51 protein-coding genes and 1 pseudogene (1 of these 52 cut by a window edge) are annotated in these 53227 nt (G+C 75.0%); 29 read left to right on the plus strand and 23 right to left on the minus strand.

What is annotated here, in order from left to right:
- The 3 genes in view from ACI79S_RS13855 to ACI79S_RS13865 are tightly spaced (at most 28 nt apart) and all read right to left on the minus strand, a layout consistent with a single transcriptional unit that may run on beyond the window.
- A protein-coding gene (locus tag ACI79S_RS13855) for a cupin domain-containing protein (protein ID WP_456594021.1) crosses the window boundary here: on the minus strand, nt 1-524 show its start. The gene continues 682 nt to the left of window position 1, outside the view; the window shows 524 of its 1206 coding nt (coding positions 1-524); its start codon is at nt 522-524; its stop codon lies off the left edge, out of view.
- Nucleotides 525-542: 18 nt separating this feature from the next.
- Entirely contained in the window at nt 543-2150 is a 1608-nt protein-coding gene (locus ACI79S_RS13860; protein WP_456594022.1) for an FAD-dependent monooxygenase, read from the minus strand.
- 28 nt (nt 2151-2178) lie between these two features.
- Nucleotides 2179-3141, minus strand: a complete 963-nt coding sequence (locus ACI79S_RS13865) for an MBL fold metallo-hydrolase (RefSeq protein WP_456594023.1) — start codon at nt 3139-3141, stop codon at nt 2179-2181.
- A gap of 209 nt (nt 3142-3350) precedes the next feature.
- Here ACI79S_RS13865 and ACI79S_RS13870 point away from each other — a divergent pair, with 209 nt between their 5' ends.
- A complete protein-coding gene (locus tag ACI79S_RS13870; protein ID WP_456594024.1) occupies nt 3351-4208 on the plus strand; it encodes a DUF817 domain-containing protein in 858 nt (285 codons plus the stop codon).
- 127 nt (nt 4209-4335) lie between these two features.
- Here ACI79S_RS13870 and ACI79S_RS13875 read toward each other — a convergent pair whose 3' ends face one another.
- Nucleotides 4336-5757: a serine hydrolase domain-containing protein gene (locus tag ACI79S_RS13875; RefSeq protein WP_456594025.1), complete on the minus strand. Its 1422-nt coding sequence runs from the start codon at nt 5755-5757 to the stop codon at nt 4336-4338.
- Between the two features lie 249 nt (nt 5758-6006).
- Between ACI79S_RS13875 and ACI79S_RS13880 the strand changes: the two are divergent.
- Nucleotides 6007-6549, plus strand: a pseudogene (locus ACI79S_RS13880) (SemiSWEET transporter); the annotation flags it as partial.
- Nucleotides 6550-6642: 93 nt separating this feature from the next.
- Here the strand turns inward: ACI79S_RS13880 and ACI79S_RS13885 are convergent.
- Nucleotides 6643-7818: a glycoside hydrolase family 26 protein gene (locus ACI79S_RS13885; RefSeq protein ID WP_456594026.1), complete on the minus strand. Its 1176-nt coding sequence runs from the start codon at nt 7816-7818 to the stop codon at nt 6643-6645.
- An 86-nt stretch (nt 7819-7904) separates the two neighbouring features.
- Between ACI79S_RS13885 and nagB the strand changes: the two genes are divergently transcribed.
- The gene (gene nagB / locus ACI79S_RS13890; protein ID WP_456594027.1) at nt 7905-8687 is read left to right on the plus strand and encodes a glucosamine-6-phosphate deaminase; all 783 of its coding nucleotides are present in this window, start codon (nt 7905-7907) and stop codon (nt 8685-8687) included.
- Nucleotides 8688-8747: 60 nt separating this feature from the next.
- Entirely contained in the window at nt 8748-9422 is a 675-nt protein-coding gene (locus tag ACI79S_RS13895) for a response regulator (protein WP_456594028.1), read from the plus strand.
- Nucleotides 9423-9432: 10 nt separating this feature from the next.
- Here ACI79S_RS13895 and ACI79S_RS13900 read toward each other — a convergent pair whose 3' ends face one another.
- From ACI79S_RS13900 to ACI79S_RS13925, 6 genes are all read right to left on the minus strand, one after another.
- Nucleotides 9433-11187 (minus strand): GAF domain-containing protein, encoded by a 1755-nt coding sequence (locus tag ACI79S_RS13900; protein ID WP_456594029.1) that lies wholly within the window; start codon nt 11185-11187, stop codon nt 9433-9435.
- A 36-nt stretch (nt 11188-11223) separates the two neighbouring features.
- On the minus strand, nt 11224-11574 hold the full coding sequence (locus ACI79S_RS13905; protein WP_456594030.1) for a carboxymuconolactone decarboxylase family protein: 351 nt from the start codon (nt 11572-11574) through the stop codon (nt 11224-11226).
- A gap of 79 nt (nt 11575-11653) precedes the next feature.
- Nucleotides 11654-12409: a respiratory nitrate reductase subunit gamma gene (gene narI / locus ACI79S_RS13910; RefSeq protein ID WP_456594031.1), complete on the minus strand. Its 756-nt coding sequence runs from the start codon at nt 12407-12409 to the stop codon at nt 11654-11656.
- Complete coding sequence (gene narJ, locus ACI79S_RS13915; RefSeq protein WP_456594032.1) at nt 12406-13167, minus strand: nitrate reductase molybdenum cofactor assembly chaperone; 762 nt, start codon at nt 13165-13167, stop codon at nt 12406-12408. Before narJ ends, narI begins: the two co-directional genes overlap by 4 nt.
- The gene (gene narH / locus ACI79S_RS13920; protein ID WP_456594033.1) at nt 13164-14807 is read right to left on the minus strand and encodes a nitrate reductase subunit beta; all 1644 of its coding nucleotides are present in this window, start codon (nt 14805-14807) and stop codon (nt 13164-13166) included. The genes narJ and narH overlap by 4 nt, the downstream gene beginning before the upstream one ends.
- On the minus strand, nt 14807-18514 hold the full coding sequence (locus tag ACI79S_RS13925; protein WP_456594034.1) for a nitrate reductase subunit alpha: 3708 nt from the start codon (nt 18512-18514) through the stop codon (nt 14807-14809). Before ACI79S_RS13925 ends, narH begins: the two co-directional genes overlap by 1 nt.
- 318 nt (nt 18515-18832) lie before the next feature.
- Between ACI79S_RS13925 and ACI79S_RS13930 the strand changes: the two genes are divergently transcribed.
- The 7 genes from ACI79S_RS13930 to ACI79S_RS13960 all read left to right on the plus strand — a co-directional run bounded on the left by ACI79S_RS13930 (nt 18833) and on the right by ACI79S_RS13960 (nt 24974).
- Nucleotides 18833-19300 carry a pyridoxamine 5'-phosphate oxidase family protein gene (locus ACI79S_RS13930; RefSeq protein ID WP_456594035.1) on the plus strand — a complete coding sequence of 156 codons (468 nt, stop codon included), beginning with the start codon at nt 18833-18835 and terminating at the stop codon, nt 19298-19300.
- The gene (locus ACI79S_RS13935) at nt 19297-21897 is read left to right on the plus strand and encodes a multicopper oxidase domain-containing protein (RefSeq protein ID WP_456594036.1); all 2601 of its coding nucleotides are present in this window, start codon (nt 19297-19299) and stop codon (nt 21895-21897) included. The genes ACI79S_RS13930 and ACI79S_RS13935 overlap by 4 nt, the downstream gene beginning before the upstream one ends.
- Nucleotides 21894-22301 carry a hypothetical protein gene (locus ACI79S_RS13940; protein WP_456594037.1) on the plus strand — a complete coding sequence of 136 codons (408 nt, stop codon included), beginning with the start codon at nt 21894-21896 and terminating at the stop codon, nt 22299-22301. The genes ACI79S_RS13935 and ACI79S_RS13940 overlap by 4 nt, the downstream gene beginning before the upstream one ends.
- A 287-nt stretch (nt 22302-22588) precedes the next feature.
- On the plus strand, nt 22589-23752 hold the full coding sequence (locus ACI79S_RS13945) for an MFS transporter (RefSeq protein ID WP_456594038.1): 1164 nt from the start codon (nt 22589-22591) through the stop codon (nt 23750-23752).
- A 24-nt stretch (nt 23753-23776) separates the two neighbouring features.
- Nucleotides 23777-24295: a hemerythrin domain-containing protein gene (locus ACI79S_RS13950; protein WP_456594039.1), complete on the plus strand. Its 519-nt coding sequence runs from the start codon at nt 23777-23779 to the stop codon at nt 24293-24295.
- Nucleotides 24296-24390: 95 nt separating this feature from the next.
- Nucleotides 24391-24747 (plus strand): LuxR family transcriptional regulator, encoded by a 357-nt coding sequence (locus ACI79S_RS13955; RefSeq protein WP_456594040.1) that lies wholly within the window; start codon nt 24391-24393, stop codon nt 24745-24747.
- Nucleotides 24748-24803: 56 nt separating this feature from the next.
- Nucleotides 24804-24974 (plus strand): hypothetical protein, encoded by a 171-nt coding sequence (locus tag ACI79S_RS13960; protein WP_456594041.1) that lies wholly within the window; start codon nt 24804-24806, stop codon nt 24972-24974.
- A 9-nt stretch (nt 24975-24983) separates the two neighbouring features.
- Here ACI79S_RS13960 and ACI79S_RS13965 read toward each other — a convergent pair whose 3' ends face one another.
- Complete coding sequence (locus ACI79S_RS13965; protein WP_456594042.1) at nt 24984-25142, minus strand: hypothetical protein; 159 nt, start codon at nt 25140-25142, stop codon at nt 24984-24986.
- Nucleotides 25143-25264: 122 nt separating this feature from the next.
- Between ACI79S_RS13965 and mgrA the strand changes: the two genes are divergently transcribed.
- From mgrA to ACI79S_RS14000, 7 genes are all read left to right on the plus strand, one after another.
- Nucleotides 25265-26296, plus strand: a complete 1032-nt coding sequence (mgrA, locus tag ACI79S_RS13970) for an L-glyceraldehyde 3-phosphate reductase (RefSeq protein ID WP_456594043.1) — start codon at nt 25265-25267, stop codon at nt 26294-26296.
- A 55-nt stretch (nt 26297-26351) separates the two neighbouring features.
- Nucleotides 26352-26642: a hypothetical protein gene (locus ACI79S_RS13975; protein ID WP_456594044.1), complete on the plus strand. Its 291-nt coding sequence runs from the start codon at nt 26352-26354 to the stop codon at nt 26640-26642.
- Entirely contained in the window at nt 26639-27907 is a 1269-nt protein-coding gene (locus ACI79S_RS13980) for a hypothetical protein (RefSeq protein WP_456594045.1), read from the plus strand. The genes ACI79S_RS13975 and ACI79S_RS13980 overlap by 4 nt, the downstream gene beginning before the upstream one ends.
- Before the next feature lie 5 nt (nt 27908-27912).
- On the plus strand, nt 27913-28500 hold the full coding sequence (locus tag ACI79S_RS13985) for a hypothetical protein (RefSeq protein ID WP_456594046.1): 588 nt from the start codon (nt 27913-27915) through the stop codon (nt 28498-28500).
- A complete protein-coding gene (locus ACI79S_RS13990) occupies nt 28497-29087 on the plus strand; it encodes a hypothetical protein (protein ID WP_456594047.1) in 591 nt (196 codons plus the stop codon). The genes ACI79S_RS13985 and ACI79S_RS13990 overlap by 4 nt, the downstream gene beginning before the upstream one ends.
- Nucleotides 29088-29153: 66 nt before the next feature.
- Nucleotides 29154-31223 (plus strand): glycosyltransferase, encoded by a 2070-nt coding sequence (locus tag ACI79S_RS13995; RefSeq protein ID WP_456594048.1) that lies wholly within the window; start codon nt 29154-29156, stop codon nt 31221-31223.
- 47 nt (nt 31224-31270) lie between these two features.
- The gene (locus ACI79S_RS14000; RefSeq protein WP_456594049.1) at nt 31271-31885 is read left to right on the plus strand and encodes a QsdR family transcriptional regulator; all 615 of its coding nucleotides are present in this window, start codon (nt 31271-31273) and stop codon (nt 31883-31885) included.
- A 25-nt stretch (nt 31886-31910) separates the two neighbouring features.
- Here the strand turns inward: ACI79S_RS14000 and ACI79S_RS14005 are convergent, their stop codons facing one another.
- A complete protein-coding gene (locus ACI79S_RS14005; RefSeq protein WP_456594050.1) occupies nt 31911-33377 on the minus strand; it encodes a hypothetical protein in 1467 nt (488 codons plus the stop codon).
- Between the two features lie 159 nt (nt 33378-33536).
- Between ACI79S_RS14005 and ACI79S_RS14010 the strand changes: the two genes are divergently transcribed.
- Together ACI79S_RS14010 and ACI79S_RS14015 are read left to right on the plus strand one after the other, a co-directional pair.
- Nucleotides 33537-33749: a DUF4177 domain-containing protein gene (locus tag ACI79S_RS14010; RefSeq protein WP_456594051.1), complete on the plus strand. Its 213-nt coding sequence runs from the start codon at nt 33537-33539 to the stop codon at nt 33747-33749.
- Nucleotides 33746-34300: a DUF4334 domain-containing protein gene (locus tag ACI79S_RS14015; protein WP_456594052.1), complete on the plus strand. Its 555-nt coding sequence runs from the start codon at nt 33746-33748 to the stop codon at nt 34298-34300. The genes ACI79S_RS14010 and ACI79S_RS14015 overlap by 4 nt, the downstream gene beginning before the upstream one ends.
- Here the strand turns inward: ACI79S_RS14015 and ACI79S_RS14020 are convergent.
- The 3 genes from ACI79S_RS14020 to ACI79S_RS14030 are packed head-to-tail and all read right to left on the minus strand — an operon-like array spanning nt 34284 to nt 36150.
- Complete coding sequence (locus ACI79S_RS14020; protein ID WP_456594053.1) at nt 34284-34694, minus strand: arsenate reductase ArsC; 411 nt, start codon at nt 34692-34694, stop codon at nt 34284-34286. The genes ACI79S_RS14015 and ACI79S_RS14020 overlap by 17 nt on opposite strands.
- Entirely contained in the window at nt 34691-35815 is a 1125-nt protein-coding gene (arsB, locus tag ACI79S_RS14025; RefSeq protein ID WP_456594054.1) for an ACR3 family arsenite efflux transporter, read from the minus strand. The genes ACI79S_RS14020 and arsB overlap by 4 nt, the downstream gene beginning before the upstream one ends.
- Complete coding sequence (locus ACI79S_RS14030; RefSeq protein ID WP_456594055.1) at nt 35812-36150, minus strand: metalloregulator ArsR/SmtB family transcription factor; 339 nt, start codon at nt 36148-36150, stop codon at nt 35812-35814. The genes arsB and ACI79S_RS14030 overlap by 4 nt, the downstream gene beginning before the upstream one ends.
- A gap of 131 nt (nt 36151-36281) precedes the next feature.
- Here ACI79S_RS14030 and ACI79S_RS14035 point away from each other — a divergent pair, with 131 nt between their 5' ends.
- Together ACI79S_RS14035 and ACI79S_RS14040 are read left to right on the plus strand one after the other, a co-directional pair.
- On the plus strand, nt 36282-36764 hold the full coding sequence (locus ACI79S_RS14035) for an ArsI/CadI family heavy metal resistance metalloenzyme (RefSeq protein WP_456594056.1): 483 nt from the start codon (nt 36282-36284) through the stop codon (nt 36762-36764).
- Between the two features lie 79 nt (nt 36765-36843).
- On the plus strand, nt 36844-37815 hold the full coding sequence (locus ACI79S_RS14040; RefSeq protein WP_456594057.1) for a hypothetical protein: 972 nt from the start codon (nt 36844-36846) through the stop codon (nt 37813-37815).
- Between the two features lie 68 nt (nt 37816-37883).
- On the opposite strand, the gene ACI79S_RS14045 is transcribed toward ACI79S_RS14040, so the two are convergent.
- From ACI79S_RS14045 to ACI79S_RS14055, 3 genes are all read right to left on the minus strand, one after another.
- Nucleotides 37884-38426: a DinB family protein gene (locus ACI79S_RS14045; protein ID WP_456594058.1), complete on the minus strand. Its 543-nt coding sequence runs from the start codon at nt 38424-38426 to the stop codon at nt 37884-37886.
- 92 nt (nt 38427-38518) lie between these two features.
- Nucleotides 38519-39463 carry a YihY/virulence factor BrkB family protein gene (locus tag ACI79S_RS14050; protein WP_456594059.1) on the minus strand — a complete coding sequence of 315 codons (945 nt, stop codon included), beginning with the start codon at nt 39461-39463 and terminating at the stop codon, nt 38519-38521.
- Nucleotides 39456-40085 (minus strand): CAP domain-containing protein, encoded by a 630-nt coding sequence (locus ACI79S_RS14055; RefSeq protein ID WP_456594060.1) that lies wholly within the window; start codon nt 40083-40085, stop codon nt 39456-39458. Before ACI79S_RS14055 ends, ACI79S_RS14050 begins: the two co-directional genes overlap by 8 nt.
- 75 nt (nt 40086-40160) lie before the next feature.
- On the opposite strand from ACI79S_RS14055, the gene ACI79S_RS14060 reads away from it, so the two are divergent.
- On the plus strand, nt 40161-40967 hold the full coding sequence (locus ACI79S_RS14060; RefSeq protein WP_456594061.1) for an SDR family oxidoreductase: 807 nt from the start codon (nt 40161-40163) through the stop codon (nt 40965-40967).
- Nucleotides 40968-40986: 19 nt separating this feature from the next.
- On the opposite strand, the gene ACI79S_RS14065 is transcribed toward ACI79S_RS14060, so the two are convergent.
- Entirely contained in the window at nt 40987-41913 is a 927-nt protein-coding gene (locus ACI79S_RS14065; RefSeq protein ID WP_456594062.1) for a GGDEF domain-containing protein, read from the minus strand.
- A gap of 197 nt (nt 41914-42110) precedes the next feature.
- Between ACI79S_RS14065 and ACI79S_RS14070 the strand changes: the two genes are divergently transcribed.
- The 3 genes from ACI79S_RS14070 to ACI79S_RS14080 are packed head-to-tail and all read left to right on the plus strand — an operon-like array spanning nt 42111 to nt 45200.
- A complete protein-coding gene (locus ACI79S_RS14070) occupies nt 42111-43238 on the plus strand; it encodes a carboxylate-amine ligase (protein WP_456594063.1) in 1128 nt (375 codons plus the stop codon).
- The gene (locus tag ACI79S_RS14075) at nt 43231-44526 is read left to right on the plus strand and encodes an erythromycin esterase family protein (RefSeq protein WP_456594064.1); all 1296 of its coding nucleotides are present in this window, start codon (nt 43231-43233) and stop codon (nt 44524-44526) included. Before ACI79S_RS14070 ends, ACI79S_RS14075 begins: the two co-directional genes overlap by 8 nt.
- Complete coding sequence (locus ACI79S_RS14080; RefSeq protein ID WP_456594065.1) at nt 44523-45200, plus strand: alpha/beta hydrolase; 678 nt, start codon at nt 44523-44525, stop codon at nt 45198-45200. Before ACI79S_RS14075 ends, ACI79S_RS14080 begins: the two co-directional genes overlap by 4 nt.
- Before the next feature lie 10 nt (nt 45201-45210).
- On the opposite strand, the gene ACI79S_RS14085 is transcribed toward ACI79S_RS14080, so the two are convergent.
- Nucleotides 45211-46533, minus strand: coding sequence for a DUF2254 domain-containing protein (locus ACI79S_RS14085; protein ID WP_456594066.1), 1323 nt, complete (start codon nt 46531-46533; stop codon nt 45211-45213).
- Between the two features lie 70 nt (nt 46534-46603).
- Nucleotides 46604-48031 carry an NAD(P)/FAD-dependent oxidoreductase gene (locus ACI79S_RS14090; protein WP_456594067.1) on the minus strand — a complete coding sequence of 476 codons (1428 nt, stop codon included), beginning with the start codon at nt 48029-48031 and terminating at the stop codon, nt 46604-46606.
- 129 nt (nt 48032-48160) lie between these two features.
- On the opposite strand from ACI79S_RS14090, the gene ACI79S_RS14095 reads away from it, so the two are divergent.
- On the plus strand, nt 48161-48781 hold the full coding sequence (locus tag ACI79S_RS14095) for an alpha/beta fold hydrolase (protein ID WP_456594068.1): 621 nt from the start codon (nt 48161-48163) through the stop codon (nt 48779-48781).
- A gap of 156 nt (nt 48782-48937) precedes the next feature.
- Here ACI79S_RS14095 and ACI79S_RS14100 read toward each other — a convergent pair whose 3' ends face one another.
- Nucleotides 48938-50356 carry a xylulokinase gene (locus tag ACI79S_RS14100; RefSeq protein ID WP_456594069.1) on the minus strand — a complete coding sequence of 473 codons (1419 nt, stop codon included), beginning with the start codon at nt 50354-50356 and terminating at the stop codon, nt 48938-48940.
- Between the two features lie 230 nt (nt 50357-50586).
- Here ACI79S_RS14100 and ACI79S_RS14105 point away from each other — a divergent pair, with 230 nt between their 5' ends.
- Together ACI79S_RS14105 and xylA are read left to right on the plus strand one after the other, a co-directional pair.
- Nucleotides 50587-51870 (plus strand): ROK family transcriptional regulator, encoded by a 1284-nt coding sequence (locus ACI79S_RS14105; RefSeq protein WP_456594070.1) that lies wholly within the window; start codon nt 50587-50589, stop codon nt 51868-51870.
- A 145-nt stretch (nt 51871-52015) separates the two neighbouring features.
- Nucleotides 52016-53176, plus strand: a complete 1161-nt coding sequence (gene xylA / locus ACI79S_RS14110; protein ID WP_456594071.1) for a xylose isomerase — start codon at nt 52016-52018, stop codon at nt 53174-53176.
- The last annotated feature ends 51 nt before the right edge of the window (nt 53177-53227 follow it).

Genomic DNA, 53227 nt, shown 5'->3' on the forward strand with positions numbered 1-53227 from the left:
ATCGCGTAGGTGCGCACCGGCTCCTCGCCGGTCGGGACCCAGCGGTGGGTGGTGGTCCGCGGGAGGACCACGTAGTCGCCCGGTCCCACGTCGAGGGAGCCGAACACCGTCTCCACCGTGGCGGTGCCGCGCTCGACGTAGACGCACTCGTCGCCGGTGGCGTTCCGGTAGTACGGCGAGGTCGCCGAGGAGACGGCGTAGGAGATCCGCACGTCACCGTTGCCGAGGACCAGCCGGCGGCCGGTGACCGGATCGGTGGCCTTGTGCTCCTCGCCGGGGAAGAGGTCGTGCAGCTTCAGGTGGCGGGGCACCAGGGGAGCGTTGGGGGTCAGCGTCTGGTCGGGCAGCTCCCAGGGGCGGGCGTCGACGATGGCCGACGGGACGCCGCGGTGGTAGAGCAGCGAGGAGTCCGAGGAGAAGCCCTCCTCGCCGACCAGCTCCTCGTAGTACAGGCCGCCGTCGGGACGGCGGAACCGGGTGTGCCGCTTCGGCGGGACCTGGCCCACCTGCCGGTAGAACGCCATGGGGTACTCCTTCGGGGATCAGGCGGGAATGGGAGCGGGGAGCGGGCGGGCCAGCAGCCGGGCCACCGCGGTGCCGAGGTGGGCCGGGTCCGTGAGCACGGCGGCGACGTGGGCATCCGGGCGCAGCACCCACACCTCGCCGGGGTGGGCGCCGAGCGCCTCGCGCAGGAGGCCGCCGGGGTCGAGGTCGGTCATGCGGTGGACCCTCACCGGCAGATCGCCGAGATCGGGCAGCACCGGTGCGTCGGCGTCGTCCCCGAGCAGGACGGTGACGCCTGCCCGTGCGAGCTGGCGCAGCCGGACCAGGTCGGGCCGGCCGGCCACGGTCACCGGGCAGTCGGGGACGAGCACCCCGGGCGCCGGGACGGGGACGTCGCCGCGCGCCGGGCGGCCGGGGAACGGGCGCGCCGGGTCGGGGGTGGTGAGGGGCGAGTCGACGTACCAGAAGGGCTCGGCCAGCCGGCCGGAGTCGACCTGCGCGCGGGCCGCGGGGTCACCGGCCGCCCGCTCGAGCACGTCGAGCCGGTGGCGGGCCTCGGCGTCGTCGCGGGGCACGAGGAAGCGCATCGTCGCCGTGGTGACGTCGATGTTCTCCACCGCCGCGGCGTGCCGCTCGTCGTGGTAGCTCTCCAGGAGCTCCTCCGGAGCCCAGCCACGGCGGACGAAGGCGATCTTCCAGGCGGCGTTCTCGGCGTCGAGGACCCCCGAGTTCAGCCCGCGCGCGCCGAAGGGGGAGACCAGGTGCGCCGCGTCGCCGGCGACCAGCACCCGCCCGACGCGCATGCGGTCGACCACCCGGGAGTGGAAGCGGTAGACCGACTTCCACACGATCTCGTAGGGCCGGTCCCCGATGACCTGGCGGATCCGCCGGTCGAGCCCGCCCGAGGCCTCCTCGGTGGCGAGGTCGAAGTCCGGTGGCACCTGCCAGTCGATGCGGAACGTCGAATCCGGGCAGGGGTGGATGAGGACCTGCCGGCCGGGGTTCCACTCGGGGTCGAAGTAGAACCGCCGCTCGGTCTCCCAGCCGGGCAGCTCGGTGCGGATGTCGCAGATGAGGAAGGAGTCCTCGAACGACTCCCCGGGGAAGGTCAGCCCGAGCATCGAGCGCAGGGCGTCGCCGCGCGGGCCGGGACAGGCCACGGCGTGCGAGCCGGTGACGAGCACCTCCCCGTCCTCGGTCCGGCAGGTCACCGTCACCCCGGTGCCGTCCTGGTGCAGGCCGGTCACCCGGTGGCCCCACCGGACGTCGATCAGCGGCGAGGCGGCGATGCGCTCGTCGAGCAGCGCCTCGGTCTCGCACTGCGAGACGTTGACGAACGGGGGGAAGGGGGATCGGCCACGGTCGGCGAAGGTGAAGGAGAACAGCTCGGCGTCGCGGTGGAAGGTCCGGGCGGTCGTCCAGGTCACCCCCCGGCGGGCGATCTCGGCGCCGACGCCGACGGCGTCCCACACGTCGAGCACGTCACGCTGCTGGCAGATCGCTTTGCTGCCGATCGGGTCGCGCTCGGGCCGCGCGTCGAGCACGACGACGCGCAGACCCCAGCGGGCGAGCAGGAGCGCGGCGGTCTGGCCGACCGGGCCGGCGCCCAGCACCAGCACCGGCGGTCCGGGGACGGGAGTGGTCATGGGGATCTCCTCGGGGAGCCGGGACCGGTCAGCCCTGGAGCTGGTCCCACACGGCGCGGTCGCGCTCGGCGGTCCAGATGACGGGGCGCTCGACACCGGAGAACTCGTCCCACAGCCGGGAGACGTCGAAGGGCAGGCAGTGCTCGAAGATCGGCCACCGGCCGTACTTCGGGGCCAGCGCCGCGTGGGTGGCCTCGAAGGCCTGCTTCAGGGTGCCGCCGGCTCGGTGAACGTCGCCCACGGTGCGCTGCATGGTGAGCAGGAAGTCGCGGGTCTGCTCCACGGCGGCGTCGACCTCGTCGCGACCGCGGGCGATCCGGCCACGGCCGCCGACCAGCTGCCGGGCCCCGAGGGCCTTGACCCGGTCCAGGGTGCCGGCGGCCCAGTCGAAGTGGAACGCGTCGCCCGTGTAGAGGGCTGCCTGCGACTCGACCAGGTCGCCGGCGAAGAGGATCTCCTGCTTGGGCAGCCAGGCGACGATGTCGCCCTCGGTGTGGCCGCGGCCGAGGAACTCCAGGACGAGCTCGCCGCGGTCGCCGCCCAGCTCGATGGTGAGCTTGTCGCGGAAGGTCATCGTGGGCCAGGTCAGGCCGGGGATGGACTCCGGCTCCTCGAACAGGCGCGGCATGCGGCCGTACTCGCTCTCCCAGTCCTGCTGGCCGCGCTCCTCGATCAGCCGCTTGGTCTGCTCGGAGCTGACGATCACCTCGGCGTCGAAGGCGCTGGCGCCCAGCACGCGCACCGCGTGGTAGTGGCTGAGCACCAGGTACCGGACCGGCTTGTCGGTGTGCTCGCGCAGCTTGGCCAGCCACCGCCGGGCGGCCACCGGTGTGGCCAGGGCCTCGAAGCAGACGAGGAAGTCCTCCCCTTCGATGGCGCCGAGGTTCGGATCGCCCTCGGCGGTCAACGCGTACACGCCGTCGGCGAGCACCTCGAGGGTCTGCTCCTTGACGCCTAGATCGGCGGAGGAGGCGAAGGGCTTGGCTGCCATGGGAGCTCCAGATCACTGGCGTTCGATAAACGAATGCACTGTTCTTCTACTGGCGGAGACGCTACGCGTGAGTGGCGTGCGACACAAGGCGCGCGGCCACCGGTGGGGACCTGCCGCGGCGACGCCCGTCGTGCTGACGTTGTGCCTGGCCCCCGCCGGGGCGGCGGTGCAGCGCCGGATCGCGGGCGTCGTTCACTAGCCTTCCGCGGGTGAGGCAGCTGCTGCGGTTCGGCTGGGTCCAGGCGCAGTGCTGCCTGTTCGCGGTGCTGTTCTTCCTCGGGCTGGGGCTGGTCCGGCTGGTGCCGCTGCCGATCGACCCCGCGGACGCGCTCCTGATCTGGTCGCTCGGCGTCACGCTGGTGCTCTGGCTCGTGCGCTGGGAGACCGGCCGCGAGGTCGCCGTCATCTTCGGGTTCCACCTCGTCGGCCTGGCGCTGGAGCTCTACAAGGTGCGCCAGGGGTCGTGGTCCTACCCCGACACCGGCGTGGCGACGATCGGCGGGGTGCCGCTCTACAGCGGCTTCATGTACGCCGCCGTCGGCAGCTACATCTGCCAGGCCTGGCGCCGGTTCGAGCTGCGGATCACCAACTACCGGGCCCGCACGACGGCGGCCGTGGCTGCCCTCGTCTACCTCAACTTCTTCACCTCGCACGCGATCTGGGACGTGCGGCTGCCGCTGGCCGCGGCCCTGCTCGCCGCCACGTGGCGCACGTGGGTGCACTTCACCGTCGGCCGGCGCCGCTACGCCATGCCGCTGGCGCTCTCGTTCGTCCTCATCGGCTTCTTCCTCTGGGTCGCCGAGAACGCGGCCACCCTCCTGCGGGCCTGGCAGTACCCGTCCCAGGAGTCGGTCTGGACCCTGGTCCACGCCGCCAAGCTGGGGTCGTGGTCGCTGCTGGTCGTGGTCAGCATCGTCCTGGTCGCGGCGGTCAAGGCCTACGAGGGGCGGCTGTACGGAACCGGCCGCGACCTCACCGTGCACCGCGCCTACGACGCCCCGCCCGAGCTGCTGCCCGGCCGGGCGGCGCCCCCCGCCGCGACCGTGGCGAGCGGCGCGGCTCCCTGACCGATCGCGTTCCGCCCGCGGGGCAGGCGCGCCGGCGGTCACCGGCACCTCGGCTGCGGCGCGCCTTCACCTGCCGCGTGACCGGGGACGGCCAGGGGGCCATGCCGACGTCCTGCGGGCTCAGCGCCTAGCGTCCCGACGGCCGGCCGGTCACGGCGGAGCGGCGGCGGCGGATCTCCTCGACCGGCCGGTTCGTCACCCCGCCGAGCCGCATCGACACCACCCGGCCGTCGGCGTCCCGCTCCAGCGGGACGAGCTCACCGGCGGCGCCGAACCCCGGCTGCGCGGCGACCCGCAGGGTGTCTGCGTCGACGATCTCCAGCTCCTCGACCCCCGGCAGGGGGTCGGCGTACGTCGGCCGGACGAGCACCAGCCGGCCCCCGAGCTCGGCGACGTCGACCACGCCCCAGAGGCCGGCGAACCGGCCGGTGAACGACGACGGCGGTGGGGTGCCGGGCGGCGGGGCGGGCACCTGTGCGCGCGGGCGCAGCGCCACGTCGACCAGCTTCACCAGGCCGGTCGCCAGCTCTTCGGCCGGTCCGTCGATCGCGTTCGTGAGCACGCTGACGACCAGCCCGTCGGTCGGGTCGACGAAGGTCACCGTGATCTGCCCGGGGAAGCCGCCGCTGTGCCCGACGAGGCGCCGCTCTCCCACGGGGGTCAGCACCATGCCGACCCCGTACCGGCCCACCTCCGCCCCGTAGGCGGTGACCACCGACTCCAGCCGCTGCATCAGCCGCTTCGAGTCGTCGGTCAGCAACCGCTCGTCGCCGAGCACGTGCGCCGCCCCGAAGAGGGAGAGGTCCTCGGCGGTCGAGTAGAACCCGGTCGCCGCCGCCAGGGCGCGGGTGCCGACGGGGCCGAGGGGGTCGCGGACGTCCTCACCGAGGACCAGCCCGGTGTGCCCGCTGACGTACTCGCCCGTCCGTGCCGCGTCGAGGTCGGCCCCGGTCCGGGTCAGGCCGAGCGGCTCGACGATCCGGGTGCGGACGGCGTCGGCGTAGGAGGTGCCGGTGACGGCCTCGATGGCCAGGCCCACCAGCGCATAGCCGATGTTGGAGTACTTGAAGTGCTCGTTGCGCCGGTGCACCGGACCGGCCCGCAACGCCGCCCCGATCACCCCCGCCCGGTCCGGGAAGGGGTGTTCCAGCTGCCAGAAGTCGGCGTCGGCGCCGTCGCGCGTGATCCCGGCCTGGTGCCCGAGCAGCTCACGGACGGTCGCCCGGGCCACCGGGGAGCCGGCCGCCGCCAGCTCGGGTACGTGCGCGCCGATCGGGTCGTCGAGCCGCAGCCGCCCGGCCTCGACCAGCTGCAGCACGAGGGTCGCGGTGAACGTCTTGGAGTGCGAGGCGATGCGGAACAGGTGCGCAGGGGTCAGCGGCGCGCCGGTGGAGACGTCGGCGACCCCGAGCGCCGCCGACAGCAGCAGCTCGCCGCCGTGGCGGACGGCCGCCTGCACCCCGGGCACCCGCCGGTGCCGCGCCTGGGCGTCCAGCCACGACCGCAGGTAACCGGCGGCGGCGCGGACGGTCTCGGTGGGCGTCGTCACGGCCGCCCAGCCTAGGGAGCCGGTGCCCGCCGCGCGGCGGGGAGGACGGCGACGGGGGCGACGAGGGTCACAGAGAGGAACCGGCCGGTCACGATCGGGTCACGAATGCATCACGCCGATGATGTCCCCGGCCACCTCCCCGCTCCCCGCCGATGCCGCTCACCGACGAGCGCGCCCGAGCCGGTTCCGCGCAGCTCCTCGCCGGTGGCCACCCCCTCGCACCGACTCCGAACGGATCCCCGCTCCACTATGTCCGCCGCTCTCGGCATCCTCGCGGCCACCCTCAGCATCGCCGTCGTCTGGCCCCAGGTCTGGCTCTCCTGCCGGCACCGCCGCACCCTCGGCCTCTCACCCACCAGCGCCTGGTTCGCCGTCGCGCTCAACCTCTGCTGGCTGTCCTTCGGTCTGCTCACCGGCGACCGCGTGCAGATCCTGTCCAACGCCGTCGTCGGCGCGGGCAACGCCGCCGTCCTCGCGGCGCTGCTGGTCACCCAGCCGCGGCTGCGGGCGGGGTGGGCGTTGGCGCGGACCGCCTCCGGCGCCGCCGTCCTCACCGCCCTCGCCGGTGGTGGACTCGCCGGCACGGTGCTGCTCGGCGCCGATCCGGCGGCGGCCACGGCGCTGCTCGGCGGGGCCGCCTCCGCGGTGGGCGCAGCGGCCGCCCTGCCGCAACCGCTCAGCCTCCTGCGCGACCGCACCCAGGACCTCTCCGGCCTCTCACCCGCGCGGTGGTGGCTCGGCTCCGGGGCGTGCGCCTCGTGGACCGGCTACGGCTGGTGCCTCGACCAGCCGATGGTCTGGCTCTCGGCCGGCGTCGGGCTGTGCGCCGCGCTCGTCGTCTGCGGGATGCTGCGCGCCCGGCGGGCGGTGCTGCCGGCCGCCGGGTCAGCCGCCGCAGCGGGGGACGTCGCCGGCGTCCAGGGCCCGGTCCGGGAGGTCGGCGCGGAAGGCGTCGCGGATCCGCGGCGAGCCGGTCGCCCGCCAGTCCACCCGGCCACCGACCTCCGGCTCGTCCTTGGCCCACTCGAACCAGTTCACCATCGCCAGCCGGGGCAGCTGCTCGGCCAGGTGCGGATCGAACAGCTGCTGCCACCAGGCCTGCTTCACGGCCAGCTCGTCGGCGCCGCCGCTGCCCGGGGCGAAGAAGGCCGCCGTCTCGGGCACGGCGACCGGCTTCCCGTACCGCTCGCCGTAGTCGGCGTGGAAGTCCGGTAGACCCCGGTCGTCGCCGCCCCGGCCGACGTAGCTGCCGGTCAGCTGGGCGAGGAACTTGCCCGGCTCGGGCACCTCGTTCTCGCCCCACGGGTGGGCGTCGCCCCAGTGGTAGAGCGACATCCCGACCCAGTCCACGGCGTCCTCGCCCGGCCAGTACGGGGCGTAGGGGTCGTCGGCCGCCGACAGCGCGCCGTCGCCGTCGGTGTCCAGCGCCGCGACGTCGTCGGGCGCGGCCGCGTGGGCGCCCCCGGTGAACGGGTAGCCGCCGCCGTAGTTGGGCGCCCACATGACCGCCGACCCCGGGGCCCCGGCGTGGACGGCGGCGGCGAGCCGCCGGAACGCGTCGACGTAGGCCGCCGGCTGCTGGCCCCAGGCGTACCAGGAGCCGTTCATCTCGTGGGCGAACCGGACCACGACGGGCACCCCGCGGCCGTTGTAGCCGGCCAGCCGCTCGGCCAGGTCCGCGGTCACGTCGTCGGTGACCGCGGCCAGGCCGTCGTGCGGCTCGAGCGTGAGCAGCAGCAGGCCGCCCCCGTCCCGCACCTGCTCGACGGCGGCGTCGAGGTTGCGCTCGTCGGCGGCGGAGAAGGGGAAGCCGGTGAACGAGACGGCGACGGCGGGGCGCGAGCCGAGGGCGGTGCCGTACTCGGCCAGCGTCGCGGCACCCCAGTCGAGGTTCACCCCCAGGTAGACCCCGTCGCCGGCGCCGGGACGGGTGACCTGCGCGGCCGGGCACCCGGCGTCGGCCGCGGGGTCGGTCCCACCGCCGTCGGTGCCGCAGGCCGTGGCGCCGAGCAGGGTGCCCAGCAGTGGGCCGAGCGTCAGGGCGAGCAGTCGTCGTCGCACTCCTGCTCCATCGGCTCCCGGGCGGCCGGCTGCAGCCGGCCGCCCGGCGGCTCACCCGGGAGGGCCAGTGCGTGGGACCCTGCCCCGTGGAGATCGTCATCCTCCCCGGCCCCGACGAGGTCGCCCGGGTCGCAGCTCAGCGGGTCGCCGACGTCGTGCGACGGCGCCCGGGCGCCGTCATCGGACTGGCGACCGGCTCGTCGCCGCTGGGGCTCTACGCGGAGCTCGCCCGGCGGGTGGCCGAGGGGGAGCTGGACCTGTCGGGCGTCAGCGGGTTCGCGCTGGACGAGTACGTCGGCATCCCGCCGGAGCACCCGGAGAGCTACGCGTCGGTCATCCGCCGGACGGTGACCGAGCCGCTGGGGCTGGCTCCCGGGCGCGTGCACGTCCCGGACGGACAGGCACCGGACCTGCACGCCGCCGCGGAGGCCTACGAACAGGCGATCGGCGCGGCCGGCGGCATCGACGTGCAGGTCCTCGGCATCGGGGCGAACGGCCACATCGGGTTCAACGAGCCGACGTCGTCGTTCGCGTCCCGGACCCGGGTCACCACGCTGGCGCCCCGCACGCGCGCGGACAACGCCCGGTTCTTCGGGACGCCGGACGAGGTGCCCGTGCACTGCCTGACGCAGGGGCTGGCGACCATCCTGGAGGCGCGACGCCTGCTCCTGGTGGCCCAGGGCGAGGCCAAGGCCGTCGCCGTGGCCGCAGCGGTGGAGGGCCCCCTGACCAGCATGTGCCCGGCCTCGGTGCTGCAACTGCACCCGCGGGCCACGGTCCTCGTCGACGAGGCGGCGGCCGGCCGGTTGCGCCTGGCCGACTACTACCGCTACATGCACGCCCACCGGCCGGCGGGCCCGGCACCCTAGGCTCTCGGGCGTAGGGGCCGGCCGCGCTGCGGCGGCCGGGCCGGCACGGGGAGGGGACGCATGGACGCCGAGGCGCAGGACCGCATCAGGGTCTTCCTGCTGGACGACCACGAGGTGGTCCGGCGCGGGGTCGCCGACGTCCTGGAGAGCGACCCGGGGATCACCGTCGTCGGGGAGGCCAAGAACGCCGCCGAGGCGCTGGCCCGGGTGCCGGCGCTGCGCCCGGACGTCGCCATCCTCGACGTCCGGCTGCCCGACGGCGACGGCGTGTCGGTGTGCCGGGAGCTGCGCTCGGCCATGCCGGAGCTCAAGGTCATCATGCTGACCAGCTACAGCGACGACGAGGCCCTCTTCGAGGCCATCATGGCCGGGGCGTCGGGCTACCTGCTCAAGCAGATCCTCGGCCAGGACCTGGTCAGCGGGGTGCGCACCGTCGCGGCCGGGGGCTCGCTGCTCGATCCCACCGCCACCACGGCCGTGCTCGAGCGCATGCGCCGGCCGGCCGAGCCGGAGGGCCCGCTGGCCAAGCTGAGCGAGCAGGAGCGCACGGTCCTGGAGCTCATCGGGGAGGGGCTGACCAACCGGCAGATCGGCGAGCGCATGTTCCTGGCCGAGAAGACGGTGAAGAACTACGTGTCCCACCTGCTCGCCAAGCTGGGGCTGCAGCGGCGCACGCAGGCGGCCGTCCTCGCCACCGAGCTGCGCGGCGGCGGGTCCGGAGCCGGCCGGGGCTGAGCCCGGGCGATCAGTGCAGGGGAGCCCACCAGCGCAGCCGGGTGCCGCCCTCGGGCAGCCGCTCCACGGTGCAGCCGCCGCTGCGGCGCTCGGCCCGCTCGGCGAGGTTGCGCAGCCCGCTGCGGGCGACCCGCGGGTCGATGCCGCGCCCGTCGTCGAGCACCTCGAGGACCACCTCGTCGGTGACGTCCAGGGTCACGGTCACGTGCTCGCCACCCGAGTGCCGCGCGGCGTTGCTCACCGCCTCGCGGGCCGCCGCGGTGACGTCGGCGGCGAGGTCCCCGGTCACCAGGCTGTCCACCGCACCGGCCGTCCGGACCGCCGTCCGCAGGTCGCCGGCGGTCTCGTCGACGACGTCCAGCAGCCGCCGGCGCATGCCCGCGGGCTGGTCCGCGGCCGGGGTCGTCTGCAGGTCGAAGATCGTCGTCCGGATGTCGCGCACGGTCTCGTCGAGCTGGCGCACCACGCCGTGGATCCGGCGGCGGGTCTCCTCGTCGGGCACCCGCGGCAGCACCGACTGCAGGGCCAGCCCGCTGGCGAAGACCCGCTGGATCACCTGGTCGTGCAGGTCCCGGGCGATGCGGTCGCGATCCTCGTAGACGTCGAGCTTCCGGGCGACCTCCCGGCGGGCGGCGACGTCCAGCGCCACCGCGGTCTGGTCGGCGAACGCCGCCGCCAGCGGGACGGTCCCGGACTCGAACGGCGCGGCGTCCACCCGGCGCGCGGCCACGAGGACGGCGTCGCCCACCTGCGGCAGCCGCAGCGGCACCACCAGGCACGGTCCCCACTCCGTGGGCTCGGCGCCCCCGGGGGACGCCGGCACCGTCCGGCCCGTCCCCATCGGCCCGTCCGGTGCACCCTGCGCGGCGAGGTCGACGGTGCCCGGCTCCCGGCAGCCCTCGAGCAGGGGCAGGACGTCCGCGGGGACGGCAGCCGCGGTGTCCACGACGCCGGCCAGCCCGGGCCCCGAGGCGGCCGCGACCAGGGGCCCGTCCGCGGAGAGGGTCAGCAGCCAGGCGTGCGCGCGGGTCAGCGCCGCGACCCGGGCGGTGACGAGCTCGAGCACCTCCTCGGTAGCGGAGCCGCTGAGCAGGGCGGCCCGGATGTCGGAGACCGCGCCCAGCCAGCGTCGGCGGGTCTCGCCCTCCTCGAACAGTCGCGCGTTGTCGATGGCGATCCCGGCCGCGCCGGCCAGGGCGGTGAGCACCGACTCGTCCTCGGCGGTGAACTCCCCGTGCCGCTTCTCGGCCATGTACAGGTTGCCGAACACCTCACCGCGCACGACGACGGGGACGCCGAGGAAGCTCTGCATCCGCGGGTGGTGGGGCGGGAAGCCGACCGAGGAGGGGTGCTGCCCCAGGTCGGTGACCCGCAGCGGGTGCGGCTCGGTGATCAGCTGGCCGAGCACGCCCTGCCCGCGCGGCAGCGACCCCATGCGGGCGGCGGCCTCCTCGCTGATCCCCGTGTGGATGAAGGCGGCCAGCCCCTGCCCTCCGGGCGCCAGCACGCCGAGCGCCCCGTAGCGGGCATCGACCAGCTCGGCGGCGGACTCGATGATCCGGCGCAGCGTCTGGTCCAGGTCGAGCCCCGTCGAGACGCTCAGGAAGGCGTCCAGCAGGTGCTGCACGCGGGCGTGGCTGCGCGCGACCGTGGCCAGCCGGTCCTGCACCTCGTCGAGCAGCTCGGTGAGCCGCATCCCGGAGAGGGGAGCCGACGACGTAGCGGGGGCGCCCGCCCCGCCGTCGTCGGGCTGTGCCGTGGTCATCGGCTCCAACGTAGCGGGCAGGCGGGAACGGGGGGGTCAGGGCTGCCCGGGGTCCGGCCCGTCGTCGTCGCCGCCCTCTGCGCTCAGCACCTCGTCGATCCAGCGCAGGGCGGCCACCGCGGTGGGGAAGCCGCAGGTGGTGATCGCGTGCAGCGCCACGGCCCGCAGCTCCTCGGGGGTCGCGCCGTGGGCCATCGCCTTGCGGACGTTGGAACGCACCGCGCCGTCGGCCTCGGCGCCGACCGCGAGGGCGAACGTCAGGAGCCGCTCGGTCTTCTCGTCGAACGGGCTCTGCTCCCGCACCGCACGGGCCAGCCGGCCCTGGGCCTCCGCCACGTCGGGGAAGCGCTCGGTGAAGTCCTGGTAGATGCGCGGCAGGTAGGTCACGGGTTCTCCTGGTCTCCGGCGACGACGGCTGACTCCCGACCCTAGTGAGAGCGGGAGGCAGCCGTCGTCGCGCCGGACGTCAGTGCACCGCCGGGCCGGTGCCCGCCAGCGCGGCGTCCCGGACCTCCTCCGGCCGCGGGGGTGCGGCGGGCACCGCCCGGCCGCGGCCCCGGTAGACGACGTAGGGCCGCCAGAGGTAGGCCATCGGGGCGGACCAGACGTGCACCAGGCGGGTGAAGGGCCACATCGCGAGGAACAGGAAGCCGCCGAGGGCGTGGAGCTGGTAGACCAGCGGCGCGCCGGCCATCAGCGAGGCGTCGGGGCTGCCCCAGAAGATGCCGCGGAACCAGACCGCGATGGTCTCCCGGTAGTCGTAGCCGCCGCCGAGCAGGTTCTCGCCGATGGTCGCGGTCATGCCGAGCACCACCATCGCGGCGAGCGCGACGTAGAGCGCCTTGTCCATGCGGGTCGTCACCCGCCGGACGCGCCCGTTGACGAGCCGGCGCGCGATCAGCAGCCCCAGCCCCACGACCAGCACCGTGCCGGTGAGCGCCCCGCCCCAGACCGCGACGGCGTGGTACAGGTGCTCGGGGATGCCGAGTGCGTGGGTGACCTCGGCCGGGATCAGCAGCCCGATGGCGTGCCCGGCGATGACCCCGAAGGCGCCGAGGTGGAACAGCGGCGAGCCCCACCGCAGGATGCGGCTCTCCAGCAGCTGGCTGGTGTGCGTGGTCCAGCCGAACTGGTCGTGCCGCCACCGCCACACGTGGCCGGCGACGAAGACGGCCAGGCAGAGGTAGGGGACGACCACCCAGAGCAGGACGTCGACGGTCATCGGTGGGCCTCCGGGTGGGAGCAGGGGGAGTGGGCCGTGGGCGCGGCCCCGTAGGGGGCCAGCCCGATGCCGGCGAGGTCGTCGTCGGTGTCCGGGTCGGCGGGGGACAGGCCGGCGGGGGTCAGGTCGCCGGGGCCGGCCAGTCCGACGGACTCGACCGGCGGGCCGTCGACGGCCAGGGCGGCGATCGCCGCCCGGTCGTCGTCGGTGATCGGGGGCAGCGCCCGGCACACCGCGTCGAGCAGGTGCCGGTACGGGCTGCCGGCGGCCTCCAGGGCCGCCCGCAGCAGCTCGATGCCCCGCCGGTGCTGGCGCAGCGGCGCCTCGCCGTCCCCGGGCCCCACCGCGGCGGCGAACTCGAGGACGACGGGCAGCAGGTCGGGCAGCTCGCCCTCCCGCAGCGTCAGCCCCTTGGCCCGGTAGCGCTGCTTGAGGGTCAGCAGGGCGATGCCGCGCTTCCGGGTGTCCCCGTGCAGGTAGTAGGTCAGGTAGAGCCCCGACTTCCGGCGCAGGTCGAAGGTCTGCACGTAGTGCTGGGCGATCGCGGTGCCCGGCGTCTCGTCGAACCAGGTGAGGAAGTGGTGCACCGCGTCGGCGACCTCGGGGGTCTCCAGCGCGGCCGCCGCGTCGGCCAGCTCGCCGCGAGCCGCGAGCAGCTCCGGGTCGGGGTAGGTGAGCAGCAGCGCGGCCAGCTCGAACAGCCGGGCCCGCTCCGGCGCCGGGACGTCGGTCTCCGGCCGGGTGACGGCGGCGGTCACGAGGGGGTCCCGGACGGCCGCACCGAGAGGTTGAGCCCGCGCCGGCCGTCGCTGCGCCGGGCGAACAGCCCCGGACGCCCCGGTCGCACCGTGTCGCCGTCCTTCACCAGGGAGAACCGCTCGACGGTGGCGCCCACCGGGTCACCGCCCATGCCGGGGCCGCCCTCGCAGTCCAGGCTGCAGCCGGTCTCCGTGGCCGCCGCGGCCTGGGCCTCCAGCGCCGCGGCGTCCTTGGAGTAGGCGGTGGGGATGACGTAGCGCTCGTCGTACTTGGCGACGGCGAGCAGCCGGTACATCGCCTCCACCTGCTCGGCGGTCATCCCGATGCCGTCGAGCAGCTCCTGGGCCACCGTCCCGTCGAGCGTGCGGGTGCGCATGTAGGCGCGCATCGCGGCGAGCTTCATCAGCACGCCCGCGGCGGCCTCGGCATCACCCGCCGTGAAGAGCTCGGCGAGGTACTCGACCGGGATCCGCAGGTCGCGGATGGTGTGGAAGACGTCGTCGGCGTCGGTGTCGTCGCGGCCGGCGGCGCCGACCGCGTCGAGCACCGGCGACAGCGGCGGGACGTACCAGACCATCGGCAGCGTCCGGTACTCCGGGTGCAGCGGCAGCGCGATGCGGTACTCGCTGATCAGCCGCCACACCGGCGAGAGCTTCGCCGCCTCCAGCCACTCCTCGGGCATGCCGGCCTCGCGGGCGAGGGCCTGCACGGCCGGGTCGTGCGGGTCGAGGAAGACGTTCCGCTGCGCCTCGAGCAGGTCGTGCTCGTCCTCGACGCTCGCCGCGGCCAGCACGGCGTCCTCGTCGTAGAACACGATGCCGAGGTAGCGCAGCCGGCCGACGCAGGTCTCCGAGCAGATGGTCGGCTGGCCGGCCTCGATGCGCGGGAAGCAGAAGGTGCACTTCTCGGCCTTGCCGGTGGCGTGGTTGACGTAGACCTTCTTGTACGGGCAGGCCGACACGCACATCCGCCAGCCGCGGCACTTGTCCTGGTCGACCAGGACGATGCCGTCCTCCTCGCGCTTGTACATCGCGCCCGAGGGGCAGGCGGAGACGCAGGCCGGGTTGAGGCAGTGCTCGCAGATGCGCGGCAGGTGGAACATGAAGGTCTTCTCGAACTCGAAGCGCACCCGCTCGGCGGCCTGCGGGTCCATGTTGGCGATGTTGGGGTCGCCCGCGGCGTGCTCGTGCGCCCCGCCGAGGCCGTCCTCCCAGTTGGCGCCCCACTCGATCGCCATGGGCTGCCCGGTGAGCATCGACCGCGGCTGCTTCACCGGGGTGTCGGTGAGCCCGGCCGGGGCGGCGACCAGCTGGTCCTTGTCGAACGTCGCCGGCTCGTAGTAGTCGTCGATCGAGGGGAGGTCGGGGTTGGCGAAGATGCCGGTGAGCCGCTTGATCCGGCCGCCCGAGCGCAGCGTCAGCCGCCCCTTGGCGTCGAGCACCCAGCCCCCCTTCCAGCGCTCCTGGTCCTCGTAGTGCTTCGGGTACCCGATGCCCGGCTTGGTCTCGACGTTGTTGAACCAGACGTACTCCGTGCCCTCGCGGTTGGTCCACGTCTGCTTGCACGTCACCGAGCACGTGTGGCACCCGATGCACTTGTCGAGGTTCATGACCATGGCGACCTGCGCGCGCATGCGCATCAGTACTGCACCTCCTGCGAGCGGCGACGGATCACGGTGATCTGGTCGCGCTGGCTGCCGATCGGGCCGTAGTAGTTGAAGGCGTAGGTCAGCTGCGCGTGCCCACCGGCGAGGTGGGTCGGCTTGACCAGCAGCCGGGTGAGCGAGTTGTGGTAGCCGCCGCGGCGGCCTTCCTTCTCCGTCTTCGGCACGTTCACCGTGCGCTCGGGGGAGTGGTACTGGTAGACGGTGCCCTCGGGCATCCGGTGGCTGACCACCGCGCGGGCGACGACGACGCCGTTGCGGTTCTGCGCCTCGATCCAGTCGTTGTCGGCGACGCCGATCTTCGCGGCGTCCTCGACGCTCATCCAGATCACCGGGCCGCCGCGCGACAGCGCGAGCATCAGCTCGTTGTCGTGGTACATCGAGTGGATCGACCACTTCGCGTGCGGGGTGAGGAAGCGGACGGTGAGCCCGCCGTCGACCAGCTCCCCGGGCTTGCCGAAGTGCCGGGCCATGTTCAGCGGCGGCCGGAACTCGGGCAGCTGCTCGCCGAGCTCGGCGACCCAGTCGTGCTCGACGAAGAAGTGCTGCCTGCCGGTGAGGGTGTGCCACGGCTTGGAGCGCTCGACGTTCAGGGTGAACGGCGAGTAGCGGCGGCCACCCTTCTCCGAACCCGACCACTCCGGGCTGGTGAGCACCGGCTGCGGGCCGCGCTGGGTGTCGGTGTAGCTGATCCGGTGCTGTTCGTGGCCCTCCACCAGGTCGGTGAACGGCTGGCCGGTGCGCTCCTCCAGCCGGGTGAAGCCCTCGGCGGCGACCCGGCCGTTCGTCGTCCCCGACAGGGCGAGGATCGCCTCGCACATCCGGTCGGCGGTGGCCACCGACGGGCGGCCGGCCAGCGGGCCGTCGGCGATGACGCCGTTCTGCGACTTCAGGTACTCCAGCTCGGGGGTGACGTCGACGGTGAGGCCCTTCGTCGTCGTCCCGAGGGTGTCCAGCAGCGGACCGACGGCGCGCATCTTGGCGCCGATGAGGGTGTAGTCGCGCTCGATCTCGACCAGCTTCGGCATGGTCGTGCCCGGCACCGGCGCGCACTCACCGCGCTTCCAGTCCCGCACCCGGCCGCCCGGCGTCGCGAGCTCGTCGGCGGTGTCGTGGAGCAGCGGGACGGCGAGGACGTCCCGGCGCGTGCCCAGGTGCGTGCCGGCCAGCTCGCTGAACCGGTCGGCGAGTGCCAGGAAGGCGTCGTAATCGGTGTGCGCGTCGCCGGCCGGAGCCACCGCGGGGCTGAACGCGTGCACGAACGGGTGCATGTCGGTGGTCGAGATGTCGTGCTTCTCGTACCAGGTGGCGGCGGGCAGGACGACGTCGGCGTGCAGGCCGGTGTTGGTCATCCGGAAGTCGATCGCCGTCAGCAGGTCGAGCTTGCCGACCGGCGCCTCGTCCCGCCACACCACGTCGCGCGGCCGCTCGCCGGGGCCGCACTCCTCGGCCGTGGCCAGCGAGTCCACGCCCAGCAGGTGGCGCATGAAGTACTCGTTGCCCTTGCCCGAGGACCCGAGCAGGTTGGCCCGCCACAGGGTGAGGCAGCGCGGGAAGTTCGCCGGGTCGTCGGGGTCGTCGGCGACGGCCCGCAGCCGGCCGGCGGTGAGCTCGGCGACGACGTGCTCCTGCACCGGGACGCCGGCGGCAGCCGCCTCGTCGGTGAGGTCCAGCGGGTTGCGGTCGAACGACGGATGGCCCGGGCTCCAGCCCATCCGCTGCGCGGCGGCGACGGTGTCGGCGAAGGACATCCCCGCCAGCCGGCCGGTGCCCAGCGGTGAGGCGAGCTCGTCGGCCGGCACCCGCTCGTAGCGCCACTGGTCGGTGTGCAGGTACCAGAACGGGGTGGCCGCCTGGTGCCGCATCGGGCGCTGCCAGTCGAAGGCGAAGGACATGTGCTGCTGGCCGGTGATGGGGCGGGCCTTCTCCTGGCCCACGTAGTGCGCCCAGCCGCCGCCGTTGACGCCCTGGCACCCGGTCAGGGTGACCAGCGTGATGATCGCGCGGTAGCTCATGTCCGAGTGGAACCACTGGTTGGTGCCGGCGCCCAGGGCGATCAGCGAGCGCCCCTTGCTCCGCTCGGCGTTGCGGGCGAACTCGCGGCCGATCTTCGCGGCCAGGGTGGCCGGCACACCGGTGATCTGCTCCTGCCAGGCGGGGGTGTTCGGCGAGGAGGCGTCGTCGTAGCCGGTCGGCCACACGCCGGGCAGGCCGTCGCGGGCCACGCCGTACTGGGCCATCACCAGGTCGAACACGGTGGTGACGAGGTGCTCGCCGATCCGGCGGACCGGCACGCCGCGGGTGATCGTGGTGCCGCCCTCGGTCTCGCCCTCGTCGAAGCGGGCCAGCGCGATCTCGACCGCCTCGTCGGTACGGCCGAGCAGCCCCAGCGCCGGCACGACACCCTGGAGGTCGAGGTTCCAGCGGCCGGCGCCGTCCTCGCTCCAGCGGTCGCCCAGCGTGCCGTTGGGGACCACGAGCCCGTCGGTCTCCGAGTCGACCAGCACGGTCCTGTGCTCGGCGTTCACGACGTCCCGGCCCAGGTCGGCGGCGGTGAGGAAGCGGTCGGCGGCGTAGCTGCCGTCGGCCGTCGTGCGCAGGGTGACCAGGAACGGGAGGTCGGTGTACTTCCGCACGTAGTCGGTGAAGTAGGGGACCTGCCGGTCGCGGAAGAACTCGGTGAGGACGACGTGGCCCATCGCCATGGCCAGCGCGCCGTCGGTGCCCGGGTGCGGGGCCAGCCAGTCGTCGGCGAACTTCACGTTGTCGGCGTAGTCGGGGCTGACCGCGACCACCTTGGTGCCCCGGTAGCGGGCCTCGGCGAGGAAGTGCGCGTCGGGGGTGCGGGTCACCGGGATGTTGGAGCCCCACATGACCAGGTAGGTCGAGTTCCACCAGTCGCCGGCCTCGGGCACGTCGGTCTGGTCGCCCCAGATCTGCGGGGAGGAGATCGGCAGGTCGGCGTACCAGTCGTAGAAGGACAGCAGCGTGCCGCCGATGAGGGCGTGGTACCGGGTGCCGGCCGCGAAGGACGCCATCGACATGGCCGGGATCGGGGAGAAGCCGACGACGCGGTCGGGGCCGTAGGTCTTCGTCGTGTGCACGTGGGCGGCGGCGACCATCGTGGTCACCTCGTCCCACTCCGACCGCACGAAGCCGCCGCGGCCGCGGGCGCTCTTGTACGCCCGCGCCTTCATCGGGTCGTCCACGACGTCGGCCCAGGCCAGCACCGGGTCGCCCAGGCGGGCCAGCGACTCGCGGTACATCTCCAGGAGCACGCCGCGCACGTAGGGGTGGCGCACCCGCGACGGCGAGTACTCGTACCAGGAGAACGACGCGCCGCGGGGGCAGCCGCGGGGCTCGTAGTCCGGGCTGTCCGGACCGGTGGTCGGGTAGTCGGTGGCCTGGTGCTCCCAGGTGATCAGCCCGTCCTTGACGAACACGTTCCAGGAGCAGGACCCGGTGCAGTTGACGCCGTGCGTGGAGCGGACGACGCGGTCGTAGCTCCACCGGTCGCGGTAGAAGGACTCCCAGGACGAGGTGTCGATCTGGTGCAGGGTGCGGCCGGAGTCACCGACGGTCTCGCGGGTGAGGAAGCGGCGGGCGGCCAGCAGGGGGCCGGTGCCGGGCACGGCGTCGGTGCGCGCGCCGCCGCCGGTGGCGGGGGTCTTGTCGGTGGGCACTGCGGTGCTCCTGGGAGTTCGTCGGGCACGTGGAGAGGCGTCCACCCCGCGGTCGGGGCGGGCGCCTCCGGTGTCGTGAACAGCCTCGGCGCCCGGGGGGCGCACCGGCCGGGGGAGGACGTCCGGAACCGTCGGGACCTTCGTCCCTGATCCGACGGGACCTGCGCGCGGACGGGGACCAGCGGCCACCCGGTTCGGGACCAAGGACCCCGGGTGCCGCCGTGCCGCCGGCGCCACAGTGGGAACCGGAGGGGCGGACCGCTCCCGTTTCCCGCTCGGCGCGTTCCCGCAGCCGGGACCCCGCACCGAGGAGTGACCGTGTTCAGTGCTGACCCCGACCGGACGCTCGAGGTCCTCGACGAGGACGAGTGCCGCCGGCTGCTGGGGACCGCCGTGATCGGCCGGCTGGCTCTCACCGAGGGCGCGCTGCCGACCATCCAGCCGGTGCACTTCGTGCTCGCCGGCGACCGGATCGTCATCCCGACGCGGGTCGGCAGCAAGGCCGCCGCCGCCAGCCGGGGCGCGGTGGTGGCCTTCGAGGCAGACGAGATCGACCCGGTCGCCCGGGTGGGCTGGAACGTCACCGCCATCGGACCGTCGCGGGTGGTCGTCGACCCGGCCGGGGTGCGGGCGCTGGACTCCCTGGGAGCCCGTGCCTGGGTGCCGGGGAAGCACCCGTGCTACATCACGGTGCAGCTGACGCTGCTCCGCGGCCGCCGGGTGACCGCCGGTGCCCGCGCGTCCGGTGCGGAGCCGGCCGCGCTCCTGGCGGGCGCGTCGGAATGACCCTGCTCCACGCGCCGGTGGCGGCGGAGGGTCGCCCGCGCCTGCCGTACGTCGAGGAGCGCTCCGGTCCGGCGCGCGGTGCCCGGTCCCGGCTCGTCGTCGGCGGGATCGCGGGCTACCTGCTGGCCGCCGCGGTCACCGTCCCGGTCGCGCACGTGGCGCCGGCGCACGGCTGGATCGCCCTCCACCTGCTGCTGCTCGGTGCCGCGACCAACGCGGTCGTCGTCTTCTCCCGGCACTTCGCCGGGGCCCTGCTGCACGCCCGGGACGGCGGGGAGCGTGCCGCCGGCGCCCGGCTCCTGCTGCTCAACGCGGGCGTGGTCCTCGTGCTGCTCGGGGTCGGCTGGCCGCAGCCGGTGCTGACCGCGCTCGGCGGGACGCTCGTCGTCGGGGCGGTCGCGTGGCACGTCGCCTCCCTCGTCGCGATGCTCCGCCGGTCGCCCGGCGGGGGCCGGCTGCGCCGGGTGGTGCACTACTACGTCGTCGCGGGGGCGGCGCTCGTCGTCGGCGGCGTCCTGGGCACGCTCATGGGCACCGGCCGGGCCGGGGCGTGGCTGACGCACACCGGGCTCTACCTGGCGCACGTGCACCTGAACCTGCTGGGCTGGATCGGCCTGACCGTCCTGGGCACCGGCTTCATGCTGTGGCCCGCCGTGCTGCGCACGCGGATGGCCGACGACGCCCCCGCGGTGGCCCGGCGGGTGCTGCTCCTGGCCGGGCCGGCACTGGCCGTCCTGACCACCGGCCTGCTGCTCGAGCTCCCGGCCCTCGCCGCCGCCGGGCTCGCCGGGTACGCGGGGGCGGTGGCGTGGTCACTGGCGCCGGTGGTGCGCATCGCCCGGACCAGCCCGCCGCGGACGGCCCCGGCGATCGGCCTGGCCGCCGCGACCGGCTGGCTGCTCGTCGCGCTCGCGGTCGACGCCGGCGCCGCGCTGCAGGGGCCGGCGGCGTCGGTGGCGGTGCTCGCACTCCTCGTGCCGGTCCTGGGCCTCGGCTTCGTGGCCCAGGTGCTCGTCGCCGCGCTCACCTTCCTGCTCCCGGCCACCCTCGGCCGCGGACCCTCCGGGCACCGGCTGCTGGCCGCCCGGCTCCAGGCGGCCGGGATGGCGCGGGCGATCGTGACCAACGCCGGCGTGGCGCTGCTCGCCCTGCCGCTGCCCGCGCCGGCCCGGGCGCTCGGCTGGGCGCTGGCCCTCACCGGGCTGGCCGCCTTCCTGCCGCTCCTGGTCAGCGGCGTCGTGGCCACCCGGCGGGTCCCGGCGGCGCCCGCACCGGCCGTACCCCCGTCGCCGGCCTCGCTCCCGGGGGCGCTGCCGGCCGCCGCCGTCCTGACCGTCGTCGCCGTCCTCGGCTGGGTGCTCACCGGTGGATCCCCGGTGACCGACCGGGCAGCGGCCGCCCCCGTGAGCGGGGCGGTGGTCGTCGAGCTCGGCGACAGCTGGATCAGCCCGGCCAGCATCTCCGTCCCCGCCGGGGAGCGGCTGGTCCTCGACGTGCGCAACGTCGGCTCCATGCGGCACGACCTGCGGCTCGAGGGCGGCCGGGGCACCGCCATGCTGGCCCCGGGCGCGTCGGCCGTCCTCGACGTCGGCGAGGTCACCGGGCCGCTGGTCGCCTGGTGCACGGTGCCCGGCCACCGGCAGGCGGGGATGCTGCTCGCCATCGAGGTGGACGACGGTGCGGCCGCCCCGGCGGGCACGGCGCCCGACCACGCTCCCGGGCACGGCGCCGTCGCGGCTGCCGCCCCGGGACCGGCGTGGGTGCCCTACGACCCGACGCTGCAGCCGGCTCCGGGCGGCACCGTCCACGACGTGGACCTGCCGGTGGTGGAGGGCGACGTCGAGGTCGCGCCGGGGGTGCGCCAGCGGATGTGGACCTTCGGCGGCACGGTGCCCGGCCCGGTGCTGCGCGGCCGCGTCGGCGACGTCTTCCACGTGCGGCTGGTCAACGACGGCTCGCTGCCGCACTCGGTGGACTTCCACGCCAGCCAGGTCGCCCCGGACCGGGCGATGCGGTCCATCGACCCCGGCGAGGAGCTCGTCTACTCGTTCCGCGCCGACCGGGCGGGCGCGTGGCTCTACCACTGCGGCACGGTGCCCGTCCTGCAGCACGTGGGCATGGGGATGTACGGGGCGGTGGTCATCGACCCACCCGGCCTCCCCCCGGTCGACCGCGAGCTCGTGTTCGTGCAGTCGGACATCTACCTCGGGCCGGACGGCGACCTCCCGGGCATGGCGGTCATGACCGACGCCGACTACGACGTCGTCGCCTTCAACGGCTACGCCGGGCAGTACGAGCACGCCCCGGTGACCGTGCGGGCCGGGGAACGCATCCGGGCGTGGGTGGTCGCCGCCGGCCCCAGCGCGGGCACGGCCTTCCACGTCGTCGGCGCGCAGTTCGACACGGTGTACCGGGAGGGCGCCTACGTGCTGCGGGCGGACGACGGGTCCTCGGGCGGCGCGCAGGTGCTGGACCTGGCGCCGGCGCAGGGCGGGTTCGTCGAGTTCGCGCTGCCCGAGCCGGGCCGCTACCCGTTCGTGTCGCACCGCCTGGCCGACGCCGCCCGCGGAGCCGGCGGCCTGTTCGTGGCGCGGTGACGCCGGTGCTCGACATCGGCACCGCCGACCTGCGGCTGTTCCTGCACCTGGCCGCCGCGGTGATCTGGGTCGGCGGTCAGCTCGTGCTCGCCGGGCTGGTGCCCGTGCTGCGCCGCATCTCGCCGGAGGCCGCGCCGGCCGCGGCGCACCGGTTCGCCGCCCTCGCGTGGCCGGCGTTCGCGGTGCTGGTGGTCACCGGGATCTGGAACATCGCGGCCGTCGGCGCCGCGGACGGGGCGTACCGGGCGACGCTGGTCGCCAAGCTGGTCGCCGTCCTGGTGTCCGGGGCCGCCGCCTGGGCGCACGCCCGGGCCGGGAACCGCCGCACCCTCGCACTGACCGGTGCCCTGACCGGCGTCGCGGCGCTCGTCGCCCTCTTCTTCGGCGTCGTCCTGCGCGGCTGACCGGCCGGGGCCGATCGGCCCTGCCGCCACCGGGCTCGAACGGGACCTTCGGCCCGGTCCCGATGACGTCCGGCACCGGGACCGGGGCCGCCGCCGTCCGTAGAACAGAAGGCAGGAACAACCCATCGCCCCGCCGCCGAACCGGTGCCGGGGCACAGAGGAGAAGGACACCGGCCATGACCTCGGCCCCCACACTCCGACCGGGCGCAGGCAGCGCGGTCCCCGCCCCCACCCCCTCGGCCGGACCGGCGCCGGCCGCCCCGCCCGTCCCGCGCCAGGCGTGGGTCATGCTCGCGGTGGCGACGGTCGGGTTCGTCATCAACTTCTGGGCGTGGGCGCTGGTCAGCCCGCTCGGTGCCTTCTTCACCGGCCGGCTCGACCTCGGCGCGCTGCAGACGTCGCTCCTGGTGGCGGTGCCCGTGGTGGTCGGCTCGCTGGGCCGCATCCCGGTGGGGGCGCTGACCGACCGGTTCGGCGCTCGGGTCATGTTCCCGCTGGTCAGTGCGCTGACGATCCTGCCGGTGCTGTTCATCGGCTACGTCGGCAACGACTCCTACGCGCTGATGCTGCTCGGCGGTTTCGTCCTCGGGCTGGGTGGCACCACGTTCGCCATCGGCGTCCCGCTGGTCAACGCGTGGTTCCCGCCGGCCAAGCGGGGCACGGCCCTCGGCATCTTCGGGGCCGGCATGGGCGGCACCGCGATCTCGGCGTTCACGACCGTGCAGCTCGCGGACGGCGTCGGCCTCGCGTTCCCGTTCACCCTCGTCGCGGCGCTGCTCGCGGTCTACGCGATCGTCTCGGCGCTCGTCCTGCGCGACGCCCCCGGCCGCACCCCGCTGCCCGGCAGCGCGGTCCGGCGGGCCTGGGACACCGCGCGGCTGCCGGTGACCATCCAGATGTCGTTCCTCTACGCCGTCGGCTTCGGTGGCTTCGTCGCCTTCAGCGTCTACCTGCCGACCTACCTGAGGACCGCGTTCGCCCTCGACCCCGGTGACGCCGCGCTGCGCACCGCCGGCTTCGTCGTCCTCGCGGTCGTCATGCGGCCGGTCGGTGGCTGGCTGTCCGACCGGTTCCACCCCGTGTCGGTGCTGATCGGCTGCTTCACGGTCGTCGCGGTCTTCGCCGCCGTCTCGGCGCTGGAGCCGCCGCTCGCCCCCGCCGGGACCATCGCCTTCCTCGCGATGGCCGCCGCACTGGGCGCCGCGTCGGGCGCGGTGTTCGCCCTCGTCGCCATCGCCGCTCCGGCCGGGACGGTCGGCTCGGTCACCGGCATCGTCGGCGCCGCCGGCGGCCTCGGCGGGTTCGTCCCCCCGCTGGTCATGGGCCTCATCTACGGGTGGCAGGGCAACTACCGCCCCGGTCTGTGGCTGCTCGCCGTCACCGCCGCCGTCGCCGCCCTCTACACCTGGCGGGGCATGCGCTCGGTCGGCCGCACCGGCACCACCGCCTGAGACACCCGGAACGGAGGACGACCGATGTGCGACCACTGCGGCTGCCGCGACCTGACCCCGGTTGCCCGGCTCATGGACGAGCACGACCGGCTGCGCGAACTCGGCGAGGAGATCCGGCGGGCGCTGTCGGCCGGTGCGCTCCCCGCCGCCCGGGCGGGCTTCCAGGCGCTGCTGGCGGTGCTCGGCCCGCACGTGGCCAAGGAGGAGAAGGCGCTCTTCCCGCGGCTGGCGCAGGTGGGCGAGCTGACCGACCACGTGGCGGTGCTCGAGGGGGAGCACGCCGACCTCTTCGACGCCGTGGACGAGCTCGACGACCTCGGCACCGGGGCGGCCGACCAGTGGGCGGACGGGGTGCTGCGCGCCCTCCACGACCTGGACGAGCACATGTTCAAGGAGGACTTCGGGCTCTTCCCGGCCGCGCTCGCCACCCTCGACGGCGCGGACTGGGACGCGGTGGACGCCTGGGAGCGCACCTCCGGCGTCCGACTCCTGGGCGGTGAGGACCGGGTGACTGCCGACGGCCCCGCCCAGGCACCGGCCTAGGTGTACCGAGCGATGAGGTGCGGTGCCAGGCGGCTGCTGTGGGCGACCAGGTGAGCGCGGTCGCCGGTCCTCGACCGCCGGCGCACGATGGGGCCGTGGACGACCGAGGATCCGTGGACCTGGAACGACTGGCCGCCGAGCTGCTCGCCGACGCCGCGGGGGAGAAGGCCCAGCGCGCCGCCCGCACGCTCCCGCACCCCGTCGACGGCCTGCGGCAGACCGTGATCGCCCTGGTACGGGGCCAGCAGCTCGCCGAGCACGAGAGCCCCGGCCCGGCCAGCCTGCTGGTCCTGCGCGGGAAGGTCCGGCTCATCGCGGGGGAGGACGCCGTGGAGCTGGGGGCGCTCGAGATCGGTCCCGTCCCCGACCGCCGGCACAGTCTGCACGCCGACGAGGACAGCGTCGTCCTCCTCAGCGTCGCCGTGCCCCAGCGGGCACCGACCGCCTCCTGAGCATCGCGGCGCGGGCCGGTCTGGACGATCCGGTCGCCGGGGTGGAAGGTGCGCCCATGACGGAGAACCGCTACGCCATCGGGCTGGACGAGCTGGAGGCCGGCGTCCGCGTCGGCCCCGCCGAGCAGGTGGCCGGGCAGCCGGTGCCGGTCGCGCCACCGGTGGAGCGGCGCACCGATCCGCAGCCGTACGCCGACGGGGCGGGCGGCGACGTCGACGGGGAGTGACCGACCCGGTCAGACCTTGCTGCTGCCCTTCAGCCAGCCGTAGGCGGCGGTGCCCAGGAAGAGCACGGCGCCCAGGAGCAGGAGCCAGAACAGCCCCTCGATCAGCGCCCCGATGACCGCCAGCGCCAGCCAGAGGACCAGCAGCAGACCGATGAGGCGCAGCAGCACGGGGCACTCCTGGGGTGAGGCGGAACCGGAACGCCCAGCCTAGCGGCGGCGACAGCACCGGACGGGCCTCCGGGCCCGGAGGCCGGCGGGCGGGGGAGCAGGCGGTCGGAGAGGATGCAGCGATGGCCTACTCCGCTGCCGGCGACCGCTACGACTCGATGACCTACCGCCGCACCGGGCGCAGCGGCCTGGACCTGCCGGTGATCAGCCTCGGCCTCTGGCACAACTTCGGCGACGACGTCCCGTTCGACCGGCAGCGCGACATCCTCCGCCGGGCCTTCGACCTGGGCATCACGCACATCGACCTGGCCAACAACTACGGCCCGCCCTACGGCAGCGCGGAGACCAACTTCGGCCGGCACCTCCGCGACGACTTCCGGCCCTACCGCGACGAGCTCGTCATCTCCACCAAGGCCGGCTACGACATGTGGCCCGGGCCGTACGGCCAGGGCGGCGGCTCGCGGAAGTACCTGCTCAGCAGCCTGGACCAGTCGCTGCGGCGGATGGGCCTGGAGTACGTCGACATCTTCTACAGCCACCGGCCCGACCCCACGACGCCGCTGGAGGAGACGATGGGGGCGCTGGACACCGCAGTCCGCTCCGGGAAGGCCCTCTACGCGGGCATCTCGTCGTACTCGCCCGAGCAGACCCGCCGGGCGGCGGCGATCCTCGCCGACCTGGGCACGCCGCTGCTGATCCACCAGCCCTCGTACTCGATGCTCAACCGCTGGATCGAGCGGGAGGACCTGCTCGACACCCTCTCCGACGTCGGCGCGGGGTGCATCGCCTTCTCGCCGCTGGCGCAGGGCATGCTCACCGACAAGTACCTCGGCGGCGTCCCGGAGGGATCGCGCGCCAGCCTGGGCAAGTCGCTCTCGCCGGACCTGCTCACCGAGCAGGCGCTCACCCACGTCCGCGCCCTCGACGGCCTGGCCCGCGAGCGCGGGCAGTCGCTGGCCCAGATGGCGCTGGCCTGGGCGCTGCGCGACCCCCGGATGACCACGGTCCTCATCGGGGCCAGCAGCGTGCGGCAGCTCGAGCAGAACGTCGGCGCCCTGGGGAACCTGGAGTTCAGCGACGAGGAGCTCGCCGCGATCGACCGGCACGCCGTGGACGCCGGCATCGACCTCTGGGAGGGGCCCCGCACCGCCTGACGGGCCTGTGGACGACGGATCCGGGCCCGGCCCGGATCCGCCTAGGGTCCGCGTCGTGAGTGACGGCCTCGAGGTGGCGACACTGGTCCTGCGCGACGCCGGCCGTGCCCTGCTGGTCGTGTACCGCGAGCTCGACGGCGCGCGGGACGCGGCGGACGTCGGCAGCGACGTCATCGCCCACGACCGGCTGCGTGACCGGCTGCGGGAGTTCGGCAGCAACTGGGACCGCCGGCGGACCGAGATGGCCGGGCTGGTCGAGGGGCTGGGCCAGGCCGCCCAGGACGCCGCCGAGGTCTACGAGCGGATCGAGACCGAGCTGGTCGCCGCCCTGGCCGGTGAGCGGTGAGCCGCCCGCGGGACTGGTCGCCGCTGCGCCCCTCCGACCCGGTCGGCGGCGACCCCGCGGCGATCGCCCGGCTCGCCCGGCGGTACGCCGACACGGCGGCGGCGATCACCACGGCGGCCAGGGCGCTCCGGACCATCCACGACAGCGCGACCACCTGGAACTCCGACGCCGGCCGGGCCTTCCGCGAGCGGACCGCCGAGGTGGCCGGGACGATCGAGCAGGCCCTCGACCGGTACGAGGGCACGGCGGAGGCGCTGGCCGCCTACGCGCGCACGCTCGACGACGTGCAGGCGGGCGCCGACACCGTGCTGGCGCGCGCCAAGCGGGCCGAGGACGCCCGGGACGCCGCCTGGCGGGCCCGGGAGCGCGCCGCGACGCAGCCGGAGCCCGACCCGGTCGCCGAACGGCGGGCGCACGACGACGCCGCGGCCGCCACCGCCGGCATCCGGGCGGCCGACGAGGAGCTCGCGGCGCTGGAGGCCGAGTGGCGCGCGGCGGGGGACGCCGCCGCCGACGCGATCGACGACGTCCTGGGCGCGAACGACCACCTCGCGGACGGCTTCTGGGACGACGTGCTGGACGTCGTCGCCGTCGTCACCGGCTGGGCCGGGAAGCTCTCTGCGGTCTTCGGGCTCGTCGCGTTCTTCCTGCTGACCATCCCGGGGCTGCAGCCGTTCGCCGCGGCGTTCGCGGGGCTGGCGTTCGTCACCGGGGCCGTCTCCCTGGTGGGGAACTCCGTGCTGCACGTGGCGGGTCGGGCGGAGCTGTCGGCCGTGCTGTGGGATGCGGTGGGCGTGCTCGCCTTCGGGGCCGGCCGTGCCTTCGCGCTGGCCGGCCGGGCGGTCGCGACCGGCACCCGTGGGCTGGCCTTCCCCTCGCTGGTGCGGCACCTCCGTGCCTCCGGGATGACCCGCCGGGAAGCCCAGCGGGCGGCACGGGACCAGGGTGTCCCGGCGCCCGGACCGGCGGCCGGCGCGCTCGCGTCCCGGGCCCGCGACCCGCGCGGCTGGCTGCCCACCCGCGCGGAGTGGGCCGAGGCCTACCGCCCCTCGGGTCTGCTGCGCGATCCGGTCGCCGGCCCGCCCCCGTTCATCCACCCGCAGACGACGGCGGCCCCCCAGGTGGCGACCGGGCTGGCCCGCGCCGCGCGGGCCGAGGGCGGCACCCTGCTCTCGAACGCCGTCGGCACCGTCCCGGCGGCCAACGCCTTCGCCGGCGCCGGTGGCGAGGCCGGCTCCCGCTCCCCGGTCCGGGCGGGCCGGTGACGGTCGTGGCGCCGGAGCCGGCCCTGACGCGTCCCCGCGACTTCACGTTCGCGGTACCCGGCGACTGGGCGCGCATCCGGGTGCTGGACGACGCGCAGCGGGACGCGGACGTCCGCCGGATCGCCCGGGCGGTCACCCGTGGCCGCCCCGACCGCGACCGGCTGATGCCGCAGGTGGCGCGCGTGCTGCACGGCGCGGCCGCCGCCCGGAGCGACAGCCACACCGTCGAGGTGCACCTCCCGGTCCACCAGGACGGCGCCCCGCCGTTCGCCTGCGCCCTGGCGGTGGGTGTCGTCCCCCCGGCCGGGGACCGACCGGGCGCCGAGGAGGCGGCCTTCCTCGCCGCGGGGGGAGCGGCGGCCTCCGCCGAGGTGGTGGAGCTCGCGGCCGGCCCCGTGGCCCGCCTGCGCCGCCGGACGCAGGCCCCGGCACCGGACGGGCGGCTGCTGGAGACAGCGGTGATGCAGTACCAGCACCCGATGCCCGGCGGCGGCTTCGTGCTGCTGAGCTTCTCGACGCCGCTGCTGGAGGTGCTCGAGCCGCTGACCGCGTTGTTCGACGCCGTCGCGGGCTCCTTCCGGTGGCTCCCGTGACCGCTGCCGTGCGGACCTGGACCTACCGGGTCGAGCCGTCCGACGCGGGCTGGATGTGGCTGCCCCGCTCCGGCACCGTCGCGGCCCTGGCGCAGGCGGTCTGCGACGACCTCGGCGCCGACGGGGCCGCCGCGGTGGCGCTCGGCGAGCAGGTGCGGTCGCTGGCCACCGCCCTGCGCGAGGGAGCCCCCGACCTCGCTGCGCTCTGGATCCCCGATCCCCGGTACGGCGTCCTCGCCACGCTCCGCGCGGACCGGTACCGGCTCACCACCGGGCTGCCGGAGCTCGCGGAGCAGGAGCGCGCCACGGCCGGGCGCGGGCTGGCCCGTCCCGAGGTCGACGTGGTGGCGCTGCCGGCCGGCCGGGCGTTGCGCGTCCGGCGGGTGGAGCGGCAGTCCGGCGGCCCCGGTGACGGGCTGCTCGTCGAGAGCGTCCGGCACCTCGTGGCGCCGCCGGGGGTCGTCGACGTGTCCGGCGAACCCTCGGCGGTGGAACTGGTCATGGCGTGGACGCTGCTGCACGAAGGAGAGGAGTTCGCGGACATGGCCGACCGGACGGCTGCCCGGCTCCGCGTCACGACCGGCTGAGCACGCGGCCCGATCTCACCCCTCGGGGGGATGTGCACGCACGGGGTGCGTGTCGATTCCTCCCGGGTGAGCATCGAGCGGGCGGCGTTGGGCCGCCCCAGCGGGGCCCGGGACGCCGTCCCGGCGCCGGAGAGCGCCCTGCGGCTCCTCGTGGTGCGCGCCGTGGCCGTCGCCGCCGTCCTGGCGACCGCCGGCTACCTCACCTGGCGGCTGGTGGCCACGCTCCCCGAGGGGCCGGCGCTCTGGCTCGGCGTGCCGTTCCTGGCGCTCGAGGTCTACGGCGGCCTCGCCCTGGTGCTGTTCGTGATGACCACCTGGACCGTCGCCCCGGCGACCGTGCCGGCGCCCCGCCCCGGGCCGCCGCCGTCGGTCACCGTGCTCATCGCCACCTACAACGAGCACCTGGACGTGCTCCTGCCGACGGTCGCCGCCTGCCTGGCCATGGTGGGCGAGCACGAGACCTGGGTGCTCGACGACGGCGACCGGCTCGAGGTCGAGGAGATGGTGACGGCGCTCGGCGCGCGGTACGTCACCCGACCCGAGCACGACCACGCCAAGGCGGGCAACCTCAACCACGCGCTGGCGCTGGTGCCGACCGACCTCGTCGCGGTGTTCGACGCCGACCACGTCCCCGACCCGGACTTCCTCACCCGCACGCTGCCCTACTTCGCCGACGAGCGGCTGGCGCTGGTGCAGACGCCGCAGCACTTCTACAACACGAGCTCCTTCGAGCACCTGCGCCCGGGCGCCGACCTGCACGAGGAGTCGCTGTTCTACCGGGTGATCCAGGCCGGCAAGCACCACGCGGGGGCCGCCTTCTGGTGCGGCACCAACGCGGTGCTGCGCGCCGAGGCGCTGCGCGAGATCGGGGGAGTGGCGACGGAGTCGCTCACCGAGGACTTCCACACGACGATGAAGCTGCACCGCGCCGGCTGGCGGAGCGCCTACCACAACGAGGTGCTGGCCCGCGGGCTCGCAGCCGGCAGCCCGGACGCGTTCTACGCGCAGCGTCGGCGGTGGGGCCGGGGCGCGATGCAGGTGCTGCGGCACGACAACCCGCTCACCGCCACGGGGCTGACGCTGCGGCAGCGGCTGGGCTACCTCTACTCGCTGTCGGCGTGGTTCGACTCGTGGCGGACGCTGGGCCTGGCGCTGGTCCCGGTCACCGTGCTCGTCACCGGGCTGTTCCCGGTGGATGCACCGCCCGCGCTGTTCGCGGTGATGGCCGGCGTGCCCTTCCTGCTCCAGCAGGCGGCCCTGACGCTGCTGTCGCGCGGGTTCGCCCCGGCGCGCTTCTCGTTGCTGTTCGAGGTCGTCCGGCTGCCCTCCAACCTCGCCGCGACGCTGTCGCTGGTGCTGCGCGGCACGGGCCGCTTCGCGGTCACCGCGAAGGGGCGCACGGGGGAGGAGCGCACCCGTGCCCGGGTGCCCGCGCTGCTGCTCGCGCTCGCGGCCGTGCTCGTCGGCAGCCTGCTCCACGCTGCCGCGAGCCTGGCCGGCTGGACGCCGATCGAGCACCGCTGGGGCGGCACCACGCTGGTGCCGGTGCTCTGGGTGAGCGTCACCCTCGGCTTCGTGCTGGCCGGCATCCGGCGGATCCGTGACCCGCGCTTCTCCGCCGAGCGCCGGGACGGTCACCGCTTCCCGGCCGCGTTGCCGGCCGTGGTCGACGGGGCGCCGGCGCGGCTGGTCGACGTCTCGCTCGGTGGCGCGCAGGTGCGCGTCCGCGGCGTCGGCGCCTCCGTCGGCACCGAGGTGGAACTGGCCATCCGCGTGCCCGATCGTGCCGAGCACGTCGTCTTCCGCGCGGTGGTCAGGTCCCGGACGGAGGACGTCCACCGGGTGCAGTTCGTCGGGCGGCAGTGGCGCGGGCTGGCCGCGCTGTCGGCGACGGCGTTCGGCGCCGGTGCGGCCCGCTGGGCGGCCGTCGAGGTCACCCCCGTCGGGCTCGACACCCCCGTCGACACGGGCGGCCGGGTGCTCGCCGCCCGCGCCAACCCGGACGCGGTGGCCGCGGCGGTGCGCAGCCCGTTCGTCTCACCGGCCGCGCGGCGCCCGGTGGACGACGACACCCGGCCGATCCCGCGGCTGACGCCGGAGCTCGAGCGCGCCCTGGCCGGCGCCGACGGCCCGTGAGCAGCGGTCCCGGGGACCGCGCGCCCGGCTCTGGGACCATGCCCACCGTGGACCGGACCGGGGACCGTCCCGCGCGGACGCGGGTGGACGCGGCCACGGTGATCGCGCTGGCGGCCCGGTGGATCCACGCCGGGCGCCGTATCGACATGGGTGCGCTGGGCGAGGAGATCGGGGTCTCCCGGATGACCCTGCACCGGCACGTCGGCAGCCGGGAGCGACTGGTCGGGGAGGCGGTCTGGTACCTGGCCGAGCGCGGCTGGCGGGCCTGCACCGAGGCGGAGGACGCGCGGCGCGGCCCGGACGACCCGGAGCTGCGCAGCGCGCGGGTGATCCGGGCCTTCAACGCCGGGGTCGTCGGCAGCACCGGCATCCGGACCCTCATCGACAACGAGCCCGATCTGGCCCTGCGCGTGCTGACCGACCCGGCCGGACCGGTGGAACCCCGCGCGGTGCGGGTGGCGGTGGAGCTGATCGAGAGCGACGAGCGGGCCGGCCGGCTGCGACCGATCATCGACCGGGAGAGCCTGGCCTACGCGTTGGTCAAGCTGGCGGAGGCGTTCCTCTACGCCGATCTGGTCGCCGGCCGTCCGGTCGCCGTCGAGGCGGCCGACCGCGTGCAGACGGCGCTGCTGGAGGCCGGCTGGGTGCGGCCCGGCCGCTGAGCGCCACCGGGCCGCACCCGGCAGGTCAGCGACGCCCGAAGGCGTAGTCGTCCTGCGTCGAGTCGCGCAGCTGCACCGAGATGCGGTCGTTCACCGAGGGGAAACCGGGAACGGTGATCACCTCGGGCTCCCCGCCGCCGCGCGGCCGGACCTCGATGCGGATCGGGCGCAGCCCGCGCGGGCTCGCCGGCAGGTAGGCGTCGACCGCGTTGAGGAACGTGAGCGTGTTGAACGGGAACAGGTCGCCCTTGGCCAGGTCGGTCTCCTGGTCGGGCGCGGTGTACCCGGTCGGCGTCCGCGTGCCGACGTCGGTGAGGAACAGGGCGTTGACCTCGCCGACCCGGCCGAACGTGCCCTCGGTGCTCGTCCGCGGCGTCGTGACCGGGGTCGTCACCTCCAGCGGGCCGGTGCGGTCGCCGATCACGTCGACGGTGATCTCGTCGGAGTCCGCACCCTGGTCGCCCCAGATCTCCCGCGCCCGGATGAGGGCGAGGTTGGTGTGCTCCTCGGACTTGGGCACGAACGCCTCCAGCCCTTCGCCGGCGACGCCGCTGTTGAGGCGGACGAAGTGGTCGGAGCGGGGGAACGGCGACTGGTAGAAGTGGTGGACCGAGCCGTCGGGCCGGTGGAGCGCGAACTCGTAGCTGTGCCGGCCGTAGAGGTCCAGCGGGCCGAAGGAGCCGTCGCCGGTGATCGGGATCGTCGCCACCGGGGAGGCTGAGGTGTGCCGGCCGGTCCGCGTGCTCACCCGCCAGACCTCGAGGGTGGCGCCCTCGAAGCCGAGGTTCTGCGGGAACAGCACGGCGCGTCCGGCGACGGTGACCTGGGCGGGCGCCTCCGGCACGACGTCGGTGGTCGACGGCTCCGAACCGGTGAAGAACTCGTAGACGGCGGCGAAGGTCCGCGCCGACGAGGCGGCCTCGGTGTGGCCCTGGTCGGGGTTGTAGAGGTTCGCCACCGCGCCCTCGATCTCGCCGACGCTGCCGCGGCGGGGGTCGGGCGGGGAGTTCCACTCGCCCCAGACCGCCAGCGTCGGGACGCCGCCGGGCGGGGTCTCGGCGCTGCGCCCGTCGAGGTTCACGTACTTGGCGACCTTCGCCGCCCGGGCGGGCTCGGCCAGGTAGGCGTGGCTCACCGTGGTACCGCGGGAGTGCGCGGCGAGCAGCACCTGCTCGGCGCCGGTGCTCGCCAGCACGGCGTCCAGGAAGGGGCCGAGCTCCGCGATCGCCTGGGTGTTGTCGCTGCCGCTGGTGTCGTACTCGTAGGCGAACAGCAGGTCCTGGGGGTAGCCGTTGCTGGTGAACCGCTGGAACTGCGTCTGCCACTGGGCGGCCGAGCCGCTGTTGCCGTGCACGAACACGACCGGCAGGGGTTCGGCCGAGGTCTCGTCGGGGTCGGCGGCCGCCGTTCCGGGGACGGCGGTGATCAGCAGAGCGCCCAGCAGGACGGCGGCCCAGCGGCTGCGCCGTGGATGTCTCGGTGTGGTCCTCACGCGTGCTCCTCCCGGCGCCGGCGGCGCCCCGGCGCGGACGTTACACATGGGTGATCCGTATCACTAGGGCGTCGGAGCGGCGGCCCGTCTCGACGCCGGCGGGGGAGCGCGGCACGCTGGCGGGCGACCGACCGGACCGAACGAGAGGACGGACGACCCATGGGCGCAGCGCGCTACGAGTACAAGGTCGAGGAGATCCGCGAGGGGATGATCGGCGGCAAGATGTCCGGCGGGAAGCTGGAGAAGGTGCTCAACCAGCACGCCCGCGAGGGGTGGCAGCTGAAGGCGATCACCTCGGTGGAGGTCAAGGGCCGCATCGGCCCCGGCGGGGTCGACGGCGTGCTGGTCACCTTCGAGCGCCCGCTCGGGTGACGCTGCGGTTCACCAGCCCGGACGCGTGGGTCCGCGATGCCCAGCGGGACGGTGTCTCCCGGGCCGAAGCGCAGTCGTCCTTCGACTTCTTCGAGCCGCAGCCGGTGGAGGAGATGCTCGGCCGGTGGGGCGGCAGCGGGCTGCCCACCGGCTCACCGCTGGACGGGCTGCTGGAGGCCTACGGCTGGTGCGGCAAGGAGTTCCTCGGCACCGAGACGGTGCACCCTCTGCTGTTCGGGACGGCGGCCGGGCCGCGGCCGGTCGACCCGGCCCTGCTCCCGGTGGGTGTGCTGCGCCGCGCGCCTCGGCTGGCCCACTCGCGGGCGGCCCGCACGGCCTTCACCGCCGTCCGGCCGCTGCTGACGACCTCCCGCCCGAAGGCCCGGTTGCGGGCGGTCGAGCACCGCGGCGTCGTCACCGCCGCGATGGTCTACGACCGGCTGCCGATCATCGACGTCTTCAAGCGGGTGAGCAGCCGCACGGTCCTCGGGATGATGGACCTGCGCGGCCTGCCCGACCCGTTCTTCTTCGTGCTCAGGCGCGAGGGGTGACCGCGAGCTCGGCGAGCAGCCCGCGGATGCGTCGCTCGATCTCGTCGCGGATCGGCCGCACCGACTCCACACCCTTGCCCGCCGGGTCCTCCAGCGCCCAGTCCAGGTAGCGCTTGCCCGGGAAGATCGGGCAGGCGTCGCCGCACCCCATCGTGATGACCACGTCGGAGGCCTCGACGGCGTCGGTGGTGAGCACCTTCGGCCGCTGGTCGGAGATGTCGATGCCGACCTCCGCCATGGCCTCGACCGCGGCCGGGTTGACCTGCTCGCCGGGAACCGAGCCGGCCGAGCGGACCTCGACGGCGTCGCCGGCCAGGTGGCGCAGCCAGCCGGCGGCCATCTGCGAGCGGCCGGCGTTGTGCACGCAGACGAACAGGACGCTGGGGGTGCTCACGCGGCGCTCCTCGCGGTGGCAGGGACGGTGGGGTCGCCGGGGAACCAGCGGCGGGCGGCCCACAGGGACACGTAGACGAGGCCGACGAGCACCGGCACCTCGATGAGCGGGCCGACGACGCCGGCGAGCGCCTGCCCGCTGGTGACGCCGAAGGTGCCGATCGCGACGGCGATGGCCAGCTCGAAGTTGTTGCCCGCGGCGGTGAACGCCAGCGTCGCCGTCTTCGCGTAGCCGAGCCCGAGCCGCATGCCGAGCAGGAACGAGCCGCCGAACATCAGGAAGAAGTAGGCGAGCAGCGGCAACGCGATGCGGGCGACGTCCCACGGCTGGGAGGTGATCGCGTCACCCTGCAGCGCGAAGAGCATGACGATCGTGAACAGCAGGCCGTACAGGGCGATCGGGCCGATCCTCGGCAGGAAGCGCTCCTCGTACCAGGCGCGGCCACGGCGGCGCTCGCCCAGCGTGCGGGTGAGGAAGCCGGCGACCAGCGGGATGCCGAGGAACACCAGCACCGAGACGACGATGGCCCAGAAGCTGAACTCCGCGGAGGTGGTGGTCAGCCCGAGCCAGCCGGGCAGCACCTGCAGGTAGAACCAGCCCAGGACGGCGAAGGCGAGGATCTGGAAGACCGAGTTGATCGCGACCAGCACCGCGCCGGCTTCCCGGTCACCGCAGGAGAGGTCGTTCCAGATCAGGACCATCGCGATGCAGCGGGCCAGGCCGACGATGATCAGCCCGGTCCGGTACTCGGGCAGGTCGGGCAGCAGCAACCAGGCGAGGGCGAACATCAGCGCCGGGCCGACCAGCCAGTTGAGCACCAGGCTCGCGCCCAGCAGCTTCCGGTCGCCGGTCACCCGGTCCAGCTCGGAGTACCGGACCTTGGCCAGCACCGGGTACATCATCAGCAGCAGCCCGATCGCGATCGGCAGGCTCACGTCGCCGACCTCGACCGCGCTCAGCGCATCGTCGAGGCCGGGGACCCAGCGGCCCAGCGCCAGCCCGAGCGCCATCGCGGCGATGATCCAGACGGGCAGGAACCGGTCCAGCGTCGACAGCTTCTGCAGGACGGGGGCGTCGGCCGGGACGTCGGTGCGCGCGGTCTCGCGGACGGCGTCGCTCATGCCGGCACCCCCGTGCGGAACAGGCTGGCGACCGCGTCGAGCGCAGCCGGTCGGACGGCGTAGTACACCCACACCCCGCGCTTCTCCCGGTCGAGCAGCCCGGCCGAGTGCAGCACCTTGAGGTGGTGGCTGATCGTCGCCTGGGTGAGCTCGAAGGCGTCGTTGAGGTCGCAGACGCAGGCCTCCCCGCTCGCGCTGGAGGCGATCAGGCTGACCAGGCGCAGGCGCACCGGGTCGGCCAGCGCCTTGAGCAGCGGGGCGACCTGCTCGGCCTGCTCGGCGGACATCGCCGTACCGGACAGCGGCGTGCAGCACGCCAGGCCGGGCTCGCTCATCGAATCTCCTCGCATCGGACGTCGACCGTCATCGTAACGATGTCCATCGTATTGACAAGCATCGATACCTGCTGTTCATTCTGCGGTCAGACATCGATGTCCGTCGATGTCCCCGCTCCTGAGGAGGAACCATGTCCCGCGTGCAGCTCGCTCTCCGCGTCGCCGACCTCGACGCCGCGGTCGACTTCTACTCCCGGCTCTTCGACACCGCCCCGGCCAAGCGGCGGCCCGGTTACGCGAACTTCGCCGTCGCCGAGCCGCCGCTGAAGCTGGTGCTGCTCGAGGGCAGGCCGGGGGAGCCCACCCGCATGGACCACCTGGGTGTGGAGGTCGCCTCCACCGACGAGGTCACCGCGGCCACGGACCGGCTGGCCGACGCCGGCCTGGCGACCCGGCCGGAGGAGGACACCACCTGCTGCTACGCCGTCCAGGACAAGGTCTGGGTGACCGGGCCCGGCGGCGAGCCGTGCGAGGTCTACACCGTCAAGGCGGACGCGCGCCCCGACCTGGAGGGGCAGACGGCCGCCGAGCTCTCCGCCGTCAGCGGGGACGGCACCTGCTGCCGGACGGAGGGCTCCGGCACCGACGCCCGGCCCGCCGCGGCCTGCTGCTGACGTCACCCGGCTGCGAGTGCTACGAACTCGTGGTGATCAGGCGCTGATCACCACGAGTTCGTAGCACCGGGGGAGAGGCGTGGATCTCGACGAGATCGCCGACGAGCTGTACGAGACCGCCCCCGAGGAGTTCGTCGCGCTGCGCAAGGAGCGCCAGGAGGAGGCCCGGGCCGCCGGGGAGAAGGCGCTGGCCAAGGAGATCGGGGCGCTGCCCAAGCCGTCGACCGCCGCCTGGGTCTGCAACCTGCTCGTCCGCGCCCACCGCGGGGAGATCGAGGGGCTGGTCGAGCTGGGCGACCTGCTCCGCGGCGCCCAGGAGAACCTGGCCGGGGACGAGCTCCGAGCGCTCAACGCGCAGCGCGGCCAGCTGCTGAACGCGCTCACCCGGCAGGCCGCCGCCCTCGCCCGCGAGCGTGGCCACCCGGTGAGCGCGTCGGTGTCCGGCCAGGTGGAGGAGACCCTGCGGGCGGCCATGGCCGATCCGGAGGCCGGGGCGGCGCTGCTCACCGGCCGGCTGACCGGGGCGATGTCGTACAGCGGCCTGGGTACCGTCGCGCCGCGTCCGGCGCTGCGGCTGGTCTCCCCGCCCGGGTCGCCGGCCGGTCCGGCGCGGAGAGCGACGGCGGGGACGGCGAGGAAAGCGACGGCGGGGGAGGGAAGGCCGGCCGGCCCCACCGCCGCCGAGCGCCGGGAGCGGGAGCGGGAGGAGCGCCGCCGGGCCGAGGAGGAGAGGCGCCGTCGGGAGCTGGCCCGTGCCCGTGCCGCCGCGGAGGAGGCCACCGCAGCAGCAGAGGAGGCCGCCGCCGCTGCCGCGGAGCAGCGTCGCGAGGTGGAGCAGCTCGAGCAGCGACGGGGCGACCTGCAGGCGCGCGTCGAGGAGCTGGCCGACGAGCTCGCCGAGGCGGAACGGGCCGTCGGCGAGGCCGCCGCCGCGCTCAAGCGGGCGCAGCGCCGGCAGGGCGCAGCCCAGCGCGAAGCCGAGGACGCAGCCGATCTGCGCGACCGCGCGATCGCCCACGCCGAGGAGCTGGCGGGCGACGGGCCGGGCTGAACCGGTCGTCGGCGCCCGTGGGTGCGGCCGGGGTCGAGGCGCCGGCGGACGCGCCCGACCACGGGGCCTCAGCCCATCGTCTTCTGCCCGTCCAGGGACTCCCGCAGGATGTCGGCGTGGCCGGCGTGCTGGGCGGTCTCGGCCACGATGTGCAGGAAGACGCGGCGGGCCGAGCGGTGCGCCCCCGGCTCGAACCACGGGGCCTCGGGCAGCGGGTGGGACGCGTCGAGGTCCGGCAGCGTGCGCACCAGCTCGTCGGTGCGCCGGGCGACCTCCTCGTACCGCGCCAGCACGCCGTCGAGGGTCTCCTCCGGGAGCAGGCGGAACTCCTGCGCCCACGCCTCGCGGCCCCCTGCGTCGGTCGGGGCCGCCATCGCCTCGGTCCCCTCGACCACGAACCGCGCCCACGCCGCCTCCGTGGCGGCGACGTGCTTGATCAGGCCGCCCAGGGTCAGCTCGCTGGCCGTGGGCCGCTGCCGCGCCTGCTCGTCGGTGAGCCCGTGGACGGTGAAACGGAGGAAGTGCCGGTGGGTGGAGAGCGTCTCGAGCAGATCGGCCCGTTCGGCCGGGAGGGCCGCCGTGCCGCTGGGGGTGTGGGTGCCGCTGGTCATGGCCGTACGCCTTCCGCCGGGCCGGTGGGGTCACCCGGGACGCTAGGCCGGGGGTACGACGGTTCCGCGGCGCCGAGAAGGCGAGGCGGCCCTCACCGCCGCGCCGGCTCCCGGTCGCCGCTCCCGGCCCCGACTGTGGCACGGGAACCGGCTCGGTCCATGGCTCGGTCCCCGGCGCGCTCCGGCCCCGGGCTTCGCGGACGGCGGGCGTGCACCCGGCGGGCCATGACCCGGTACCCGGCGATCAGCGCGGCGTTGCCGAGCAGCAGCCACAGGCCGAGCAGCACCGCCGTCGCCAGCGCCGTCGCTCCGTAGCGCGCGGTGAAGTCGGCGTACTCGAGGTAGACGAGGTAGCCGCCGGTGGTGGCGGCGACCAGGCCGGTCGCGGTCGCGGCGCCGACGACGACGTCGCTGATCCGCGTCTCCCACAGGCGGAACAGCGCGTAGACGAGCCCGATGAGCACGCCGAGCAGCGCCAGCGACCCCAGCCCCATCACGATGCGCACCGCCGTCCCCTCCCCGAGCAGCCGCGGCACCAGGTACAGCGCCGCGAGCCCCGAGAACACCGCCACCGGCAGCACGGCGATGATCGCGAGCGCCAGCAGCCGGCCCTTCCAGCCGCGCATCCGCTGCTCCGACCGCGGCGCCACGTCGCTGAACGCCCGGGCGAGGGCGGCGCCGTAGGTGGTCGCCGGCCAGACCGCCGCCACCGCCGCCACCGGCCCGGTCTGGGCGGCGACGTCGATCAGCGCGCGCAGCACGTCGGCGACCGGCAGCTGGTCGGGCGCCTGGGCGTCCACCTCGGTGCCGAGGTCCTGCAGCGAGGACTGGTCGACCACCAGGCCCGCTCCCCAGAAGCCCAGCAGCACCATCGGCGGCAGCGAGACCATCGCGTAGAAGGCGAGGCTGGAGCTGGTGGTGAGGAACTCCGGGCTGCGCAGCCAGGCGAGGAAGCGCCGGGCCGGCTCGGGCACCCGCCGGTAGCCCTCGCCCAGCCGCCGCCGCAGCCGGCGGACCCGCTCCCGCGCCTCAACCACAGCTGGGGCCGTCCTCCTCGGGCCGGGCGATCGGCTCCTCCGGCGGCGTCTCCCGGCTGACCTCGGGGCGGTCGGAGCCGACCGTGCGCCCGAACTGCTGGGTCCCCCAGACCGAGCCGTCGGGGGCGCAGTGGAAGCCGATGCCGATGCGGTCCCAGCCCGGGTTGAGCACGTTGACCCGGTGGCCGTCGGAGCGCATCCATCCGACGTGCGCCGTCCCGGCCGGCACCGGCGCCGATGCGGTGAACACGTTCTCCCCGATCCCGGCGTAGCCGTCCAGCTCCTCCAGATCGAGCACCTCGCGCATGTCCTGGTGCTCGATCTGGTCGTTCTCGGCCATCTGCTCGCTCCACTCGCGCGCGACGGTCGCCAGCTCCTCGTCCCACTCCAGCGGCGGCAGGTCCCGCGCCGCCCGCTCGTCGTTCACCCGGTCCAGGACGTCCCGGGCCATCCGGTCCTCCACGTCGCCGTCCTCGGCCGACGGCGGCTCGTCGGGTTCGGGCGCGGACCCGGTGCCGGTGCCGGGCGAGGTCGTGTCCACTGCCACGCAGCCGGTGGTGGTGAGCAGGACGGCGGCGAGCGCGAGCAGGAGCCGGGCGAGCAGGGATCGGGTGGCGGCCATGCTCCGCCTCTACCCCGTGCGGGACCCCAACCCATCGTGCTGCGTGCCTGTCACGGGATCGTTAGCGTCGCTGCCATGACCGGAGGCAGCGGGCGGGTCGCGCTCGTCACGGGATCGGAGTCCGGCATCGGGCGCGCCGTCGCGGTGGCCCTGGCCGAGCAGGGCTGCGACGTCGGCATCACCTGGTACCGCGACCGGGAGGCCGGCGAGGCGACCGCCGAGCAGGTGCGCGCACGGGGCCGGCGGGCCGAGGTCCGCCACCTCGACCTGACCCGGCTGCCCGGCGCCGCCGACGTCGTCGACGAGCTGGCCGATGCGCTCGGCGGCGTCGACGTGCTGGTCAACGATGCGGGCACCGGTCACATGACGCCGCTGCTGGACCTGGAGTTCGACACCTGGCGCGAGGTGCTGGCCACCGACCTCGACGGCGCGTTCCTCTGCCTCCAGCGCGCCGCGCGCCGGATGGTCGCGGCCGGGAGCGGCGGGCGGATCGTGAACGTCACCAGCGTGCACGAGCACGCCCCCAGGGTCGGCGCGGCCGGCTACTGCGCGGCCAAGGGCGGGCTCGGGCTGCTCACGAAGGTGGCCGCCCTCGAGCTGGCCGAGCACGGCATCACCGTGAACTCCGTCGCGCCCGGCGAGATCGCCACCCCCATGACCGGCCAGGAGGACGAGGACCCCACCGCTCCCGGCCACGAGCGGCCCGGCGTGCCGCTGCGCCGCCCGGGGGACGCCCGCGAGGTGGCGGCCGTCATCGCCTTCCTCGCCTCGCCGGCCGCCGGCTACGTCACCGGGGCGTCCTGGCCCGTCGACGGCGGGATGCTGCAGATGGGCCCGATGGCGGGGTCGCACCTCGAGGCCGACGACTGGCGTCGCGGGTGACCGTCGCCCCGGAGCCGGGTCACGCCAGCCGGTCGCGCTTGCGCCGGTAGAGCTGGGCGTCGGCGCGGGAGAGCACGCCCGCCAGCTCGTCGCCGGGCCTCGCACTGGCGACGCCGGCGGTCCAGGTGAAGGGGTGGGTCGCCCGCAGCGCGGCCATCAGCTCCCATGCGGCGTCCTCGTCGGTCGCCGGCAGGCACAGCACGAACTCGTCGCCCCCGTACCGGCCGAGCACGTCGGCCCGGCGCAGCCGGCGACGCCAGCTCGCGGTCAGCGCGCGGAGGAGGTCGTCGCCGGCGCGGTGCCCGTCGCGGTCGTTGACCTCCTTGAAGTCGTCGAGGTCGAGGATGGCGAAGCTCAGGGGCTCGCCGGTGCGCGCCGCCCGCGACAGGTGCCCCTCGGCCTGCTCCTCCCAGGCACGGCGGTTGGCCACGCCGGTGAGCGGGTCGGTGCCCGCGGCCCGGCGCAGCTGCCGCGCCAGCCGACCCTGCACCTCGGTCAGGACGACCACCGAGACGACGACGGCGAGCCAGGCCGAGAGGAAACCCGACGGCGCGGCGGCCCAGGCGCCGATGCTGCCCGAGAGCACGGCGAGGGCGGCATGCAACCGGGCGGCGGGCAGCGGCAGGAAGTGCGCGGCGTACAGGCTCACCGCGATCAGCGCCGGCCCGAGGCCCACCACGCCCACGGCGGTCGCGGAGCGCCAGGCGAGCACGCCGATGAGCACCGAGAGCAGGGCCACGCCGGCGTGCAGCACCCACCGGGGCACCCGTTCGGCGGCCGCCCGCAGAGCGGCGCCGGCCGACAGGCCGACCGCACCGAGCGCCCACAGCAACCCGACGGGCGTGTCGTCGTCCATCGGCCGTGCGGCACCGAGCCAGCAGAGCGCGGCGCTGGTCGCGTAGAGGACCGCCAGGAGGGTCGCGGCCGTCCGTGGTCCGGTGTGCACCGAGCTCCCCCTGTCGTCCTCCCCCTGGTCGTCGCCGTCCATCCTGCTGGCCGGCGGCGAGGTCGCGCCGCCGGGGCGCGGAGAGTCGACCCGTCCGGGTGGTGCGCCGACCTGGCTCGGCGGGCCCCGGCGGGGTGCGCGGCCGCCGTCGGGGTCGTACCGTGCCGGGAGGGGCGCTGCCCCGGACGGGAGGGCGTGTGCAGTCCAGCGCGGGTCGCCCGGCCGCCGCGGGCGCCACCGTCGGGGTGGAGGAGGAGTTCCACCTCGTCGACCCCGAGACCTTCGCGCTGGCCCCGCGCCCGGAGCTCGCCGTCGCCGCGGCGCGGCATGAGCTCGGCGAGCGGTTGCAGGCCGAGATCACCACCACCCAGCTGGAGACGGCCACCGGGATCTGCCGCACGCTGGGCGAGCTCCGGGCCGCCCTGGCGGGTACGCGGGCGGAGGCGCGCACCGCGGCGGCCGATGCCGGCGTCGCGCTCCTGATGGCCTCGACGCACCCGTCGGCCGGCTGGCGCGAGCAGGCCATCACCCCGGAGCCGCGGTACGAGGCCATGGTGCGGCGGTGGGCCGGGCTCGCCCAGCGGCAGGACATCTGCGGCTGCCACGTGCACGTCGGCGTGCCCGACCTGGAGACGGCGGTCGCCGTCCTCGACCGGGCGCGGCCCTACCTCCCCGTGCTGCTGGCGATGACCGGCAGCTCGCCCTTCCACGACGGGGCCGACACCGGCTACGAGAGCTACCGCACCCTGTGGTGGGGGCGCTGGCCGCATGCGGGGCTCCCGGAACGGCTGGGGTCGGCCGCCCGGTTCCGCGAGGTGGTCGAGGGGCTGGTGACCGCCGAGGTGATCGCGGACGCCTCCCACCTGTACTGGGACGTGCGGCCGTCGGCCGCCCACCCGACGCTGGAGTTCCGGCTGGCCGACGTCTGCACCGACCTCGACGACGCCGTACTGCACGCCGCCCTGGTCGCCTCGCTGGTGCGGGTGCTGGCCGGCCGGGTCGCGCGCGACGAGCCGGTGCCCGAGGTGCGCCCCGAACTGCTGCGGGCGGCCCGCTGGCGGGCCGCCCGCGACGGCGTCGCCGGGCAGCTCTTCGACCCGGTCGCCGGGGCCCTGGTCGGTGCGCGCGACGCCGTGGCGGCGCTGCTGGGTGAGCTCGCCGACGACCTGGCCGACCGGGGCGAGGAGGACGAGGTGCGCGCACTTGTGCAGCGGCTGCTCGCCCGGGGTACCTCCGCTGCTCGGCAACGGTCCGTCTGGCGGCGCGCCGGTGACCTGCGCGAGGTCGCCGCCGCCGTCGTGCGCGAAGGGAGACCCGATGGCTGACCGACTCGGCGAGCAGATCCGCGACCTGGCCCGGCCGCTGCGCACCGCGGCCGACCTCGACCCGCTCCTCGACCGCGTCGGCGACGCGCGGATCGTGGCGATCGGCGAGGCCAGCCACGGCACCCACGAGTACTACGCCTGGCGGGCGGCGCTCACCCGGCGGTTGGTCGAGGAGCACGGCTTCGGCCTGGTCGCCGTCGAGGGGGACTGGCCCGACTCCTACCGCGTCAACCGCAGCGTCCGGCTCCGGGAGGACGCCGACGCCGATCCGCACGACGCGCTCGACGCCTTCTCCCGGTGGCCCACGTGGATGTGGGCCAACGACGACGTCGTCGACTTCTGCCGCTGGCTGCGCGAGCACAACGCGGGCCTGCCGGAGGACGCACGCGTCGGCTTCTACGGCATCGACGTCTACAGCCTGTGGGACTCCATGCACTCGCTGCTCGGCTGGCTGGCCGAGCACGAGCCCCAGCACGTCGACCAGGCCAAGCAGGCGCTGGCCTGCTTCGAACCCTTCGGCGAGGACGGGGCCGAGTACGCCTTCGCCAGCCGGTTCGCCCCGGCCTCGTGCGAGCAGGCCGCGGTCGACCTCCTGCGGTCGCTGTGCGAGGAGCGCGGTCGCGCGGAGCCCGGGGCCGACGCCGAGGCGCGCTTCTCCGCCGAGCAGAACGCCGCCGTGGTCGTCGATGCCGAGCGCTACTACCGGGCCATGATCCGCGGTTCGGCGGAGTCGTGGAACGTCCGCGACGTGCACATGGTCGACACCCTGGACCGGCTGCTCGCGCACACCGGCCGCAAGGCGGTCGTCTGGGAGCACAACACCCACATCGGGGACGCCCGGGCGACCGACATGGCCGCCGCCGGGATGACCAACGTGGGGCAGCTGCTGCGGGAGCGGCACGGCGCCGACGACGTCGTGCTCGTCGGCTTCGGCGGCTACCGCGGCGGGGTGATCGCCGGCCGGGAGTGGGGCGCGCAGATGGAGCGGATGGAGGTCCCGCCGGCGCGGTCGGGCAGCCTGGAGGCGCGGTTGCACGAGGCGCTGGGCGAGGACGCGCTGTTCGTCTTCCCGCGCGAGAACCAGCCCGAGTGGCTGCGCCGGCGCCTGGACCACCGCGCCATCGGCGTCGTCTACCGGCCCTCGCGCGAGAAGTGGGGCAACTACGTGGGCACCGTGCTCGGTGAGCGCTACGACGCCTTCCTCTACCTCGACGACACCGCGCCGCTGCAGCCGCTGCACCTGGAGCGGGCCGAGGAGCACGTCCCCGTCGCCGGGTTCGACGCGTGACCGGGGCGGGGCACGCCGCGGGCCGCCTCGGCAGCCGACCGGTCGTCGCGCCGCCGGGGGAGCCGTGGCCGGCCGGGGTGCACGCGCTCGACCTGGGAGGCGGCGCGGAGGTGCTGCTGGCCGTCCCGGCGGGCGAGCCGGCCCCGCGCCCGCTGCTGGTCTTCTTCCACGGCGCCGGTGGCGAGCCCGCGCAGAGCTTGGCGGCGGTCGGTGCCGCAGCCGCCGCGCACGGAGTGCTGGTGCTGGCGCCGCGGTCCGGCGGCCCCACCTGGGACCTCATCGCCGGCCGCCTGGGCCGGGACGTCGCGGTGCTGGACGCCGCGCTCGGGCAGGTGGCCGACCGGCTGCCGGTCACCCGGTGCGCGGTCGGCGGGTTCTCCGACGGCGCCTCCTACGCGCTGTCGATCGGGCCGGCCAACGGGGACCTGTTCGACGCGGTCCTCGCGTTCTCGCCGGGCTTCGCGCACCCGCCGGCCCGCGTCGGCCGCCCACGGCTGTGGATCACCCACGGCACCGAGGACCGCGTGCTGCCGGTCGCGCGGTGCGGCCGGCGCCTGGCGGCGGGTTTCCGCGACGCGGGGGAGGACCCCACCTACGTGGAGTTCGACGGCGGGCACGTGGTCCGGCCCGAGGGCGTGGCCGCGGCGCTGGAGTGGTGGCTGGGCCGGGTCTGACCCCGGCGGCTCACATCGAGCGGGTCTCGCCGGCGCGGTCGGCGAAGGCGTCGACGGTCCGCCCCTCGAGCGCCGCGGTGACCTGGTCGCGGTGGAGCTCGACGGTCGCGGTGTCCGTCGGGCTCCAGTCCGGCGAGAGCTCCCCGGCGACCAGGTCGGCGGCCCGGGCGACCTCGGCCCGCTGCTCGTCGTCCCGGCAGGCGACGGCCACGTCGCGGAGCATCCGCAGCAGGGCGGTGACCAGCGTGGGCTCGTTGCCGCCGAAGCGGGCGACCTGGCCGCAGGCGAGGCCCAGGTAGTACCGCAGGTCGCGGTCGGGGACGATCGCCCGGCCGGTGCCGTCCTCGTCGTCGTGCAGCGTGGGCCCGAGGTGCCGGCCGGTGAGCCGGACCAGCAGATCGCCCATGTGGCCGATGGCCGTCGCGGCGGTGACCGGGTCGTTGGTGCTCGGGGACATCGCCTTCACGGCGATGTCCTCCAGTTGGCGGAACCCGAAGGCGGCGTCCTGGTCGATGGTGCGCTCGTTGTTGAGCACCACGGCGGCCCGGACGGCGTCGTCGAGCTCCTCGGACGCGCCCCACACCGTGCCCAGGGGCGTGCCCATGGTGACCTGGTCGCCCGGCCGGACCTCGATGCGGACGACGGTGTCGTGCGCTCGTGCGGCATCGATCAGCGTCCCGGTGTCGACCACCCCGACGAACCCGCTGCGGGACGCGTGCACCAGCCGTCCCGCGCGCGTCTCCAGGTCCAGCTCGTCCGGGGACCGCTGCCCGTGGCCGGTGTAGGGGCCGTAGAACGTCTCGATCGCCCGCCGGGCGTCGTCGTGGACCCGCGTCATCATCGTGTCGACGCGGAGCATGCGGACCATGTGGCTGATGAAGGCCAGCAGAGCGCCGACGCAGCCGATCCCCAGCAGCGCGGCGGCCAGGCAGACGAGCGTGGGCACCGGCTGGTCCTGGCTGATCCCCCGCAGCCCGGCGATCGCGAAGACGAACGTCGCGGCCAGGACCGACAGGACCCGCTTGGTGACCGGGTCGCGGGTGAAGTCGCGCAGCAGCCGGGGCGAGAACTGCTGGGACGCCAGCTGCAGCGCCACGATCGTGATGCTGAAGGTCAGGGTGGTGATGGTGACCGCGGCGGTGGCCACCAGCTGCAGGAGCGTGCCGGCGGCGCTGGTGTCGGCCGGCCACAGCGCCGCGAGGAACCCGCCGCGGGGCTCCACCATGCCGAGGGCCCATCCGGCGGCGGCAGCCACCACGGCGCTGGCTGCGGGCCAGAGCCAGAGAGGTGCCTGCGACCGCGCTGCGCTTGCCTGACCTCGTCGTCCCGTCACGGGGGGCGGCTACCCGCCCCGACGCGGACATGCACCGGCCGGGGGAGGGATCACCCGGCCGGTGGACCGGTCAGGCGGAGTCGCGCTGCGCGACGTCCTCGCCGGCCGGGTCGATGTCCTTGGGCCCGCCGGTCTTGGAGACCTCCCACCTCGGGCCCAGGTGCTCCAGCGCGAGCCGGCCGTAGACCTGCTGCTGGGTGGCCACCCGCTCGGAGCGGCCGCGGCCGAGGAAGCTGACCATCCAGTGCAGCACCGTCGTGACGCGGCTCTTGAAGCCGACGATGTACATCAGGTGCACGACCAGCCACAGCACCCAGGCGATGAAGCCGCTGAACTTGAACTTCCCGATGTCGGCGACCGCCGAGAACCGGGAGATCGTGGCCATCGAGCCCTTGTCGAAGTACTTGAACGGGTCCTGCGGCTTCTTGCCGGTGGCCCGCCGCTCGATCGCCTCGGCGGCGTAGCGGCCACCCTGGATGGCGACCTGGGCGACGCCGGGGAGCTTGCCCAGCGCCATCATGTCGCCGACGACGTGGATCTCCGGGTGGCCCGGCAGCGTGAGGTCGGGCTGCACCGAGATCCGGCCGGCCCGGTCGACCTCGGCACCGGTCTGCTCACCGAGGATGCGGCCCAGCTCGCTGGCCTGCACGCCCGCGGCCCAGATCTTCGTCGCCGCCTGGATGCGGCGGACCTGGCCGTCGGTGTCCTTCACCTCGAGGCCGTCGGCGTCGACGCCGGTGACCATCGCGCCGAGCTGGACCTCCACGCCGATCTCGTTGAGCTGCCGACGGGCGCGCTCACCGAGCTTCTTGCCGAAGGAGGGCAGCACCGCCGGGGCGGCGTCGAGCAGGATGACCCGCGCGCCGGTGGGGTTGATGTTGCGGAAGTCCCGGCGCAGGGTGCGGCGGGCCAGCTCGGCGATCTGGCCGGCCATCTCCACCCCGGTGGGGCCGGCGCCGACCACGACGAAGGTGAGCAGCCGGTCGACCTCGGCCGGGTCCTTGGCGATCTCGGCCAGCTCGAAGGCGCCGAAGATCCGGCCGCGGAGCTCGAGGGCGTCGTCGATGCTCTTCATGCCGGGTGCGAACTCGGCGAACTGGTCGTTGCCGAAGTACGACTGCCCGGCGCCCGCCGCGACGATCAGCTCGTCGTACGGGTGGACGAGCTTCCGGCCGAGGATCTCGGAGGTCACCGTGCGGGCGGCCACGTCGATGTCGGTGACCTCGCCGAGGACGACGCGCGCGTTCTTCTGCCGGCGCAGGATCTCGCGGGTCGCGGGCGCGATCTCGCCCTCGGAGAGGATGCCGGTGGCCACCTGGTAGAGCAGCGGCTGGAACAGGTGCTGGGCGGTCTTGCCGATCAGCGTGACGTCGACCGGTGCCTTCTTCAGCGCTTGCGCGGCGAAGAGCCCGCCGAAGCCCGAGCCGATGATGACGACGCGCGGCCGGCCTCCGGAGGAGTCGGTCGGGGCGTGCGCCTGCGCTGGTGATGTCGTCATGATGTTTCATCCTTCCACCTCGGCCCACGCCGGTCGTGAGCACCCCGGGAGATGCGTGTCACGCCGCGGACCCCCGGTCGGCTCGCGGGCCGGACGCGGGGCCGGTAGACCATCCGGGTGCCACGATCGGTGTCGGTCCTTCTCGTTCCCGGTCTCGGGCTGGATGAACGTTCTGCCCGCAGGTTGCGGGCAGAACTTCCCGTCGACGTCGTCGTCCTACCGGGCATGGGCCGCGCCGCGCGGGTGCCGTCGGTCGACGACCTGGCGCGGCACCTGGCGGGGGAGCTGCCGGCGGGGCCCGTGGTCCTCGTCGGGCACTCGCAGGGCTGCCAGGTGGTGGCCGCGGCCGCGGGCGATCCCCGGGTCGCGGGGGTCGTGCTGTGCGGGCCCACCACCGATCCGCGGATGCGCCGGCTCCGGGTGCTCGCCGCGCGCTGGGTGCGCACCGCCCTCGCCGAGCCCTGGTGGCAGGTGCCGCTGATCCTGCGCCAGTGGCTGCGCACCGGGCCCCGGGCCATGAGCGCCCTGTGGCGGGCGGCGTCACCCGACGGCATCGAGGAGCGGCTGGCCCGGGTCACGGCGCCGGTCGTCGTCGTGCGCGGCGACCGGGACGCGCTCTGCCCCGCGGACTGGGCGGCGCGGGTGGCGGCGGCCGCGCCGCGCGGCCGGCTGGTGGAGCTGCCGGGTGCGGCGCACATGACGGTGCAGACGCACCCGGCCGAGCTCGCCGCCCTGCTCCGCTCGTTCTGAGCGGCCCGCCTCGTCCGCGCCGTACGGCAACCGGACGCGCCGCGCACCACGTGGACCGCTGCCGCAACGCGTGGCCGACCCCGGCGGCAGGCGGGAACGGCCTGGCTCCCGGGGCCCGCCACGAGCGGGCGGGTGGTGGGGAGGAGCCAGGTCCTCCTACTGGCCGTCGGTGCGGCCCCGCACCTCGGCGTAGCGCTCGCGGACGTGCGTGGCCGCCGGCGCGTCGAACTCCTGGAGCCCCGGCTGCGCCCACTCCGGTGGGGCGCCGGCGCCGGAGAGCACCCAGGCGGCCTGCCGCGCGGCGCCGTCGGCGACGTACTCACCGGGAGCCGGGACGAGGACGGGCCGGCCGAAGATGCCCGGGGCCAGCTGCTGCACGGCGGGTGAGCGGGCGGCCCCGCCGATCAGCAGCACCCGTTCGACCGCCACCCCCTGGGCCACGACCGCCTCGATGCCGTCGGCCAGACCGCACAGCAGGCCCTCGATCGCGGCGCGGGCCCAGTGCGCCGGGGTGGAGGTGCGCAGGGTGAGGCCGTGCACCGAGCCGGTGGCGTCCGGCAGGTTCGGCGTCCGCTCGCCCTCCAGGTAGGGCACGAGCACGAGGCCGTCGGCGCCCGAGGGGGCCGAGAGGGCGAGCTCCGACAAGGTGGCGTGGTCGACGCCGAGCAGGGCGGCGGCGGCGTCGAGCACGCGGGCGGCGTTGAGCGTCGCCACGAGCGGGAGGTGGTTGCCGGTGGCGTCGGCGAACCCGGCCACGGTGCCGGTCACGTCGGCGACGGCGGTGGGGGTGACCGCCGAGACCACCCCGGAGGTGCCGATCGAGACGACGACGTCGCCCGGTCGCGCCGCCAGGCCCAGGGCGGCCGCGGCGTTGTCGCCGGTGCCGGGGCCGAGGACGGCGTGGCCGCCGGCGAGGCTGCCCACCCGTTCGGCCGGCCCGGCCACGCGCGGGACCGCGGGGCGCCGCCCGCGCATGGCGCGTTCGAGCAGGTCGAGGCGGTACTCGCCGGTGCGGGCCGACCAGTAGGCGGTGCCGCTCGCGTCGCCGCGGTCGGTGACCAGGGTGCCGAGGTCGCGGTCGCCCTGCAGCCGCCAGGTCAGCCAGTCGTGGGGGAGGCAGACGGCGGCGGTGCGGTCGGCGTTGCCGGGTTCGGCGTCGGCCAGCCAGCGCAGCTTCGTCGCGGTGAACGACGCGACCGGCACCAGCCCCACGGCATCGGCCCACGCCTGGCGGCCGGCCTGGTCGTCGCCGTCGCCGAGCTCGCGGATCAGCTCCGCCGCGGCCGGGGCCGAGCGCACGTCGTTCCACAGCAGCGCGTCGCGGATCACCTCGCCCTGCTCGTCGAGGCAGACCATGCCGTGCTGCTGGCCGCCGACGGCGAGCGCGGCGACGTCGTCGAGGCCCCCCGCCTCCGCGGCCGCGGCCCGGAAGGCCTCCTCCCAGGCGCGGGGGTCCACCTCGGTACCGGGCGGGTGCGGCGCCCGCCCGGAGCGGACCAGCTCGCCGGTCTCCGCGTCCCGGACGACGACCTTGCACGCCTGCGTCGAGGTGTCGACGCCCGCCACGAGCGTCATCGGACGTGCTCCCGTCCCGGGGTCGCGCGGACGGGCAGGTGGGCGGGTGGCGGAGCGCACGCGGCGGTCATGGGAACGGAACCTTAGGCCGCCCCCGCCCGTAGCGCCCGGTGGAGGGTTCCCGCGGGCGGCGCGGACCACGGCGGCGGTCCGCCTTGACCGACTGACCGGCGGCCCCTAATTTGTTTGTGCAACCGACGAATTTCCGGAGCGACCCTCAGGAGGTGGGGATGGGCGAGGTCCCACCGCTGTACGACGGGTCGTCCGAACGGCGTACTCCGGCCGACCAGGCGACGGTGCGCCGCACCAACCTGGGGCTGGTCCTGCGGCACCTCCGCGACCACGGCCCGCGCTCCCGCGCCCGCATCGCCCAGGAGACCGGCCTGAACAAGGCGACGGTGTCCAGCCTCGTGGCCGAGCTCGCCGACCGTCGCCTGGTCACCACCGGGGAGGTCGACCGCGCCGGCTCGGTGGGGCGGCCGGGGCTCACCGTGCACCTGGACGGCGCCTGCGTGTGCGGCATCGGCGTCGAGCTGAACGTCGACTACGCCGCAGCCCTGGTGCTCGACCTGCGTGGCGAGGTGCTCTTCGAGCAGCGGCTCGCGCTCGACCTCCCCGCGCTCGGCGCCGAGCGCACCCTGGACGCGGTCGCCGGCCTGGTGTCCGACGCGGTCGCCGCGGCGGCGGCGACCGGCGCCCGCCCGGCCGGCCTGACCGTGGCGGTCGCCGGCCTCGTCCGCAGCCTCGACGGCGTCGTGACGCTGGCGCCGAACATCGGCTGGCGCGACGTCGCCGTCCTGGACGGGCTGCGAGCCCGGCTGGGCACGGACTTCCCGATCCGCGTCGAGAACGACGCCAACCTCTCGGCCATCGCCGAGTGGGCCATGGGCTCGGAAGCGCGGACCTCCGACCTGGTCTACCTGACCGGTGAAGTCGGTGTCGGTGGCGGCGTGATCGTCGGCGGCCGGCTGCTGCGCGGAGCCGGTGGGCTCTCCGGGGAGGTCGGGCACACCTCGCTCGGCGATCCGGACGCCGTCTGCGGGTGCGGGCGGCGCGGCTGCTGGGAGACCGTCGTCGGCCTGGCCGCCCTGCTGCGCGCGGCCGCCGACCCCGGCGACCCGGTGGCCGACCCGGCCCGTGACCTGGAGGCGCGGCTGGCGGAGGTGGCCGCCCGCGCCGCGGCCGGCGACGCCCGCACGCTCGCCGCGCTCCGGCAGGTGGGCACCTCCCTCGGGACCGGCGCCGCGGTGCTCATCAACCTGTTCAACCCCCGGGTGGTCATCCTCGGCGGTTACTTCGCGGTGCTCGGGGAGTACCTCATGGAGCCGCTGCTCACCGAGCTGGAGGCCCGCGTGCTCGGGCCCGGGGTGGCCGGCGCACGCGTCGTCCTCTCCACCCTGGGGTTCACCGCCGCCGTGCGCGGGGGCGCGCACGTCGCCCTGGAGTCGGTCCTCGAGGACCCGACGCTGGTGCCGGTGCCCTCGCTCACGCCGACCGGCGCCGGGGCCCGATGACAGCCACCGGCCCCTCCTCCGCGGCCCGCCCCGCCACCGGCGACCAGCCGACCCCCTCGTCCGCCCCGGGCCTCGCGATCCAGCGTCCGCCCGAGGCCTCCGCGCGCAGTGCAGCCCACCGATCGACCCGGATGGAGATCCCCGCATGACCGACTACACCCCGACCAAGGACGACAAGTTCAGCTTCGGCCTCTGGACCGTGGGCTGGCAGGGCGTCGACGTCTTCGGCGGCGCCGTCCGGCCCCCGCTGGACCCGGTGGAGTCGGTGCACCGGCTCGCCGAGCTCGGCGCCGCCGCCGTCACCTTCCACGACGACGACCTGGTGCCCGACGACGCCACCCGTGACGCCACCCTCGAGCGGTTCAAGAAGGCGCTGGCCGAGACCGGCATGGGGGTGGAGATGGCGACCACCAACCTCTTCGGCGCCCCGGTGTTCAAGGACGGCGGCTTCACCGCCAACGACCGCGCCGTCCGCCGGTACGCGATCGCCAAGGTGCTGCGCAACGTCGACCTGGCCGCGGAGCTGGGCGCGAAGACCTACGTGCTGTGGGGCGGCCGCGAGGGCGCGGAGTCCGGCGGCACCAAGGACGTCGCGGCCGCGCTCGACCGGTACAAGGAGGGCCTGGACCTGCTCTGCTCCTACGTGCGGGAGAAGGGCTACGACATCCGGTTCGCCCTCGAGCCCAAGCCGAACGAGCCGCGCGGCGACATCCTGCTGCCGACCATCGGGCACGCCATCGCCTTCATCAACGAGCTCGAGGAGCCCGACCGCGTGGGCCTCAACCCCGAGGTCGGGCACGAGGAGATGGCCGGGCTGAACTTCGCCATGGGCATCGCCCAGGCGCTGTGGCACGACAAGCTCTTCCACGTCGACCTCAACGGCCAGCACGGCCCGCGCTTCGACCAGGACCTGCGCTTCGGCGCCGGCAACCTGCGCGGTGCCTTCTGGACCGTGGACACCCTGCTGGGTGCCGGCACCGGCAAGGCCTACGACGGCTACCTGCACTTCGACTACAAGCCGCCGCGGACCGAGGACATCGACGGTGTCTGGGAGACCGCTCGCGCCTGCATGCGCAACTACCTGATCCTCAAGGAGAAGGCTCAGGCGTTCCGCGCCGACCCCGAGGTCGCCGAGGCGCTGGAGGCCGCGCGCGTGGCCGAGCTCGCCGTCCCGACCCTGGCCGAGGGCGAGAGCCTCGACGCCCTGCGGAACGAGGCCCACGACCCGGAGACCCTCGGTGCCCGCGGCCTGCAGTTCGAGCGGCTCGACCAGCTGGCGATGGAGCACCTGCTCGGCGTCCGCTGAGCAGTCCGGCCCAGGACGGGCGGGCACCCGGGAGTCCTCCCGGGTGCCCGC

The organism is Blastococcus sp. SYSU DS1024 (assembly GCF_054050795.1).

Excerpts from the sequence above, each read along its gene's own strand:
- ACI79S_RS14105 (WP_456594070.1), top strand. The coding sequence starts at position 50,587 with ATGGGCGAGGTCCCACCGCTGTACGACGGGTCGTCCGAACGGCGTACT.
- narI (WP_456594031.1), bottom strand. The coding sequence starts at position 12,409 with ATGACCGTCGACGTCCTGCTCTGGGTGGTCGTCCCCTACCTCTGCCTG.
- ACI79S_RS13900 (WP_456594029.1), bottom strand. The coding sequence starts at position 11,187 with ATGACCACGGCACAGCCCGACGACGGCGGGGCGGGCGCCCCCGCTACG.
- ACI79S_RS14035 (WP_456594056.1), top strand. The coding sequence starts at position 36,282 with ATGTCCCGCGTGCAGCTCGCTCTCCGCGTCGCCGACCTCGACGCCGCG.
- ACI79S_RS13895 (WP_456594028.1), top strand. The coding sequence starts at position 8,748 with ATGGACGCCGAGGCGCAGGACCGCATCAGGGTCTTCCTGCTGGACGAC.
- arsB (WP_456594054.1), bottom strand. The coding sequence starts at position 35,815 with ATGAGCGACGCCGTCCGCGAGACCGCGCGCACCGACGTCCCGGCCGAC.
- narH (WP_456594033.1), bottom strand. The coding sequence starts at position 14,807 with ATGCGCATGCGCGCGCAGGTCGCCATGGTCATGAACCTCGACAAGTGC.
- ACI79S_RS14100 (WP_456594069.1), bottom strand. The coding sequence starts at position 50,356 with ATGACGCTCGTGGCGGGCGTCGACACCTCGACGCAGGCGTGCAAGGTC.
- ACI79S_RS14075 (WP_456594064.1), top strand. The coding sequence starts at position 43,231 with ATGGCTGACCGACTCGGCGAGCAGATCCGCGACCTGGCCCGGCCGCTG.
- ACI79S_RS13945 (WP_456594038.1), top strand. The coding sequence starts at position 22,589 with ATGCTCGCGGTGGCGACGGTCGGGTTCGTCATCAACTTCTGGGCGTGG.
- ACI79S_RS14045 (WP_456594058.1), bottom strand. The coding sequence starts at position 38,426 with ATGACCAGCGGCACCCACACCCCCAGCGGCACGGCGGCCCTCCCGGCC.
- ACI79S_RS13950 (WP_456594039.1), top strand. The coding sequence starts at position 23,777 with ATGTGCGACCACTGCGGCTGCCGCGACCTGACCCCGGTTGCCCGGCTC.
- ACI79S_RS14090 (WP_456594067.1), bottom strand. The coding sequence starts at position 48,031 with ATGACGACATCACCAGCGCAGGCGCACGCCCCGACCGACTCCTCCGGA.
- ACI79S_RS14010 (WP_456594051.1), top strand. The coding sequence starts at position 33,537 with ATGGGCGCAGCGCGCTACGAGTACAAGGTCGAGGAGATCCGCGAGGGG.
- ACI79S_RS13860 (WP_456594022.1), bottom strand. The coding sequence starts at position 2,150 with ATGACCACTCCCGTCCCCGGACCGCCGGTGCTGGTGCTGGGCGCCGGC.
- ACI79S_RS13960 (WP_456594041.1), top strand. The coding sequence starts at position 24,804 with ATGACGGAGAACCGCTACGCCATCGGGCTGGACGAGCTGGAGGCCGGC.
- ACI79S_RS13935 (WP_456594036.1), top strand. The coding sequence starts at position 19,297 with ATGACCCTGCTCCACGCGCCGGTGGCGGCGGAGGGTCGCCCGCGCCTG.
- ACI79S_RS14055 (WP_456594060.1), bottom strand. The coding sequence starts at position 40,085 with ATGGCCGCCACCCGATCCCTGCTCGCCCGGCTCCTGCTCGCGCTCGCC.
- ACI79S_RS14030 (WP_456594055.1), bottom strand. The coding sequence starts at position 36,150 with ATGAGCGAGCCCGGCCTGGCGTGCTGCACGCCGCTGTCCGGTACGGCG.
- xylA (WP_456594071.1), top strand. The coding sequence starts at position 52,016 with ATGACCGACTACACCCCGACCAAGGACGACAAGTTCAGCTTCGGCCTC.
- ACI79S_RS14060 (WP_456594061.1), top strand. The coding sequence starts at position 40,161 with ATGACCGGAGGCAGCGGGCGGGTCGCGCTCGTCACGGGATCGGAGTCC.
- ACI79S_RS13865 (WP_456594023.1), bottom strand. The coding sequence starts at position 3,141 with ATGGCAGCCAAGCCCTTCGCCTCCTCCGCCGATCTAGGCGTCAAGGAG.
- mgrA (WP_456594043.1), top strand. The coding sequence starts at position 25,265 with ATGGCCTACTCCGCTGCCGGCGACCGCTACGACTCGATGACCTACCGC.